This window comes from Nitrospirillum amazonense (assembly GCF_029594735.1).
In the GTDB taxonomy this organism is placed as follows: Bacteria; Pseudomonadota; Alphaproteobacteria; order Azospirillales; family Azospirillaceae; genus Nitrospirillum; species Nitrospirillum amazonense.
The window spans coordinates 509,950-564,523 of the sequence record NZ_JARPAF010000002.1 but is presented as its reverse complement, the minus strand read 5'-3'; the positions used below and the strand labels follow the sequence as shown (position 1 = coordinate 564,523).

At 68.3% G+C, this 54,574-nt stretch carries 56 protein-coding genes, 1 tRNA gene and 1 pseudogene (1 of these 58 cut by a window edge); 27 read left to right on the top strand and 31 right to left on the bottom strand.

Translation table 11 applies throughout. The features are described from left to right. Positions 1–429: the 5' portion of a hypothetical protein gene (locus P5F91_RS08770; protein WP_145610634.1), read on the bottom strand. 135 nt of this gene lie to the left of the window's left edge; the window shows 429 of its 564 coding nt (coding positions 1–429); it begins with the start codon at positions 427–429; its stop codon lies beyond the left edge, outside the window. Between the two features lie 10 nt (positions 430–439). Then, positions 440–1,099, bottom strand: a complete 660-nt coding sequence (locus P5F91_RS08765) for an RNA polymerase sigma factor (RefSeq protein ID WP_277907022.1) — start codon at positions 1,097–1,099, stop codon at positions 440–442. Positions 1,100–1,545: 446 nt separating this feature from the next. Between P5F91_RS08765 and P5F91_RS08760 the strand changes: the two genes are divergently transcribed. The 4 genes from P5F91_RS08760 to phoB all read left to right on the top strand — a co-directional run bounded on the left by P5F91_RS08760 (position 1,546) and on the right by phoB (position 7,469). Beyond that, the gene (locus P5F91_RS08760; RefSeq protein ID WP_145610635.1) at positions 1,546–3,831 is read left to right on the top strand and encodes an NADP-dependent malic enzyme; all 2,286 of its coding nucleotides are present in this window, start codon (positions 1,546–1,548) and stop codon (positions 3,829–3,831) included. Between the two features lie 321 nt (positions 3,832–4,152). After that, positions 4,153–5,661 (top strand): ATP-binding protein, encoded by a 1,509-nt coding sequence (locus P5F91_RS08755; protein WP_145610636.1) that lies wholly within the window; start codon positions 4,153–4,155, stop codon positions 5,659–5,661. Positions 5,662–5,901: 240 nt separating this feature from the next. Then, a complete protein-coding gene (gene phoU / locus P5F91_RS08750) occupies positions 5,902–6,666 on the top strand; it encodes a phosphate signaling complex protein PhoU (protein ID WP_145610637.1) in 765 nt (254 codons plus the stop codon). 98 nt (positions 6,667–6,764) lie between these two features. Then, positions 6,765–7,469, top strand: coding sequence for a phosphate regulon transcriptional regulator PhoB (gene phoB / locus P5F91_RS08745; protein ID WP_004272237.1), 705 nt, complete (start codon positions 6,765–6,767; stop codon positions 7,467–7,469). A 55-nt stretch (positions 7,470–7,524) separates the two neighbouring features. On the opposite strand, the gene P5F91_RS08740 is transcribed toward phoB, so the two are convergent. Continuing rightward, positions 7,525–7,911, bottom strand: a complete 387-nt coding sequence (locus P5F91_RS08740; protein ID WP_145610638.1) for a hypothetical protein — start codon at positions 7,909–7,911, stop codon at positions 7,525–7,527. 11 nt (positions 7,912–7,922) lie between these two features. Beyond that, positions 7,923–9,095, bottom strand: coding sequence for an FAD-dependent oxidoreductase (locus P5F91_RS08735; RefSeq protein WP_277907021.1), 1,173 nt, complete (start codon positions 9,093–9,095; stop codon positions 7,923–7,925). Positions 9,096–9,242: 147 nt separating this feature from the next. Here P5F91_RS08735 and P5F91_RS08730 point away from each other — a divergent pair, with 147 nt between their 5' ends. The 6 genes from P5F91_RS08730 to P5F91_RS08705 all read left to right on the top strand — a co-directional run bounded on the left by P5F91_RS08730 (position 9,243) and on the right by P5F91_RS08705 (position 15,437). After that, positions 9,243–10,079 carry an AraC family transcriptional regulator gene (locus P5F91_RS08730; RefSeq protein ID WP_277907020.1) on the top strand — a complete coding sequence of 279 codons (837 nt, stop codon included), beginning with the start codon at positions 9,243–9,245 and terminating at the stop codon, positions 10,077–10,079. Positions 10,080–10,326: 247 nt separating this feature from the next. Beyond that, positions 10,327–11,112: a PIG-L deacetylase family protein gene (locus tag P5F91_RS08725; RefSeq protein ID WP_277907019.1), complete on the top strand. Its 786-nt coding sequence runs from the start codon at positions 10,327–10,329 to the stop codon at positions 11,110–11,112. Positions 11,113–11,233: 121 nt separating this feature from the next. Continuing rightward, the gene (locus tag P5F91_RS08720; RefSeq protein ID WP_277907018.1) at positions 11,234–12,088 is read left to right on the top strand and encodes a class I SAM-dependent methyltransferase; all 855 of its coding nucleotides are present in this window, start codon (positions 11,234–11,236) and stop codon (positions 12,086–12,088) included. A 2-nt stretch (positions 12,089–12,090) separates the two neighbouring features. Next, positions 12,091–13,629 (top strand): 2-polyprenylphenol 6-hydroxylase, encoded by a 1,539-nt coding sequence (ubiB, locus tag P5F91_RS08715; protein ID WP_277907017.1) that lies wholly within the window; start codon positions 12,091–12,093, stop codon positions 13,627–13,629. Positions 13,630–13,917: 288 nt separating this feature from the next. Then, a complete protein-coding gene (locus tag P5F91_RS08710) occupies positions 13,918–14,922 on the top strand; it encodes an aspartate-semialdehyde dehydrogenase (RefSeq protein WP_277907016.1) in 1,005 nt (334 codons plus the stop codon). A 254-nt stretch (positions 14,923–15,176) separates the two neighbouring features. Beyond that, positions 15,177–15,437 (top strand): hypothetical protein, encoded by a 261-nt coding sequence (locus tag P5F91_RS08705; RefSeq protein WP_145610645.1) that lies wholly within the window; start codon positions 15,177–15,179, stop codon positions 15,435–15,437. A 224-nt stretch (positions 15,438–15,661) separates the two neighbouring features. Here the strand turns inward: P5F91_RS08705 and P5F91_RS08700 are convergent, their stop codons facing one another. The 4 genes from P5F91_RS08700 to P5F91_RS08685 form a co-directional block, all read right to left on the bottom strand. Continuing rightward, the gene (locus P5F91_RS08700) at positions 15,662–16,615 is read right to left on the bottom strand and encodes an acetyl-CoA carboxylase carboxyltransferase subunit alpha (RefSeq protein WP_088870580.1); all 954 of its coding nucleotides are present in this window, start codon (positions 16,613–16,615) and stop codon (positions 15,662–15,664) included. A 125-nt stretch (positions 16,616–16,740) separates the two neighbouring features. Further along, on the bottom strand, positions 16,741–17,808 hold the full coding sequence (locus tag P5F91_RS08695) for a site-specific tyrosine recombinase XerD (RefSeq protein WP_145610646.1): 1,068 nt from the start codon (positions 17,806–17,808) through the stop codon (positions 16,741–16,743). Positions 17,809–17,813: 5 nt separating this feature from the next. Next, positions 17,814–19,655: a hypothetical protein gene (locus P5F91_RS08690; protein ID WP_145610647.1), complete on the bottom strand. Its 1,842-nt coding sequence runs from the start codon at positions 19,653–19,655 to the stop codon at positions 17,814–17,816. Beyond that, positions 19,636–19,776 carry a hypothetical protein gene (locus tag P5F91_RS08685; protein WP_157999514.1) on the bottom strand — a complete coding sequence of 47 codons (141 nt, stop codon included), beginning with the start codon at positions 19,774–19,776 and terminating at the stop codon, positions 19,636–19,638. The genes P5F91_RS08690 and P5F91_RS08685 overlap by 20 nt, the downstream gene beginning before the upstream one ends. A gap of 414 nt (positions 19,777–20,190) precedes the next feature. Between P5F91_RS08685 and P5F91_RS08680 the strand changes: the two genes are divergently transcribed. The 3 genes from P5F91_RS08680 (at position 20,191) to P5F91_RS08670 (ending at position 22,575) form a co-directional block, all read left to right on the top strand. Then, complete coding sequence (locus tag P5F91_RS08680) at positions 20,191–20,787, top strand: shikimate kinase (RefSeq protein WP_277907013.1); 597 nt, start codon at positions 20,191–20,193, stop codon at positions 20,785–20,787. Next, the gene (aroB, locus tag P5F91_RS08675) at positions 20,784–21,911 is read left to right on the top strand and encodes a 3-dehydroquinate synthase (RefSeq protein WP_277907012.1); all 1,128 of its coding nucleotides are present in this window, start codon (positions 20,784–20,786) and stop codon (positions 21,909–21,911) included. Before P5F91_RS08680 ends, aroB begins: the two co-directional genes overlap by 4 nt. 85 nt (positions 21,912–21,996) lie before the next feature. Next, positions 21,997–22,575, top strand: a complete 579-nt coding sequence (locus tag P5F91_RS08670; protein ID WP_145610650.1) for a DUF2889 domain-containing protein — start codon at positions 21,997–21,999, stop codon at positions 22,573–22,575. Here the strand turns inward: P5F91_RS08670 and P5F91_RS08665 are convergent. After that, the gene (locus tag P5F91_RS08665; RefSeq protein ID WP_145610651.1) at positions 22,572–22,844 is read right to left on the bottom strand and encodes a BolA family protein; all 273 of its coding nucleotides are present in this window, start codon (positions 22,842–22,844) and stop codon (positions 22,572–22,574) included. The genes P5F91_RS08670 and P5F91_RS08665 overlap by 4 nt on opposite strands. 182 nt (positions 22,845–23,026) lie before the next feature. Here P5F91_RS08665 and P5F91_RS08660 point away from each other — a divergent pair, with 182 nt between their 5' ends. From P5F91_RS08660 to cobT, 3 genes are all read left to right on the top strand, one after another. After that, positions 23,027–23,605, top strand: a complete 579-nt coding sequence (locus tag P5F91_RS08660) for a J domain-containing protein (protein WP_145610652.1) — start codon at positions 23,027–23,029, stop codon at positions 23,603–23,605. An 83-nt stretch (positions 23,606–23,688) separates the two neighbouring features. Next, a complete protein-coding gene (gene cobS, locus P5F91_RS08655; RefSeq protein ID WP_088870572.1) occupies positions 23,689–24,681 on the top strand; it encodes a cobaltochelatase subunit CobS in 993 nt (330 codons plus the stop codon). Positions 24,682–24,698: 17 nt separating this feature from the next. Continuing rightward, positions 24,699–26,585: a cobaltochelatase subunit CobT gene (cobT, locus tag P5F91_RS08650; protein ID WP_145610653.1), complete on the top strand. Its 1,887-nt coding sequence runs from the start codon at positions 24,699–24,701 to the stop codon at positions 26,583–26,585. A 70-nt stretch (positions 26,586–26,655) separates the two neighbouring features. On the opposite strand, the gene P5F91_RS08645 is transcribed toward cobT, so the two are convergent. Continuing rightward, positions 26,656–27,213 carry a hypothetical protein gene (locus P5F91_RS08645; RefSeq protein WP_145610654.1) on the bottom strand — a complete coding sequence of 186 codons (558 nt, stop codon included), beginning with the start codon at positions 27,211–27,213 and terminating at the stop codon, positions 26,656–26,658. Positions 27,214–27,407: 194 nt separating this feature from the next. Here P5F91_RS08645 and murI point away from each other — a divergent pair, with 194 nt between their 5' ends. Continuing rightward, the gene (gene murI, locus P5F91_RS08640) at positions 27,408–28,292 is read left to right on the top strand and encodes a glutamate racemase (RefSeq protein WP_145610655.1); all 885 of its coding nucleotides are present in this window, start codon (positions 27,408–27,410) and stop codon (positions 28,290–28,292) included. A 12-nt stretch (positions 28,293–28,304) separates the two neighbouring features. On the opposite strand, the gene nadC is transcribed toward murI, so the two are convergent. From nadC to P5F91_RS08615, 5 genes are all read right to left on the bottom strand, one after another. Then, positions 28,305–29,165 (bottom strand): carboxylating nicotinate-nucleotide diphosphorylase, encoded by an 861-nt coding sequence (nadC, locus tag P5F91_RS08635; protein WP_145610656.1) that lies wholly within the window; start codon positions 29,163–29,165, stop codon positions 28,305–28,307. Next, on the bottom strand, positions 29,162–30,817 hold the full coding sequence (locus P5F91_RS08630) for an L-aspartate oxidase (RefSeq protein ID WP_145610657.1): 1,656 nt from the start codon (positions 30,815–30,817) through the stop codon (positions 29,162–29,164). The genes nadC and P5F91_RS08630 overlap by 4 nt, the downstream gene beginning before the upstream one ends. A 77-nt stretch (positions 30,818–30,894) precedes the next feature. After that, the gene (gene nadA, locus P5F91_RS08625; protein ID WP_145610658.1) at positions 30,895–31,905 is read right to left on the bottom strand and encodes a quinolinate synthase NadA; all 1,011 of its coding nucleotides are present in this window, start codon (positions 31,903–31,905) and stop codon (positions 30,895–30,897) included. A gap of 336 nt (positions 31,906–32,241) precedes the next feature. Then, positions 32,242–33,432, bottom strand: coding sequence for a class I SAM-dependent rRNA methyltransferase (locus tag P5F91_RS08620; protein ID WP_277907011.1), 1,191 nt, complete (start codon positions 33,430–33,432; stop codon positions 32,242–32,244). An 81-nt stretch (positions 33,433–33,513) separates the two neighbouring features. After that, the gene (locus P5F91_RS08615) at positions 33,514–33,984 is read right to left on the bottom strand and encodes a hypothetical protein (RefSeq protein ID WP_277907010.1); all 471 of its coding nucleotides are present in this window, start codon (positions 33,982–33,984) and stop codon (positions 33,514–33,516) included. A 325-nt stretch (positions 33,985–34,309) separates the two neighbouring features. Between P5F91_RS08615 and P5F91_RS08610 the strand changes: the two genes are divergently transcribed. Together P5F91_RS08610 and P5F91_RS08605 are read left to right on the top strand one after the other, a co-directional pair. Continuing rightward, entirely contained in the window at positions 34,310–34,996 is a 687-nt protein-coding gene (locus P5F91_RS08610; RefSeq protein ID WP_088872405.1) for a Crp/Fnr family transcriptional regulator, read from the top strand. 241 nt (positions 34,997–35,237) lie between these two features. Beyond that, complete coding sequence (locus P5F91_RS08605) at positions 35,238–37,286, top strand: methyl-accepting chemotaxis protein (RefSeq protein WP_186454736.1); 2,049 nt, start codon at positions 35,238–35,240, stop codon at positions 37,284–37,286. A 5-nt stretch (positions 37,287–37,291) separates the two neighbouring features. On the opposite strand, the gene P5F91_RS08600 is transcribed toward P5F91_RS08605, so the two are convergent. After that, positions 37,292–38,098 carry an alpha/beta fold hydrolase gene (locus P5F91_RS08600; RefSeq protein ID WP_277907009.1) on the bottom strand — a complete coding sequence of 269 codons (807 nt, stop codon included), beginning with the start codon at positions 38,096–38,098 and terminating at the stop codon, positions 37,292–37,294. Positions 38,099–38,231: 133 nt separating this feature from the next. On the opposite strand from P5F91_RS08600, the gene rlmN reads away from it, so the two are divergent. The 5 genes from rlmN to P5F91_RS08575 all read left to right on the top strand — a co-directional run bounded on the left by rlmN (position 38,232) and on the right by P5F91_RS08575 (position 42,094). Then, positions 38,232–39,446 carry a dual-specificity RNA methyltransferase RlmN gene (gene rlmN / locus P5F91_RS08595; RefSeq protein ID WP_145610663.1) on the top strand — a complete coding sequence of 405 codons (1,215 nt, stop codon included), beginning with the start codon at positions 38,232–38,234 and terminating at the stop codon, positions 39,444–39,446. Positions 39,447–39,691: 245 nt separating this feature from the next. Next, positions 39,692–39,964 carry a hypothetical protein gene (locus P5F91_RS08590; RefSeq protein ID WP_145610664.1) on the top strand — a complete coding sequence of 91 codons (273 nt, stop codon included), beginning with the start codon at positions 39,692–39,694 and terminating at the stop codon, positions 39,962–39,964. A gap of 6 nt (positions 39,965–39,970) precedes the next feature. Then, positions 39,971–40,201: a hypothetical protein gene (locus P5F91_RS08585; protein WP_145610665.1), complete on the top strand. Its 231-nt coding sequence runs from the start codon at positions 39,971–39,973 to the stop codon at positions 40,199–40,201. A 120-nt stretch (positions 40,202–40,321) separates the two neighbouring features. Further along, positions 40,322–41,533, top strand: coding sequence for an argininosuccinate synthase (locus P5F91_RS08580; RefSeq protein ID WP_145610666.1), 1,212 nt, complete (start codon positions 40,322–40,324; stop codon positions 41,531–41,533). 126 nt (positions 41,534–41,659) lie between these two features. Further along, a complete protein-coding gene (locus tag P5F91_RS08575; protein ID WP_145610667.1) occupies positions 41,660–42,094 on the top strand; it encodes a hypothetical protein in 435 nt (144 codons plus the stop codon). A gap of 16 nt (positions 42,095–42,110) precedes the next feature. Here the strand turns inward: P5F91_RS08575 and P5F91_RS08570 are convergent, their stop codons facing one another. Beyond that, complete coding sequence (locus tag P5F91_RS08570; RefSeq protein ID WP_246134380.1) at positions 42,111–42,434, bottom strand: DUF167 domain-containing protein; 324 nt, start codon at positions 42,432–42,434, stop codon at positions 42,111–42,113. Between the two features lie 4 nt (positions 42,435–42,438). Continuing rightward, a complete protein-coding gene (locus P5F91_RS08565; RefSeq protein WP_211098507.1) occupies positions 42,439–42,747 on the bottom strand; it encodes a YggT family protein in 309 nt (102 codons plus the stop codon). A gap of 254 nt (positions 42,748–43,001) precedes the next feature. Between P5F91_RS08565 and P5F91_RS08560 the strand changes: the two genes are divergently transcribed. After that, positions 43,002–43,077: transfer RNA gene (locus tag P5F91_RS08560), tRNA-Ala, on the top strand. A gap of 144 nt (positions 43,078–43,221) precedes the next feature. Here the strand turns inward: P5F91_RS08560 and P5F91_RS08555 are convergent. From P5F91_RS08555 to P5F91_RS08535, 5 genes are all read right to left on the bottom strand, one after another. Continuing rightward, the gene (locus tag P5F91_RS08555) at positions 43,222–43,854 is read right to left on the bottom strand and encodes an acyloxyacyl hydrolase (protein ID WP_145610668.1); all 633 of its coding nucleotides are present in this window, start codon (positions 43,852–43,854) and stop codon (positions 43,222–43,224) included. Between the two features lie 129 nt (positions 43,855–43,983). After that, positions 43,984–44,673, bottom strand: coding sequence for an ABC transporter permease (locus P5F91_RS08550; protein WP_145610669.1), 690 nt, complete (start codon positions 44,671–44,673; stop codon positions 43,984–43,986). Then, the gene (locus P5F91_RS08545) at positions 44,670–45,380 is read right to left on the bottom strand and encodes an ABC transporter permease (RefSeq protein WP_277907008.1); all 711 of its coding nucleotides are present in this window, start codon (positions 45,378–45,380) and stop codon (positions 44,670–44,672) included. The genes P5F91_RS08550 and P5F91_RS08545 overlap by 4 nt, the downstream gene beginning before the upstream one ends. Before the next feature lie 486 nt (positions 45,381–45,866). Beyond that, positions 45,867–46,754 carry a transporter substrate-binding domain-containing protein gene (locus tag P5F91_RS08540; RefSeq protein WP_145610671.1) on the bottom strand — a complete coding sequence of 296 codons (888 nt, stop codon included), beginning with the start codon at positions 46,752–46,754 and terminating at the stop codon, positions 45,867–45,869. Positions 46,755–46,840: 86 nt separating this feature from the next. Next, positions 46,841–47,641, bottom strand: coding sequence for an ABC transporter ATP-binding protein (locus P5F91_RS08535; protein ID WP_145610672.1), 801 nt, complete (start codon positions 47,639–47,641; stop codon positions 46,841–46,843). A 318-nt stretch (positions 47,642–47,959) separates the two neighbouring features. Between P5F91_RS08535 and P5F91_RS08530 the strand changes: the two genes are divergently transcribed. Further along, the gene (locus P5F91_RS08530) at positions 47,960–48,931 is read left to right on the top strand and encodes a hypothetical protein (RefSeq protein WP_186454737.1); all 972 of its coding nucleotides are present in this window, start codon (positions 47,960–47,962) and stop codon (positions 48,929–48,931) included. A gap of 219 nt (positions 48,932–49,150) precedes the next feature. Here P5F91_RS08530 and P5F91_RS08525 read toward each other — a convergent pair whose 3' ends face one another. From P5F91_RS08525 to mtgA, 4 genes are all read right to left on the bottom strand, one after another. After that, entirely contained in the window at positions 49,151–49,303 is a 153-nt protein-coding gene (locus tag P5F91_RS08525) for a hypothetical protein (protein WP_186454738.1), read from the bottom strand. A gap of 10 nt (positions 49,304–49,313) precedes the next feature. Continuing rightward, on the bottom strand, positions 49,314–51,206 hold the full coding sequence (feoB, locus tag P5F91_RS08520) for a ferrous iron transport protein B (RefSeq protein WP_145610674.1): 1,893 nt from the start codon (positions 51,204–51,206) through the stop codon (positions 49,314–49,316). Continuing rightward, a complete protein-coding gene (locus P5F91_RS08515) occupies positions 51,203–51,616 on the bottom strand; it encodes a FeoA family protein (protein ID WP_145610675.1) in 414 nt (137 codons plus the stop codon). Before P5F91_RS08515 ends, feoB begins: the two co-directional genes overlap by 4 nt. Positions 51,617–51,758: 142 nt before the next feature. Continuing rightward, a complete protein-coding gene (mtgA, locus tag P5F91_RS08510) occupies positions 51,759–52,442 on the bottom strand; it encodes a monofunctional biosynthetic peptidoglycan transglycosylase (RefSeq protein ID WP_145610676.1) in 684 nt (227 codons plus the stop codon). Positions 52,443–52,512: 70 nt separating this feature from the next. Between mtgA and P5F91_RS08505 the strand changes: the two genes are divergently transcribed. After that, positions 52,513–53,166, top strand: coding sequence for a glutathione S-transferase family protein (locus P5F91_RS08505; RefSeq protein WP_145610677.1), 654 nt, complete (start codon positions 52,513–52,515; stop codon positions 53,164–53,166). On the opposite strand, the gene P5F91_RS08500 is transcribed toward P5F91_RS08505, so the two are convergent. The 4 genes and pseudogenes from P5F91_RS08500 to P5F91_RS08485 form a co-directional block, all read right to left on the bottom strand. Next, a complete protein-coding gene (locus P5F91_RS08500; RefSeq protein ID WP_277907865.1) occupies positions 53,159–53,473 on the bottom strand; it encodes an immunity protein Tsi6 family protein in 315 nt (104 codons plus the stop codon). The genes P5F91_RS08505 and P5F91_RS08500 overlap by 8 nt on opposite strands. A gap of 32 nt (positions 53,474–53,505) precedes the next feature. Then, complete coding sequence (locus P5F91_RS08495) at positions 53,506–53,619, bottom strand: immunity protein Tsi6 family protein (protein ID WP_186454739.1); 114 nt, start codon at positions 53,617–53,619, stop codon at positions 53,506–53,508. Positions 53,620–53,696: 77 nt separating this feature from the next. Beyond that, positions 53,697–53,966, bottom strand: a complete 270-nt coding sequence (locus tag P5F91_RS08490) for a hypothetical protein (RefSeq protein WP_145610679.1) — start codon at positions 53,964–53,966, stop codon at positions 53,697–53,699. Position 53,967: 1 nt separating this feature from the next. After that, a pseudogene (locus tag P5F91_RS08485) lies at positions 53,968–54,574 on the bottom strand (hypothetical protein); the annotation flags it as partial.

The following is a 54,574-nucleotide window of genomic DNA, read 5'->3' as shown; positions in this document are numbered from 1 at the left end:
CATGGTCATGACCCCCACCAGGATGCCCGCCACCGTGGCGCCCGCCAGCCACCCGGCCTGCGGCGCCCGCACGCTGAGCCACGACAGGGCCGTGCGCACCAGGTCGAAGGGTGAGGGCAGGAAGGTGTCCAGCTTGTGCGGCGCGGCCTTGGCCGCCGCCGGCGCGGTCACCGCGTCCAGCCGAGCCAGGGCGCCGGCCACCACGCTGTCCACCCGGGCGGCGGAAATCTCCGGCTCCGCCACCATGGACAGCAGGGCGTCCAGCCGCGCCTCGTTCACCACCAGCTCATGCGCGGCACCGTCCATGGCCAGCGCGCGCACCGCCGCAGCCCGGCGATCCGCCGGCCAACGGGCGGGGTTGCCGCCGTACACGGCCGTCAATGCCGCGATATCCTCCACGTCCACCGTGGACCATTCCCTGTCAGCCATGACCAACCCCCTAGACCTCACCCGTATCCTGAACCACACTGGACAGGCGCGCCCGCAACGCGCGCCGGGCCCGGGCCAACAGCGACTCAACCGCCGAAACAGACAGGGACAGGATTTGCGCGGCGTCGGCGGCGCTGCGCTCCTCGTAATAGCAGAGCGTGACGGCCAACCGCTGCCGTTCCGGCAGCTCCGCCAAGGCCTGCGACACCAATTTGGCCGTCTGTTGCCGCGCCATCACATTCACCGCGGATGGCGTCGGGTCGGGCGGCTCCGGTATTCCGTCCAAGCCGGCGAAGGCGGGACGCCGGCGCCGGTCCACACATAAGTTCACCACCACCCGGTGCAGCCAGGTGGAGAAGCGGGCGCGGCCGTCGGGGATCCAGTTCTTGGCCCCCGTCCACACCCGCAGCATCGCCTCCTGCACCACCTCGTCGGCGTCGGCCGCGTTGCCCAGGACGCGCTGAGCCAGTTTCATGGCCTTGGGCGCGTGGCGGGCGGCCAGCAGGGCGAAGGCCTGCCGGTCCCCCTGGGCGATGCGGGCCAGCAGGGCGTCATCGCCCGGCTCCGGCCCCAGCCCCATCAAGGTGCCGGCCGGGTTGCCCGCATATGGGGCGGCGGCGGAAGCCGAAGCCGTGCCCACGCGCGGCTGCGGCTGGACAGATTCGTCCATCAGTTCCCCTGAAGAGTGACCCGGGACGTCTATGTCGCGAAGAGCATACATGACCCCTTATACGGGCCATGGGCAATGCCCTGTCGGCGAGGATGCCGAATAAAATCTAGGCGGGCCGCAGACTGGATCCAAGGTTGGCGTCCGTAAAAGGTATGTCACGGGGGCGGTCCTGCCCCAAACCGCCGCCCCCGTGACGCCGGTCCCGCCAGCCCCGATTGGGCGGGACCATGCGGATGCGCGCCCCCGCACGCATCCCGGCGCCGCCCCCGACCTACCGCGATTGCAGCCCCGCCCGCGGAACAGAGGTCGGGGGCGGATTTGCCCGTGACCCCGCCCGGATCGCTCAGCTACCATCGCGCGCAATAATCACAAGGGCCGGCACCGACCGGCCCGGCAATCAAAGGGCCGGCGAAGACCAGCCCGCAAACGCGGTGGAGAGAGAACGTATGGCTGATACCGAGAAGCGCGTCACCGACGCCGAGGCCCTGCATCTGCACGCCAGCGGCCGTCCGGGCAAGCTGGAGGTCACGCCGACCAAGCCCCTGACGACCCAGCGCGACCTGTCGCTGGCCTATTCGCCCGGCGTGGCGGTGCCGTGCCTGCGCATCCATGAGGATCCGGCCACGGCCTACGACTACACCGCCAAGGGCAACCTGGTGGCCGTCATTTCCAACGGCACCGCCGTGCTGGGATTGGGCGACCTGGGGGCGCTGGCCTCCAAGCCGGTCATGGAAGGCAAGGCCGTCCTGTTCAAACGCTTCGCCGATGTCGACGGCATCGACCTGGAGGTCGACACCCGCGACGTGGATGAGTTCATCAATTCCGTGCGCTACCTGGGGCCCAGCTTCGGCGGCATCAACCTGGAAGACATCAAGGCGCCCGATTGCTTCATCATCGAGCAGCGCCTGCGCGAACTGATGGACATTCCCGTCTTCCACGACGACCAGCACGGCACCGCCATCATTGCCGCCGCCGGCCTGATCAACGCCCTGCATCTGACCGGCCGCAGCATGACCGACGCCCGCCTGGTGGTGAACGGCGCCGGTGCGGCCGCCATCGCCTGCGTGGAACTGATCAAGTCCATGGGCGTGCCGCATGAGAACGTGACCCTGTGCGACACCAAGGGCGTCGTCTACCAGGGCCGCACCAACGGCATGAACCAGTGGAAGTCGGCCCACGCCATCACCACAGACGCCCGCACCCTGGCCGAGGCGGTCAAGGGCGCCGACGTGTTCCTGGGCTTGTCGGTCAAGGGGGCCCTGACGGCCGAGATGGTGGCCACCATGGCGGCGAAGCCCATCATCTTCGCCATGGCCAACCCCGATCCGGAAATCACGCCGGAAGAGGTGAAGTCGGTGCGTGACGACGCCATCGTCGCCACCGGGCGGTCGGACTATCCCAACCAGGTGAACAACGTCCTAGGCTTCCCCTACATCTTCCGCGGCGCCCTGGACGTGCGGGCTAGCACCATCAACGACGCCATGAAGATTGCCGCCGTCAACGCGCTGGCCGAGCTGGCGCGCGAGGACGTGCCGGACGAGGTCGATGCCGCCTATTCCGGCCGGCGCCTGCGCTATGGCCCGGAATACATCATCCCCGTGCCCTTCGACCCGCGCCTGATCGTGAAGGTGCCGGCGGCCGTGGCCCAGGCGGCCATGGACACCGGCGTCGCCAAGCGTCCCATCACGGACATGGAGGCTTATGGCCGGGCCCTGCGCCTGCGCCTGGACCCCACCGCCGACAGCCTGCAGCAGATCTTCGACAAGGTGAAGGCCAACCCCCGCCGCGTCGTCTTCGCCGAGGGTGAGGAGGAGCGGACGATCCGCGCCGCCTTGGCCTTCCGCTCCGCCGGCTATGGCACGCCCATCCTGATCGGCCGTGAGAAGGTGGTGGCGGACCAGATGGCCGCCCTGGGCCTGCCCCAGGGCAGCGCGCCGCTGGAGGTGCGCAACGCCCGCCTGTACCAGTCCTCGGAAAACCAGCGCTACACCGATTTCCTGTACGCGCGCCTGCAGCGCAAAGGCATGCTGCACCGGGACTGCCAGCGCCTGGTGAACCAGCACCGCAACGTCTTCGCCGCCTGCATGGTGGCGCTGGGCGACGCCGACGCCGTGGTCACCGGCCTGACCCGCGACTTCTTCACCTCGTACGAGGAGATCGGCCACGTCATCGATCCGCGCGAGGGCGCGCCCGCCTTCGGCCTGTCGGTGCTGGCGCTGCGCAAGCAGACGGTGTTCATCGCCGACACCACGGTGCATGAGCGCCCGACCGCCCAGCAGCTGGTCCACATCGCCGAGGGGGCGGCCCGCATGGCCCGCCAGATGGGGCACGAGCCCCGCGTGGCCTTCCTGTCCTTCTCCAACTTCGGCCAGCCGATGCGGGAGCGGGCGCAGCATGTGCGCGACGCCGTGGCCCTGATGGACCAGCGGGGCGCCGACTTCGAGTATGAGGGCGAGATGTCGGTGGACGTGGCCCTGGACCACGACCTGATGAAGCGCCTGTACCCGTTCAGCCGCCTGTCCGGCCCGGCCAACGTGCTGATCATGCCGGCGCTGCACACCGCCAACATCGGCGCCAAGCTGCTGCAGAAGATGGGCGGCGGCACGCTGATCGGCCCGCTGCTGATCAACCTGGAGAAGCCGGCGCAGATCGTGCAGATGGGCGCCACGTCCAACGAACTGCTGACCGCCGCCGTCATGGCGGCCCACGACAGCCTGCACACCGCAGGCTGATCGGGGGCAGGCTGACCGGGGGCAGGCTGATTGCGGCTGGCGGGACGGAAAAAAGCGTATCCAGTATACATACGCCGCCGGCCATGGCCGGCGGCGGTGCTTAAGTAAAAAAGGGCCATGGCTGGCGGGGGAGTTCCCGATGGCCGTGGCCTTTTCTTATGAAGCGGGATAGCTCCACGGCCGGTCCCGGGATTAAACTTCCATGACGTGGGTTCCTGGCGCCATTCCTGCGCTATGTTCGGTGCAATGAACGGGAAGGCGCACTTTTGACCTGGCCTGTTTTGGCCGTGTCACGGGAATCAGCATGGGTGGGTTTGGGAGATGAGTCGTTTGGAAACGCGCCCCGATCGTTTTGTCGCCATCGCCGTGCTGATGCTGGCGCCGACGGCGGCGCTGCTGGGCGCGCTGGTGATCGCCGGGCGGCTCAACATCCTGCTGGCACTGGCGGCCTTCGCCCTGGTAGCCGCCGTGACCGCCGTCGCGCGCCACCTGGTGCTGCGCGACAGCCGGCTGATCGCCGCCTACCTGGACCAGGTGCGGGACCGCCGCACACCCCTGCCCCCGCCCCAGGCCCGCACCCTGACCGGCGCCGCCCTGCTGGAGGACATCGCCCAGCTGCACCAGAACTGGCTGCGCCACCGGGAGGAGATCGAGCATCGCCTGGCCGCCGACGAGGCGGTGGTGGAGGCCCTGCACGATCCCCTGATGCTGGTGGACGACAAGCGCAAGGTGGGCCGCGCCAACAGCGCCGCCCGCGCCCTGTTCGGCGACCGCATGCTGAACCGTGACCTGGCGGTCAGCGTGCGCAACCCCGACGTCCTGGCGGCGGTGGACGCCGTGCTGGCCGGCGGCGACAGCCGGCGGGTTGAATTCACCCTGCCCCTGCCGGTGGAGCGCGTGCTGGAGGTACGGGTAACGCCCTTCCGCCCCGCGGCGGAGGACGGCGCGCCGGAGCATGAGATCACCGCCATCGTCACCCTGCACGACATCACCGCCATCAAGCGGTCGGAACAGATGCGGGCCGACTTCGTGGCCAACGCCAGCCATGAGCTGCGCACGCCCCTATCCACCCTGGTGGGCTTCATCGAGACGCTGCGCGGGCCCGCCCGCGACGACGCCGACGCCCGCGACCGCTTCCTGGCCATCATGCAGGAGCAGGCCGGCCGTATGTCGCGCCTGGTGATGGACCTCCTGTCCCTGTCGCGCATCGAGCTGGATGAACACACCCACCCGACCGGCGAGACCAATGTCGCCCAGCTGGTGCACAGCGTGGTCGCCATGCTGGAGTTGAAGGCGGCGGCGCGCAAGATCACCATCCGCGTTCAGGGCGGCGAAGACCTGCCGCGCGTGCAGGGGGACGAGGACCAGCTGACCCAGGTGTTCCAGAACCTGATCGACAATGCCATCAAGTACGGGCGCGAGCAGACCGACGTGGTGGTGTCGCTGGAACGGGCCGAGGCGCCGCCGGCACCGGGCGCCACCGGCATCCGCGCCCGCCAGGCGCCGCAAAAGGTGGCCGGCATCAAGGTGTCGGTGACCGACAAGGGCGAGGGTATCGCCCGCACCCATCTGCCCCGCCTGACCGAACGCTTCTACCGCGTGGACGCCGCCCGCAGCCGCGCCTTGGGCGGCACCGGCTTGGGCCTGGCCATCGTGAAGCACATCGTGAACCGCCACCGCGGCCGGTTGACCATCGACAGCGAGGTGGGCAAGGGCAGCACCTTCACCGTGCACCTGCCCGGCGTGGAAAAGGCGGCGGAGAAGGCGGAAAAGCCCGTACCCCAATCTGCCCCGAATCTGTCACAGGAAGGCGGCCGGGGTGCCGCTTGAGGGTGGGCCGGCGCCGGCCATACCCGTGGTAGCGCTACCCCCGTATGAGATAAGCCACTGAGGTAGCATAGCTTTCAGGGCACAGCTCGCCCGGATGCGCCGTCATAAAACTGTCGCTTATCTGTAGCAATTCCATAGCGACCTGCCGCTATGGTCCACCCTGCCCGACCGGCGATGTGTCCCGCCGGCCGCCGTTTTTCATGCCCCGGCCAGGACCGCCGGGGGTGGGGTGGTAAGAAGATGCCGGCCGAGCATACGGTTAAGTCGTTCGAGCAGCAGCTGCAGCGCCTGTCCAACCTGATCACCCAGATGGGTGGCGTGGCCGAGGCCCAGGTGGACGGCGCCGTCCAGGCGGTGGTGCGCCGCGACGTGGACCTGGCCGCTCGGGTGATGCAGGCCGACCACCAGCTGGACGACTATGAACGCGGCATCGAGCAGGAGGCCGTGCGCATGCTGGCCCTGCGCCAGCCCGTGGGCAGCGACCTGCGCGAAATCCTGGCCGCCCTGAAGATTTCCGCCGACCTGGAACGCACTGGCGACTATGCCGCCAACATCGCCAAGCGCAGCATGGCGCTGGCCAAGCTTCCCGCCGTGCGGCCCGTCAGCGCCATCCCGCGCATGGGCAAGCTGGTGGAAAGCATGCTGAAGGACGTGCTGGACGCCTATATCGACCGCGACGTGGGCAAGGCCATCGACGCCTGGAACCGGGATGAGGAGCTGGACGACCTGTACACCAGCCTGTTCCGCGAGGTCCTGACCTATATGATGGAAGACCCGCGCAACATCACCCCTTGCACCCACCTGCTGTTCATCGCCAAGAATCTGGAGCGGGCGGGCGACCACGCGACCAACATCGCGGAGACCATCCACTTCCTGGTGCTGGGCCAGACGCTGACCTCCGACCGGCCCAAGCATGACCAGTCCAGCTTCGTCGTCGGCCCCACGGCCGATGTCGACCTGCACGGCAGCGGCCTGCACGGCGCCGACGCCGTGGACGATCTGTGAGCCCTTCCCCCCGGGCCGTTCCTCACGCCCGAGCCTATAGACGACTTAGACTTGCCACCGCTTACCCGACCCCGGACAGCCAGTTTTAGGGACACCCCATGAACGCCTCGTTGAAGCCCTTGGTTCTGATCGTCGAGGACGAAGCCGACCTCGTCACGCTGCTGAGCTACAACCTGGAGAAAGAAGGCTTCCGGGTGCTGACCGCCGGCGACGGCGAGGAAGCGCTGCTGCTGGCCGACGAGCAGGCGCCGCACCTGGTGCTGCTGGACTGGATGCTGCCGCTGATGAGCGGGCTGGAGGTCTGCCGCCAGATGCGCCGCAACCCCAAGACACGCGAAATCCCCATCATCATGCTGACCGCCCGGGGTGAGGAGGCGGACAAGGTGCGCGGCCTGAACTCCGGCGCCGACGACTACATCTCCAAGCCCTTCAGCCCGACCGAGCTGGTGGCCCGCATCCGCGCCGTGCTGCGCCGGGCCGTGCCCTCGCTGGCCGAGGAATTGCTGCGCTATGGCGACATCAGCATGGACCTGGCGGCCCATCGGGTGCGCCGCAACAGCCGCGACATCCACCTGGGCCCGACCGAGTTCCGCCTGCTGCGCCACTTCATGCAGCACCCGGGCCGCGTGTTCTCGCGGGAGCAGTTGCTGGACATCGTCTGGGGCCACGACGTCTATGTCGAACCGCGCACCGTCGATGTGCACATCCGCCGCCTGCGCAAGGCCCTGAACGAGGACACCGAGCTGGACATGATCCGCACCGTGCGCTCGGCCGGCTACGCCCTGGACATGAAGTCGGCTTGATATTTCCATATCGGCTGCGCGAGGGGAAACCACGTGCCGCTGCTTGGTACCCGCATCAGGCGGCGAGGGCGGCCGTCGCCAGATTCGCCGCCTCATCCGCCGTGGCGGCCACCTCCATCGCCACGCCGAAGGCCTTGACCGCCATGACGGCCTGGGCTTTGAAGGCGGCACGACGCACCGCATTCGGCTCCACCGTGATCACCGCGCGGCATAATCCCGCCAAGGTGTCGCGGTTGCGCTTCAGCCATAGGCCGCGCAGGCGCCGGTCTTCATGCGCCTCCCCCTCCGGGGGATCGCGCATGATGATGACGAAGGGCAGGCCCCGTTCCAGCAGGGCGTCCATCTCCCGTTCCCACTGCGGCGCGTAGCCAGGCCGGGTGGTACCGGGGCGGGTCGTCACCACGGGAAAGCGGCTGAGATCGTGTATCTCGAACAGGCTCATCCTCAATCTCCTTAAAACACATCCGCGAATAATGTTGCGGCGCCCACTTCCGAGAGGTGGATGGCGCGGGCGGCACGGGTGCGCATCTCCGCCTCATACTCCCGCGCCGCCGCCGTGGCCGATGGAATGCGGGACAGGCTGGCCGCCAGCACGGCGGCGTCGCGCAGCGTGACGTTGCCGCCCAAGCCGCCGGCGGGGCTCATGGCATGGATGGAGTCGCCCAGGAAGGTGACGGGGGGCAGTGCCCAGCAGGGCCACGTGCGGGCCAGCCGCGCACTGCGCACCGGCAGCAGTGCCATGCCCCTGGGATCGGCATGCCGGAACAGGCCGCGCAATTGGGGATGCCAGTCGCGCGCCAGATGATCCGCCACCACCGCCGGCGCGGCATCGGGGAAGCGCCCCATCAACCGGGTCTTGGGGCCAATCAGCGCCCAGTACAGATAGTCGTCCACGGGACTGAGCCCGCCCCGCTCGCCCTCCGTGGGGTCGAACAGCATGGGCTCGACGATGCCGGCATAGCCGTCGGCGAAGACCACGCTGGTACCGGCGCAGAGGTCGTCCCCCACCGCCGCCCGCACTTGGGATGTCAGGGTGGTGCGGCCGTAAAGGCAGACCGCGCCCACGTCCAGCGGTTCCGCCTGAGGCATTAACTGCCGGCGAACGGCGGAATTGATGCCATCGGCCGCCACCACCAGGCCGGCCCGCACCGACGTGCCGTCGGCGAAGGCGACGTGAGCCCGACCGTCCTCGCCCACGGCCACGGCCTGGAAGGCTGCGCCGAACCGCACCCGGTCCGCCACGCCGGTCAACAGGATTTCCCGCAGGGTCTGGCGATGGGCGCAAAGGTCGCCCGCCACCTCCCGGTTGGGGGCAACGTCATCAGCCGCGCTCCATACCGCCGGCGCCCGGCCGGTCACCGGCACCAGCCGACCGTCCAGGAAACGGGTGCGGGGAGCGGGCACGGCGCAGGTGCGCCGGAACAGGTCATATAGGGCCGGGGAAAGGCAGCGGGCCAAGGCATCGGCACCGTCCGCGTCGATGCGCAGGCGATAGCCCTGGGAGCGGCTGTCCACGCCCGCATCCCGTTCATACACCACGCAGTCGATTCCAGCGCGCGTCAGCGCCTGCGCCAGGCAAAGGCCACCCAGGCCCGCGCCGATGATCGCCACCTGCGTCCCGTCCATCTCGTCACCGTCCGCCAAAACTCCGCACTGGGGATTCGGTACCGTGAAACAGGACAAGCTTGATAACGACAGTCGGACGAAAAATAATGTGAAACGGCCAAACCGATCGCCAGCCGCCCGCCCAGCCATCCGCCCTTTGGAACGCCCATGCGCCACACCCACGACACCGCCCCCATGACCAAGGAAGCCTTCCTGGAGATGTGCGAGCGGACAGACGGCCCGCCCGTCGTGACCTTCTGGGGCAGCCATTCGGCGGAGGACCGGACCCACATGGGCACGCGGGAGATCGACTGGCACGCCCATCGGCGGGGGCAGTTGTTCTGCATCGCCAACGGCCTGATCCATATCCGCACCGCCCATGGGTCCTGGATGCTGCCACCGTTGCGGGCCGGGTGGATACCGCCCGGCATGATGCACAAGTTGACCATCAGCGGCGCGCTGTTCGGCTGGGGTATATTGCTGACGCCGGAGGCCAGCGCCGGCCTGCCCGATCGTCCCTGCGTCATGGGCATCAGCGACCTGTTGCAGTCCCTGGTGCGGCGGGTGGCGGAATGGCCGCTGGAGGCGACGCTGACGCCGGAGCAGGAGCGGCTGCTGGCCGTGCTGCTGGACGAAGTCCGCCTGGCCCCGGATGAACCGCTGCACCTGCCCATGCCCACCGACCCCCGGCTGTTGCGCTTGGCCCTGCGCCTGCTGGAGACGCCGGACGACGACCGCACACTGGACGTGCTGACGCGCGACGCTGGCCTGTCGGAACGCACCGCCCGCCGCCTATTCGCGGCGGAAACCGGCCTGAGCGTGACCCAGTGGCGCCAGCAGGCCCGGCTGACCCTGGCCCTGGAACGCCTGGCGAAGGGGGAGGCGGTGGCGGAGGTGGCGGACGCCCTGGGCTATGCCACGCCCAGCAACTTCATCGCCATGTTCCGCCGTGCCTTCGGCGAGCCCCCCGCCCGCTATTTCGCCCGAAGGGGGGTGGCAGCCTGACCTTCCGCTTAGGGCTGCTCACCCAAGCCCGCTACCGACCGAGCTGGACATGATCCCACCGTGCGGTCGGCCGGCGACGCCCCCGGGCGTGATATCAGCGTGAGCCGCGGGTCGCGGGATGCGAACGCAACAGCCGCGACCCCAGTCGCCGTTGGCCTTTCCCGTACGTTTGACTTGTCCGCCGGCCCGTACCTGCAGCATGCTGTGGGCGGACCAGGCAGCGACCCCGGGGCATATGACGTTTCCCATGAACCCGCTCGACACCGCGTCGGCCCTGTTCCTGCAGCCTCACTACGACGACGTCGCCCTGTCCTGTGGCGGGACGGCGGCATTACTGGCGACGGGCGGGAAGCCAGTCACCATAATCACGGTCTGCGCCAGCGACATCGTGGCGACCATGGTGGATGACTTCGCCGCCTGGAAGCATGAGCGGTGGCGCATAAGCGATCCGGACGAAGTGGTCCGGATCAGGCGGGCAGAGGACCAGGCCTCCGCCGACGCGCTTGGGTGTGACTTGCGCTGGCTCGGCATTCCCGACGCGATCTACCGGGGCGAGCGCTACACCAGCGACGCCGATCTTTTCGGACCCATCCATGCCGAAGAATTGGAGATGGCGGACCACATGGCGGAAGAACTGGTCGGCCTACCGGAATGGCGGGAGGGAAATACGGTCTTCGTTCCGCTGGGCGTCGGCGGCCATGTCGACCACCGTATCGCCTTCGCCACGGGCGCCGCCCTGGCGGATCGCGGCGTGACGATCTTCGCCTATGTCGATTGCCCCTACGCCATCCACACGCCGTCGGGCGTACCCGCCCGGCTGGCGGAGGTTGGCGATCGCCTGGGCAGCCCAGTGACCGTGCCGGTCGCGGACGAGGCTTTCGAGCGGCGGTTGGCGGCCATCGCCTGCTACACATCGCAGGTCCCCATCATTTTCCGTTTCACCGACGACTGGCGCGCCGCCGTGCGGCGCTTCGCCGAAGAAACCGGGGACGGAAGACCGGCCGAACGATTCTGGCGGGTGCGGCCGTGTTGAGGCTTGGCCGGCTTCTGGTCCCCCGCCGAATGGATAAGCCGTTTATCCTGCCACCTTTTCAGGGCAGGGCTGCCCACCAAGCCCGCTACCCAAGCGTCCCTGCCGACGCTATGGTGCCGCCATGGTCGACCATCCCACGCCCCCGCCCTTCACCGCAGACACCACCGCCACCGACGCCCTGACGGCGCAGGAGCGGGAAGCGCGATCCTTCGGTTTCCGCGCCATCAACCCGGCGGAGAAGGCGCCGCTGGTGCAGGGCGTGTTCTCCAGCGTCGCCAGCCGCTACGACATCATGAACGACCTGATGTCGGTGGGCATCCACCGGCTGTGGAAGGCGGATTTCGTCAGCCTGGTAAACCCCCGCGCGGGCGAGACCATCCTGGACGTGGCCGGTGGCACGGGCGACATCGCCTTCCGCATGGCGGCCAAGGCGCCTGCCGCCCGGATCATGGTCTGCGACCTGACGGAAGCCATGGTGCGGGTGGGCCGCGACCGCGGCATCGACAAAGGGTCCATGCCAGGCTGGGACCAGACGCCGGACACGCGCGGCGGCCTGCCCACTGGAGGGTTACAGTGGACCGTGGGCAATGCCGAGTCGCTGCCCCTGCCCAACCGCTCGGTCGACGCCTACACCATCGCCTTTGGCCTGCGGAACGTCACCCATATCGACAAGGCCCTGGCGGAGGCCTATCGGGTGCTGAAGCCCGGTGGGCGCTTCTACTGCCTGGAATTCAGCCAGGTGAACCTGCCCATCCTGCGGGAACTGTACGACCGCTATTCCTTCGAGGTGCTGCCCCGCATCGGCCAGGTGGTGGCGGGCGACCGCGACAGCTATCAGTACCTGGTGGAAAGCATCCGCCGCTTCCCTGAGCGGGAGGCGCTGTGCCGCCGGCTGGAGGCCGTGGGCTTCAGCCAGGCCAAGGCCCGGCCGCTGACGGGTGGCGTGGCCGCCATCCATTCCGCCTGGCGCGTCTGACCATGCTCCGCATCCTGCGCAACCTGCGCCGCCTGTACATCATCGGGCGTACGCTGGGCCGGCATGGCGCCCTGTTCCCGGAGGAATTCCGCGACGTGGCGCCGGGCGTGGCCCTGGTGTTGCGCCTGATGAACAACAACCGGGCGCCCGGCCGCAAGGGCCAGCGCCTGGCCGCCGCCATCCAGGAGCTGGGCCCCAGTTTCATCAAGCTGGGCCAGGCCCTGTCCACCCGGTCCGACCTGGTGGGCGACGCCGTGGCCGAAGACCTGGCCCTGCTGCGCGACCGGCTGCCCCCCTTTCCCACGCCCCAGGCCGTGGCCATCATCGAGGAGCAGCTGGGCCGCCCGCTGGGCGAGATTTTCCAGAGCTTCGAGCCCGAGTCGGTGGCCGCCGCCAGCATCGCCCAGGTGCACTTCGCCGTGACGGCGGAGGGCAAGGAGGTGGCGGTGAAGGTGCTCCGCCCCGGCGTGGAACTGGCCTTCCGCCGCGACATCGACCTGATGTTCTGGCTGGCCGGCCTGGCCGTGCGTGTCCTGCCCCGCCTGAAGCGGTTGAAGCCGGTGGAGGTGGTGGAAACCTTCGCCGAAACCGTGCGCATGGAAATGGACCTGCGCATGGAGGCCAGCGCCGCCTCGGAACTGGCCGACAATTTCAAGGGCGACGCCACCTTCAATATCCCCAGGGTGGATTGGGACCGCACCAGCCAGCGGGTGCTGACCATCGACCGCATCCACGGCATCCCCGTGGATCAGGTGGACGCCATCCGCGCCGCGGGCTTCGACCCCGACGACGTGCTGCGCCAGGCGGCCAATTCCTTTTTCAACCAGGTGTTCCGCGACGGTTTCTTCCATGCCGACCTGCACCCGGGGAACATGTTCGTCAACATGTCCGGCCACCTGGCGCCGGTGGATTTCGGCATCATGGGCCGGCTGGACCGGCAGACGCGGCTGTATCTGGCCGACATGCTGCTGGGCTTCCTGAACCGCGACTATCGCCTGGTGGCCGACGTGCATTTCGATGCCGGCTACGTCCCCGCCCACCAGTCGCGCGAACTGTTCATGCAGGCCGCCCGCGCCATCGGCGAACAGGTGCACAACAAGCCGCTGCACGACATCTCCGTCGGCCGGCTGCTGGCCCAGCTGTTCGCCGTGACCGAGCAGTTCGAGATGGAGACCCAGCCCCAGCTGCTGCTGCTGCAGAAAAGCATGCTGACGGCGGAAGGGGTGGGCCGCGCCCTGAATCCCAAGCTGAACATGTGGGAAGTAGCACGCCCGCTGATCGAGGAGTGGATGCGGGAGAACCGGGGGCCGGAGGCGCGCCTGGCCGAGGCCGTGCGCAACCTGAGCGCCACCGCCCACAAGCTGCCCCTGCTGCTGCGCCATGCCGACCGCCTGGCGGAGCATCTGGATAACGGCGGCGTGCCCATAGATCCGCGCAGCATCGACGACCTGGCCACCCGCCTCAAAAGCGGGCGGGGCGGCTGGCAATGGGCCGCCATCCTCGCGCTGACGATCGCCGTCACGGTGCTGGCGCTGCGTTAACGCGTCCCTCAAGCGCCGGGCGCCGCCATCCGGCGGCTTGGCTTCCTCACCTTTTAGTTCGCCTTCGGCTCCCCAAAAAATTCCGGCGGACGCTGTCGCGTCCTACCGGCCTAAACGAGCCCGGCAACGGAGGGACGACATACGCAAACCCTAACCAAAACTTGCGCGGCGCGGCCTTGGCCACAAGGCAGCCCTGCGAGTCGTCCGCTTGACGCGGGTACGAAACGAACAAGAGGATGGCGCCTCTCGTTCCACATATTTCACCCTTCGTCTTTGAGGAATTAGGTCATGGCCTTGCCCGTCGTTGCCATCGTCGGCGTCACCGGTGCCGTTGGCGTCGAGCTGCTTGAGTGCCTGGAGCAGCGTGATTTCCCCCTGTCCGAGCTGCGCCTGCTGGCGTCGGCCCGGTCGGCCGGCAAGACCATGACCTTCAAAGGCAAAGAGATCACCGTCCAGGCCCTGGATGAGAACAGCTTCGACGGTGTCGACATCGCCCTGTTCTCCGCCGGCGGTTCCATCTCCAAGGTCTACGGCCCCATCGCCGTCAAGGCCGGTGCCGTCGTCGTCGACAATTCCAGCGCCTTCCGCCAGGACCCCAATGTCCCCCTGGTGGTGCCGGAGGTGAACCCCGAGGCGGTGAAGCAGCATCAGGGCATCATCGCCAACCCCAACTGCTCCACCATCATCGCGCTGGTGCCGCTGTGGCCCCTGCACGTGAAGAACCGCATCACCCGCTTCATCGCCGCCACCTACCAGGCGGCGTCGGGTGCCGGTGCCGCCGCCATGGAAGAGCTGCGCGAAGGCACGCGCGCCTATCTGGAGGGCAAGCCCTTCACCCCCACCGTGCTGCCCCACCCCTACGCCTTCAACCTCTTCAGCCACAACGCCAAGGTCGACCCGGCCAACGGCTATAATGAGGAGGAGATGAAGATGGTGAAGGAGACGTGGAAGATTTTCGGCGACGCCGACATCCGCATCTCCGCCACCTGCGTGCGGGTACCCGTGCTGCGCGCCCATTCCGAGGCGCTGACCGTGGAGTTCGAGCGGCCCATCACCCCGGCCGAGGTCAAGGACATCCTGGCCACGGCCCCGGGCGTGCGCATCGTCGATGACGTGGAGAAGAACTACTTCCCCATGCCGGTGGACGCCTCGGGCCAGGGCGACATCCTGGTGGGCCGCATCCGCCAGGACATCAGCGACCCCAGCGGCCGCTCCATCCAGCTGTTCGTCGCCGGCGACCAGTTGCTGAAGGGCGCGGCGCTGAACGCCGTACAGATCGCCGAGCTGCTGTAAGGCAGTTCGTCCCACGAGGGGGCCGCCGATGGAATACCGGCGGCCCCATCCTTTTGGGGGTAACAGCGGCCTGTTAGCGCCACCTCCCCTCCTCCTTATGGGAAAATCGGCCGCAGGCCCAACTTTACGGTCGCGGAAAAGCCTCAATTGGTCGCAATATCCTGGTTGTCCGGGGTCGTTCCCGGGCGAACCCCAACCAGGGACCTCGCATGCATCCGCATGAGGCGACCGGAGCCCCCAATCCGGAACCCGGCATGGCCGCCGCCGTAATGGCAGCCACCCCCAGCACCCTTGATACCCCGCCGCCCCAGCCCCGTTCCTCCGCCGCCCCCGCCCGCCAAATCCTGGACGCGGTCACGCGCTTCCGGAAGATGGGGTGCCGCAACGTCAGCCTGACCCTGACCCGGTCCACGGACACCATCCTGGACGTGCAGGCCATGCTGACCCTGGCGGGCCTGGCCAGCGACGTGCAGCCGGCCGGCGGCGGTTGCTCCCGCCTGGTGCTGCGCAGCTAGCTAAGGCCGCTTCCGGATCGGCGCTGTTCCGCTTCCCCGTCCACCGGGTCGGGGAACGGGGAATACTTTTCCCCACCGGCAGCGAGATCGGACAAAGAATAAAGGCGCCCTCCCACCGGAAGGCGCCTTTTCATTTGGATCGGGGGCAGAGCTTACCCCAGGCCCTTCTGGCAGTCTTACCCCAGGCCCTTCTGGCAGTCTTACCCCAGGCCCTTCTGGCAGTCTTACCCCAGGCCCTTCTGGCCCATGCTCAGATACTTCTCGCGGCGACGGGCGATCAGGGTGCCGCCGTCCTGGCCACGCATGGAGTCCAGGCTGTCGTCGATGGCGTTGCCCAGCGCCAGGATGGTTTCCTCGCGCCGGCGGTGCGCGCCGCCGATGGGCTCCATGACGATGCGGTCGATGACGCCCAGTTCCTTCAGGTCCTGGGCGGTCAGGCGCAGGGCCGCGGCCGCGTCGGCGGCGTTGGTGTTGCTGCGCCACAGGATGCCCGAGCAGCCTTCCGGCGAGATGACGGAGTAGATCGAGTGCTCCAGCATCAGCACCCGGTCGGCCGTGGCGATGGCGATGGCACCGCCCGAGCCGCCTTCACCGATGATGGCGGAGACGATGGGAACGCGGGCGCGCAGGCAGGTCTCGATGGACTTGGCGATGGCTTCCGCCTGGCCGCGCTCTTCCGCACCCACGCCCGGATAGGCGCCGGCCGTGTCCACCAGGGTGATGACCGGCAGGTTGAAGCGGCTGGCCAGTTCCAGCAGGCGCTGCGACTTGCGGTAGCCTTCCGGCTTGGCCGAACCGAAGTTGTGGCGGATGCGCGTGTCGGTGTCGTGGCCCTTTTCCTGGCCGATGACCACCACCGACCGGCCGCGGAAACGGCCCAGGCCGCCGACGATGGCGCGATCCTCGCCGAACACCCGGTCCCCCGCCAGCGGCGTGAAATCGGTGATCAGGGCGTTGATGTAATCCAGGCAGTGCGGCCGGTTGGGATGGCGCGCTACCTGGACCTTCTGGGCCGGCGTCAGCTTGGCGTAGGTCGAGCGCAGCAGCTTGTCGACCTTGTCCTCAAGCTTGCGGACCTCGTCGGCGATGTTGAGACCGCCGCCATCGGACAGGTGGCGGAGTTCATCGATCTTGCCTTCGAGTTCGGCGATCGGCTTTTCAAATTCAAGGAAATGCATGGGTTCGGCTTACAACTGCTTGTAAGGGGTGCGGCACCGAGGAGCGGGTCGCACAAAGGTCGAAGGCGGCTGATTACCATGAGCGCGGGCCAGGGGCCAGCGCTATCGAAACCCGCATCTTGCGGCTACCCCTTGCGTGGGCCACGAACGCCAGGGTTTCCCTTGGCCCCCGGATTTTCTTTGGCCAGCGGGTGGTGGTCCTCCACCGTGCGGCGCAGGCGTTCACCCACCACATGGGTGTAGATCTGGGTGGTGCCGATGTCGGCATGGCCCAGCATCTTCTGGACGGAGCGCAAATCGGCGCCGTGGTCCAGCAGATGGGTGGCGAAGGCATGGCGCAGCACGTGGGGGCTGACCTTGGCCGGGTCCAGGCCGGCGGCCAGCGCCAGATCCTTCAGCAGCTGGCCGAAGCGCTGCCGGGTCAGCGTGCCGCCCGAACTACGCGAGGGGAACAGCAGGCTGGCCTGCCTGGCCTCGCGCCCCGGCGAGAAGAAGGCGGCGCGGTGGGGCAGGTAGGCCGCCAGCGCGTCCCGGGCCGGGGGGGACAGGGGCACCATGCGTTCCTTCCCGCCCTTGCCCTTGACCACCAGCACCCGGCCGTCGCGGCTGAAAGCCGACAGCGGCAGTCCCACCAGTTCGGAAACGCGCAAGCCCGTGGCGTAGAGCAGTTCCAGCAGGGCCGCCAGGCGCAGCCCCTCCGCCCCGCCCTGGGCCGCCGCCGTGTCCAGCATGCGGCCGACGTCGTCCTCGGACAAAATCTTGGGCAAGGGGCGGCCCAGGCGCGGGCCGTCCAGCACGGCGGCCGGGTCGATGTCGCGCCGGCCTTCCGACACCAGAAACTTGTAGTACTGGCGCAGGGCCGACAGGCGGCGGGCCACGGTGCGCACCGCCGCCTGGGTGCCGTCGCGGCCCAGATGGTCCAGGTAGGCGCGCAGGTCGTCGGTGCCCGCCCGGTCCAGGGCGGGACCCTTGCCGCCCTTCTGGCCGGCGATGAAGCGGGCGGCATCCACCAGGTCGCGACGGTAGGCGTCGCGGGTGTTGGCCGCCGCCCCCCGTTCCGCCACCAGCATGTCCAGGAAGGCATCCACCCCCGGGGGCAGCGCCAGGGTGGCGCCGCGCGGCCGGCCAGGGGAGCGCTTCTTGGGAGCGGCACCCCCGGTCGTGGCCTGATCCTTCGGGACGCGCGGCGCCATGACCGTTACGGCCCAGCCAGGACGGCCACCGCCTCCAGCGCCAGGCGCCGGGCGTCGTCCTTCAGACCAACGGCGGTCAAGGCCGACAGGGCATGGGCCGTGACTGTCGGCGCGGTGGCGGCGGGACCGGCATCCGCCAGTTCCGCCAGGGCCAGCACCGCCACCTCGCCCCGCCGGGGCACGGCGATCGACTGGTCCAGGCGCAGCCAGGACGCGGCGTCGGGAATCACCCCGGGCGCCTCGACCACCGGTGCCGTGCGGGCCAGCAGCAGCGGATCCACCTTTTCCCCCGCTGCGGTCAGCAAGGCCAGGATGGAGGCGGCACGCAGGCGGGACGGGGCGTCGGCATCCGCCTTCACCGCGTCCAGCCACTGGGCCCAGTTGGCGCCATCGCTGGGCAGCAGGCCGCCCAGCACGGCCAAGGGCACCAGGCGCAGGTAGGCCTGAAGGGGCTTGCCCTCAACCTTTCCATCTTTAGGGGCATCCTGCGCCGCCTGGCGGGCCAGCTCGAACCATGGCTGGGCCAAGTCGCGCCGGTTCTGCAGCAGCAGCAGACGGGTGGCGGCCGGGGCCAAATCCTTCAGCGCCGGCCCGGGGGCCAGCCCTTCCAGTTCCTGGGCCAGCAGATCGCCCCAGGCGCCGGCCAGCAGGGCCGGATCGCTGACGTCCACCGCCTTGGCCAGGATGGCGCCCTTCAGCGACGGGATCGTCTCCCCCGTCAGGGCCTGGTAGAGGATGGCGCGCTGGTCGGCGCCCTGGCGCTTGTCCGCCACGCCCACGGCGTTCTTCAGGTCGTTCGGGCTGACCTTGGCCGCCTTGTAGAGGGGGGCCAGCGCCGCCGACGGCAGGGTACCATAGCTGGCGGCGCGGTCGCCCGCCGCCAGCTTCAGCGCCGCCGCCGTGTCGGGCAAGTCGGCCACGGCCGCTGCCGCCGCCGGGTTCAGCGCCAGGATCTGCGCCGCCGGCACCTCCGCCGGCAGGCCCCGGTTCATGGCGCGGGCCAGCGCCACCGCCTCGGCCGACACGGCGGTGAAGCCCTTGAGGGCGCCCTTCTGTCCACCGGCCGCCACTTCGGCAAGGCGGGAGAAGCCGTCGTCCTTCACACCCTGTTCCCGCATGATGTCCAGCGAGAACATGATGTTGTCGGTGGACCCGCCGCGCACCTGGCAGACGACGCCCAGCATCTGGATCTCGCCGTCGTTGAAGCGCTTCTGCAGGTCGGCCATCTGGTCGCAGGCCGCCCCGTCGCCGGTCAACAGCGACAGGCGGGCCCAGGCTTCCGCCCCGCCGGCATCGTCCAGCGCCGTGGGCAGGGTGGCCATGGCATCGGCGTGCTTGCCATCCCCTAGCAGGGCCAGCCGTTCCAGCCGGAGGCCCAGGAAATTGCGCGCGTCCTTGCCCGCCTGAGGCGCGGTGCCGGAAGACATCAGCACCCGGCCCAGCAGGGCGCGCACGGCCGGCGAGGGGCTGGACTGCGGCAGCGAGGCCAGCGCCCGGTCAAGCAGGCCGCGCGGACTGTCCGCCCACAGCGCCTGGCCCAGGCCTCCCTGCCCCGCGTCCAGCAGTCCGCCCCCGTCCGGCGTGACCGCCGCCAGGGTCTTGACCTCAAAGGAGGAGGCGCGTGGCGGGGGCGGCGTGTAGGCCCCCCCCAGGGGCGTAGGGCCGGGAGTAGGACCGGGCGCGGCCGTGTCGGTTCCGGCTGGGGGCGCGACCGTAGGGGAGGTCGCCGGTCCCTGTGGCCAAAGCGGCGTCGGCCCGCTGGAGGTTTGCGCGAACGCCACCGGCGCCGTCATCAGGCCGGTGATCAGCGCCAGGCCCCAAAACGCCTTACTGCGGGAAGCGGTCATTGGAGATCACCCGTTCGGTGGGCGCGGACGGCGCCGGGGAGGTGGTGGCGGCCACGACCAGGGCGGCGCCGGCACCGCCGAGGACAACCAGGGCGATCAGGATCAGGAGGAGCTTTTTCATCGTGGGATCGGCATCAATCGCTGATAGGGAAGGGCGAATTCAGAAAGAAAGTTGCGAGACCATGTCGGCTCAAGCAAGGCCGCAGTGCGCGAGCCCCCGGTGGAGTTAAGGGACAGGCGGGGTCGACTGTGTTATGCAGTCCCCCCGAACCGTTTCCCCCTGTGGTGGCGCCCACCAGACTGGCACGGGAAAACGGGGCCTGACAGTCCGCCTGAAGCCGCAGGGCCAGGGGGACGGCCGGGTCTAGGGATGAAGAACAACCCCCGGAACGGGGCACGGCTTTCAGGTCTCGGCTGGAATGGATGACACGGCAAACATGGTGTTAGCGCTCGGCACTGTAGCGTCCGCCCCCCCGGCGCGCAACGCCACCCCGACCCGCCGGGTGCCCGCCCCCGCGCTGCGGGGGGACCGGTGATGCGTTCCATGCTGCGCCAGCGCCCGCCCCGCACCCTGGTCCTGGTGGGCCTGATGGGGGCCGGGAAGACCAGCATCGGCCGCCGCCTGGCCGCCCGCCTGGGCCTGCCCTTCGTCGATGCGGACCAGGAGATCGAGCGCGCCGCCGGCTGCAGCATACCCGAATTCTTCGAGCGCTATGGCGAGCCCGCCTTCCGCGAGGGGGAACGCCGGGTGATCGCCCGCCTTCTGGACCAGCCGCTGCAGGTACTGTCCACCGGCGGCGGCGCCTTCATGGACGCCGACACCCGCGCCCTGGTGCGCCAGCGCGCCCATTCCATCTGGCTGCGGGCGGAGCTGGACCTGCTGGTGCAGCGGACGGCGCGGCGCGGCAATCGCCCCCTGCTGAAGGACAGCGACCCGCGCGAGACCCTGCGCAAGCTGATGGAGTTGCGCCACCCTTACTACGCCCAGGCCGACATCACCGTGGACAGCGGCGACCGCCCGGCGGAGGACACCGTGGACCGGGTGGTGGAATCCCTGCAGGCCTATCTGGACAACGAAGCGGATACCCAAATCCCGGAGACGCGGGCCCAGCCGGCCGCGGTGCAATCATGAGCAAGACCCTGTCCGCCAGCCCCGTCCACGTGAACCTGGCCGATCGGTCCTACGACGTTCTGGTCGGGTCCGGCCTGATCGAGGGGGCCGGATCGCTGGTGGCGCCCATCGCAGGCAGGCGGCCGCTGATCATCCTCAGCGACGAGACGGTGGCGCCCCTGTACCTGGGCACCCTGACCCGCTCGCTGGAGGCTGCCGGCGCCCGTGTGCTGGACCCCATCGTGGTGCCGGCGGGCGAGGCCACCAAAAGCTTCCACCATCTGGAAGCCGTCCTTGAAATCCTGCTGTCGCGCGGCATCGAGCGGGGCGCCATGCTGGTGGCCCTGGGCGGCGGCGTCATCGGCGACCTGGGCGGCTTCGCGGCCGCCATCGCCCTGCGCGGACTGGACTTCATCCAGGTGCCCACCACGCTGCTGTCGCAGGTGGACAGCAGCGTGGGCGGCAAGACGGGCATCAACAGCCGCCAGGGCAAGAACCTCATCGGTGCCTTTCACCAGCCGCGCCTGGTGCTGGCCGACATCCGCGCGCTGGACAGCCTGCCCCGGCGCGAGGTGCTGGCGGGTTATGCCGAGGTGGTGAAGTACGGCCTGATCGACCGTCCGGACTTCTTCTCCTGGCTGGAGGAAAACGGCCCGGCCCTGGTGGCCGGCGACGCCGCCCTGCGCACCGCCGCCGTGAAGGAAAGCGTGGCCGCCAAGGCCGCCATCGTCGCCCAGGATGAGCGCGAGGGCGGCGTGCGTGCCCTGCTGAACCTGGGCCATACCTTCGGCCACGCCCTGGAGGCGGAGATGGGCTATGGTGGTGAGTTGCTGCATGGCGAGGCCGTGGGCATCGGCATGGTCATGGCGTTCGACCTGTCGGTGCGCCTGGGCCTGTGCCCGCCGGACGACTTGGCCCGCATGCGCCGCCACCTGGCCGCCGTGGGCCTGCCGACGGGTGCCGCGTACCTCAGCAAGGGCCGCTGGACCGTGGACGCGCTGATGGCCCACATGGCCAAGGACAAGAAGGTGAAGGACGGCGGCATCACCTTCATCCTGGCGCGCGGCATCGGCCAGGCCTTCACCGCCCGGGACATCGATCCCGAGCCGGTGCGTGCCGTGGTGGCGGCGGCGCTGGCGGCGTGAGACGCGGGTTTCTTGACCGGGGTGAGGGCCGGCGCCCATGATGCGCTCCGTGTCCGTGACCTCGCTTTAAAAGTACCCTTGCCCCATGCCCCTACCCCCCGCCGCCGAGCGCACGCCGCTGCACACCCGCCGCGTCACGTGCCAGGGATACGAACGCACCGACGGCCTTTGGGATATCGAAGGCCACATCACGGACGAGAAGCACTACGCCTTCGACAACGAATGGCGCGGCATCATCCAGCCCGGCCAATTCCTGCATGAGATGTGGGTGCGCCTGACGGTGGACGACACGCTGACCGTGCGCGCGGTGGAGGTGTCGACCGACAACTCCCCCTTCCCGCATTGCCCCGCCATCCTGCCCAATTTCCAGCGCCTGGTGGGCCTCAGCATCGCGTCCGGCTGGACCAACGCGGTCAAGCAGCGCCTGGGCCGGACGGAGGGCTGCACCCACCTGGTGGAGCTGCTGGGCCCCGTGGCCACCACCGCTTTCCAAACCCTGGCGCCGGTGCTGAGCGCGCGGCGCAACGGCGGCAAAGGCGGCCCGCCGCCCGTGCTGAACACCTGCCACGTCATGGCCAGCGACGGCCCGGTGGTGAAGCGCTGGTTCCCGGAGCATTACACCGGGGCGCCCGAGACCGGGTCGGCGGAACCCGAAGGCGTCTAAGCCGCCTCTTCCGGCGTTAGGGTCTTGACCGACAGGGCGTGGACGCGCTCGGCCAACTCATCCTTCAGGATGTCGTAGACCAGGCGCTGGCGGGCGACCCGTGACTTGCCGGCGAAGGCGGCCGAGACCACCGTGACCTCGAAATGGGTCTCGCCACCCGGGGCGGCGCCGCCATGTCCGGCATGGGCGGCGGACTGGTCGTCGACGATCAGCGTCACGGGCGCCAGCGCCTGGGTCAGCTTGGTGTGGATGCGGTCGGCGTAGCGCATGGAAAATGCCCGGAATGGAGGGAACGTCCTATCCCCCTGAGGTGCGATGCCGGGGCGGCGCTGTCAATGGCTGGAAGGTGATTTCCAGCACCCGGGACAGCAGCCCAGCTTTGCCGCCGCAATGGTGGCGCGGGCGACCCGCCGCGCTTGTCACGGCCGGGGCCTGACCCCATACTTTCGCGATGCAGAAACAGCGCCCCGGATTCTCTTTCTCGTTCGACGATCCGCCGCAGGTCCAGGTCAGGGCCTGCGACCATCCCGGCTGCGCCGAGGTGGGGGAGTACCGCGCGCCCAAGAATCGCAGCCAGCTGAACGATTATTACTGGTTCTGCCTGGACCATGTGCGGGCCTACAACAAGGCCTGGGACTATTACCAGGGCATGAGCACGGAAGAGATCGAGCGCGCCATGCGCTACGACACCACCTGGCAGCGCCCCACCTGGCCCATGGGCGACTGGCGCACCCGGGAACGGAATCTACGCGACAGCATGAGCCGGGGCCATAGCTTCGGCGCCGACTGGGAAGCCGGCACGTCGCATCGTCCGCCTCCGCCCTCCCCCCGCACGCCGGAGGATGAGGCGCTGGACGTGCTGGGCCTGAAGGCGCCCATCGGATTCGCCGAGGTCAAGCAGCGCTATCGCGAGCTGGCCAAGCAGAACCACCCCGACACCCACGGCGGCGACAAGGACGCGGAGGAGCGTCTGAAGCGCATCAACCAAGCCTACAACGTGCTGAAAGCCGCCTATGCCGACCACGGCTGAGGCCGCACCGTTAACGCCAAGCCATTGAAACAATAACCAAGACCAACCGTTCTGTTCGATCTCGCAGGAAAGCCGACCGTCCCATGTCCCAGGAACCGACACCGATGAACGCCGCCTCGCTGCCCGACATCAAGATCTCCGTCCGCCAGACCTTCGGGATCGACAGCGATATGCAGGTGCCGGCGTTCAGCTCCCCCACGGAACATGTGCCGGAGATCGACAGCACCTATCGTTTCGACCGTGAAACGACCATGGCCATCCTTGCCGGCTTCGCCTACAACCGCCGCGTCATGGTCCAGGGCTATCACGGCACCGGCAAGTCCACCCACATCGAACAGGTGGCCGCGCGCCTGAACTGGCCCTGCTTGCGCGTCAACCTGGACAGCCACATCAGCCGCATCGACCTGATCGGCAAGGACGCCATCGTCCTGCGCGAGGGCGTGCAGGTGACGGAGTATCGCGAGGGCATCCTGCCCTGGGCCCTGCAGCATCCCTGCGCCATTGTCTTCGACGAGTACGACGCCGGCCGCCCGGACGTGATGTTCGTCATCCAGCGCGTGCTGGAGGTCGAGGGCAAGCTGACCCTGCTGGACCAGAACAAGGTCATCCGCCCCCACCCGGCCTTCCGCCTGTTCGCCACGGCCAACACCATCGGCCTGGGCGACACCACCGGCCTCTATCACGGCACGCAGCAGATCAACCAGGGCCAGATGGACCGGTGGAACATCGTCTCCACCCTGAACTACCTGCCCCATGACGCCGAAGTGAAGATCGTCCTGGCCAAGGTGCCGAGCTACGACACCGATGACCGCCGCGTGCTGGTCAACGCCATGGTGCGCCTGGCGGACCTGACCCGCGCCGGCTTCATCGCCGGCGACATCTCCACCGTCATGAGCCCGCGCACGGTCATCACCTGGGCGCAGAACGCCGACATCTTCGGCGATGTCGGCTTCGCCTTCCGCGTCACCTTCCTGAACAAGTGCGACGAGGTTGAGCGCGCGGCGGTGGCCGAGTACTACCAGCGCTGCTTCGGCACCGAACTGCCTGAGAGCGGCGTGCGCGCCACCCTCGCCTGACGCGGGGGAACGAGCCCATGTCTTCCGACCGGGAATCGCCGCTGGAGGCGTTCAAGCGGGCCACCGGCGCAGCCGTCCGGGCCATCGCGGAGCGCGGTGACCTAACGGTGGGGTTTTCCGCCGAGCCGCCGGGCTACTCCGGCACGCGGGTGCGGGTACCCCTGCCTACGCGAGACCTGAACGTGCGTGACGTGGCGCCGGTGCGGGGGGCCGCCGATGCCGCGGCCCTGCGCCTGCGCCATCACGACGCGTCCGCCCACGCCCGCCTGTTGCCCACCGGCGACACCGCCCGCCTGGCCTTCGACGCGCTGGAACAGGCGCGGTGCGAAGCCCTGGGCGCCAACGCCATGGCCGGCGTGGCCGACAATCTGACGGCGGCGCTGGAGGAACGGTTCCGCCGCCAGGGCCTGGACCGGGCCACGGCGCGGGACCAAGTATCGCTGGCCGACGCCCTGCGCCTGATCGCCCGCGAGGCCCTGACCGGCGCCCCCGCCGCCCCCGCCACCCAGGCGGCGCTGGATTTGTGGCGCCCCTTCATCGAGGAAAAGGCGGGCGCCGACCTGGCCCAGCTGAAGGCCGCCATGGCCGACCAGCAGGCCTACGCCCGCGAGGCCCGCCGCATCCTGGCCGACCTGGACCTGGAGGTGGGCGGCGAGCCTGAGACGTCGGAAGAGGAGGAGACCGCCGAGACCGGCGACGCCCAAAGCCCCGAGGGCGCCGACAATGACGAAGCCGGCGGCGGCCAGTCCGACGATGCCGAGCCGGAGGCGACGGGGGAGCAGCAGCAGGCCGGCGGCCAGACGGAAGAAACCGCCGGCGCCGCCGAAAGCAGCGAGGGCGAGCAGCAGGAGATGGAGGGCGCCGGGGCCGAGCAGTCGGGCGAGCCCGGCGAGCCGTCCCGCCCCGATTTCGGCCGCAACAGCCTGGACAGCGGCAATTACCGCGCCTTCACCACCGAATTCGACGAGGTGGTGGGGGCCGCCGACCTGTGCGACGCGGACGAACTGGCCCGCCTGCGCATGATGCTGGACCAGCAGTTGCAGCATCTGCAGGGTGTCATCGCCAAGCTGGCCAACCGCCTGCAGCGCCGGCTGATGGCCAAGCAGACGCGCGCCTGGGTGTTCGACCTGGAGGAAGGCATTCTGGACGCGGCCCGTCTGGCCCGCGTGGTGGCCAACCCGGTGTTGCCCCTGTCGTTCAAGCAGGAGAACGACACCAATTTCCGCGACACCGTCGTCACCCTGCTGATCGACAATTCCGGATCCATGCGCGGCCGACCCATCACCATCGCCGCCATGAGCGCCGACATCCTGGCGCGCACCCTGGAACGCTGCGGTGTGAAGGTGGAGATCCTGGGCTTTACCACCCGGGCGTGGAAGGGCGGGCAGAGCCGCGAGCGCTGGCTGGCCAGCGGCAAGCCCGCCGCCCCCGGCCGCCTGAACGACCTGCGCCACATCGTCTACAAGGAGGCCGACGCCCCCTGGCGCCGGGCCCGGCGCAACCTGGGCCTGATGCTGCGCGAAGGCATCCTGAAGGAGAATATCGACGGCGAGGCCCTGCTGTGGGCCCACACCCGCCTGATCGCCCGGCCGGAGCAGCGGCGCATCCTGATGGTCATTTCCGACGGCGCGCCGGTGGACGACAGCACCCTGTCGGTCAACAGCGGCAGCTATCTGGAAAAGCATCTGCGCAGCGTCATCGAGTACATCGAGACCCGCAGCCCGGTGGAGCTGATCGCCATCGGCATCGGCCACGACGTCACGCGCTATTACCGGCGCGCCGTCACCATCGTGGATGTGGAGCAATTGGGCGGCACGGTCATGGAGAAGCTGGCCGAACTGTTCGACGAGGACGACCGCCGCCCCGGGTCCGCCCGGCGCCAGGCGCGGGGCGGCCGCCGTTAGACCTGGCTCGCGCAGGCGCGATAAGGGCCGCCAGGCGGACGCCGGGCGGCCCAAATCTTTTTGGAAAGGCTTACTTGCCGGCGGGCTTGGCCGCCGGCGCCGGCGCCGCAGGGGCCGGTGCGCCACCGGTGCGGGCCTTGAACACATGCAGCTGTTCGTTAAAGCGGGCGGCTAGGATTTGCATGTTGGTCACCACCGCGTCCTGCACGCTGGTCAGCTGCAGGAACTTCGCCACCGTCACCTTGTCCGGGTGCTGGGCCACCAGTTGGTCCACGCAGGAAATAAAGCCCTGGCCGCTGTTGACGTAGGACTGCATCTCCTCATGCGCCTTGCGCATGTCGGCCTCGGGCGCGGTCTTGCCGTCGGGAATGGTCGGCACCTTCTTGGGGAAAGGACAGGTCCAGCCGTCGTCGTCATCGGCCTTCGCACCGGCTTTGGCGCCAGCGGCCGGAGCAGCGGCAGCGGGAGCCGACGGTTTGGCCGCCGATGGCATGATGGGTGTGGAACCGGGCGCCGGATTGGCCGCCTGGGCCCAGGCGGGCGCAGCGCCGACGACCGCGAGGGCTGTCGCCGAGGCGAGGACGGGCAGGATCATCAAGGACCGGCGGACGGCGACACGCAGGCTCACGGGCAAGGTTCCTCAAAGACGAAGGGGTAACGGCGTCAGCATAAAGGACGGGCGCACTAAGGCATAGCCGACATGCAATGGCAAGCAGGGGCGGCAACCGGCCGCAACGCGGTTGCCGCCGCCCCGGCGGATCGTGCTAAACCGGTGATGACGGGTGCGCCTACGCCCCCTAAGCGAACGGTGCGGTTGCGACGATGATCGGCGTTTTCGATTCAGGCCACGGCGGATTGACGGTGTTGCGCGCCCTGGCCGACCAGATGCCTGACCGCCGTTTCGTCTACCTGGGCGACCACGCCAACGCCCCTTATGGCAACCGCACGCCGGAGGAAATCTACCGCTACACCGTGGCGGGGGTGGAACGGCTGTTCGGCCTGGGCTGCCCCCTGGTCATCCTGGCCTGCAACACCGCCTCAGCCCAGGCGCTGCGCCGCCTGCAGCAGACCTGGCTGCCCGCCGCCTATCCCGAGCGCCGGGTCCTGGGCGTGCTGGTGCCGATGGTGGAGGCCATCACCGGCGTGCCGTGGATGGCCGACGTGGCCGCCGGGTCGCGCGCGGGCGAACCGCGCACCGTCGCCATCTTCGCCACCCAGCACACGGTCAGCAGCGGGGCCTACCCCACCGAGATTGCCAAGCGCGCGCCGGAGGTGCGGGTGGTGCAGCAGGCCTGCCCCGACCTGGTGCGCCTGATCGAGGCCGACGCCCCGGTTGAGACCATTCGCGCCGCCATCGAGGGCTATGCCGGGCAGTTGATGGCCCAATTGGATGGCGTGCCGCCGGATGCGGTCGTGCTGGGCTGCACCCACTATCCCCTGGTGGCGGACCTGTTCGCCCAGGCCCTGCCCCCCGGCGTGGAAATCCTGGACCAGCCCGACCTGACGGTCAGCAGCCTGCGCGCCTATCTGGAACGGCACCCGGAATATGAGCTGCCCAGCCGGGCGCGGGAGCAGGGCGGGGTCGAGGCCTTCCACACCACCGGCCCGGCGGAACCCATCACCCGCCTGGCCAGCCGCTTTTTCGGCGGTGAGGCGCGGTTCCACAGCGTGGGCCCGGATCCCATCCCTGAGAGCCTGAGGGGCTGAAGGCGCCCCCCCTCACAAACTCTCGAAATCCAGCCCGATGTCGAAGTTGGTGACGGAATGGGTGAGCCAGCCCAGGGAGATCAGGGTCACGCCCGTCTCCGCCACCGCCCGCACCGTCTCCGGCGTGATGCCGCCGGAGGCCTCGGTGATCAGGCGGCCGGCCACCATGTCCACGGCCTGGCGCAGGGTGGGCGGGTCCATGTTGTCCAGCAGCACGGCGTCCACCGGCAGGGTCAGCAGCTCTTCCAGCTGGGCCAGGGTGTCGACCTCCACCTCGATCTTCACCATGTGGCCGACGTGGGCGCGGGCGCGCTCCACGGCGGCGCGCAGGCCGCCGGCCGCCACCAGGTGGTTGTCCTTGATCAGGACGGCGTCATCCAGGCCGAAGCGGTGGTTGCTGCCACCGCCCACGCGCACGGCGTATTTCTCCAGTGCGCGCAGGCCGGGCGTAGTCTTGCGGGTGCAGACGATGTGGGCGCCGGTGCCCTCGATGGCCTGGACCAGTTCCGCCGTCTTGGAGGCGATGCCGCACAGGCGGCCCAGCAGGTTCAGGGCCGTGCGCTCCCCCGACAGGATGGGGCGGGCCGCCCCTTCCACCACCGCCACCGCCTGGCCCGGGGCCACGCGGGCGCCGTCGGCCACCAGGGTGCGCACCGACAGGGTGGGGTCCAGCAGGGAGAAGGCGGACAGCGCCGGGGCCAAGCCGGCGATCACCCCGGCATGGCGGGCCTGGAACAGGGCGCGGGCCTGGGTTTCCACCGGGATGCAGGCGTCGGCCGTGACGTCGCCCGCCCGACCCAGGTCCTCCAGCAACGCGGCACGGACCAGGCCTTCGTACATCACGGGATAAAGCGGGGCGACAGGCGTGCTCATGGACGGGTTTCCCGGGTGGTGGCGGGCTCAACCTCAGCCACGCGGCCAAGGTCGGAATAGGTCAGGATCTGGTGATGGCGCCAGGCGTCGCGGGTTTCCGGATGATCCGCCCGGGTATGGGCACCCCGGCTTTCCTCCCGGCGCTTGGCAGCCTCTACCACCAGGCGGGACAGCAGAAGGCGATTGCGCAGTTCCAGGCCGGCACGGATGCCGGCGTAGTCGCGGGCCGGCACCAGGCGCTCCGCCGCCAGGGTCAGGCCCTGCAGGCGCTCCGCGGCCTCGGCTAGGCCCAGGCCGTCGCGCACCAGACCCACCTTCTCCGCCATCAGCAGCTGGGCCTCGGCCGCCAGATTGGCGGCGGCGGTCCCGCCGGGCACCAAGGGAGCGTCGGGTACCGCCACCGGCTGGGGGGCGGCCGGTTCGGCCATCAGCGCCGCCGCCACGCGGCCGGCGAACACCACCGCCTCCAACAGCGAGTTGCTGGCCAGGCGGTTGGCGCCGTGGACATGGGTGCAGGCGACCTCACCCGCCGCCCACAATCCCGGGATGGAGGTGCGACCATCGGCATCCGTCAGCACGCCGCCCATGTGATAGTGCGCGGCAGGCGCCACGGGCACGGGGGCGGCGGCAGGGTCCAGGCCAGCCTCGGCACAGATGCCGGCCACGGTGGGGAATTTTTCCGACTTTCCAGCCGCCCACAAGGGCCGCAGGTCCAGGAACACCTTCTCGCCCCGCGCCACGCGGCGGCCGATGGCACGGGCCACCACGTCGCGGGGCGCCAGTTCGGCATCGGGATGCTCATCGGCCATGAAGGCGTGGCCGCCGGCGTCCAGCACCTTGGCCCCGGCGCCACGCAACGCCTCGGTCAGCAGGGGCCGACGGCCGGGCGGGCCGGCGACGGCCAGGGCGGTGGGATGGAACTGCACGAATTCCAGGTCGGCCAAATGGGCGCCGGCGCGGGCGGCCAGGGCCAATCCGTCGCCCGTGGCCTCCGGCGGGTTGGTGGTCACGGCCCACAACTGGCCGGTGCCGCCGGTGGCCAGCACCACGTGCGGGGCGACGTGCAGCACCCAGCCGACACCGTCCTCATAGGCCAGAACGCCCTGCGCCCGCCGCCCGCGCCCGGTCTCACGCACGACCAGGTCGGCGGCGGCAGCGCGGGTGTGGATGCTGATGCCCGGGGTGGCGCGCACGCGGTCGGCCAGGAAGGTCACCAGGGTGCGGCCGGTGGCGTCGCCCCCGGCATGCAGGATGCGATGGCGGCCGTGCGCGGCCTCGCGCCCCAGCAGGGGCTTGCCATCCGCCCCCCGGTCGGCGGGCAGGCCGGCCTCCAGCAGGGCCGACATCTCGACGATGCCCGCCTCGGCCAGCAGGCGGGCCATGCCGGGATCCGTCAATCCCGCCCCGGCGGCCACCGTGTCGGCGGCATGGTCGGCGGCGCTGTCGCCGGCGCCCAGCGCCACGGCCACGCCGCCCTGGGCCCACAGGCTGGACCCGCCGGGCAGGTCATCCGTCTTGGTCAGCAGGCGGATCTTTCGCCCGGCCTGGGCGAGGGCCAGGGCGGCCGCCATGCCGGCGGTGCCGGACCCGACCACCACCACGTCGCTGTGGACAACCTGCACAGGCGATACCGGATAAGACGCGCCATCCATGGCATCAGGCTCCGTCACCAGGGGAACGGGAAGGAAGGCCGGCCCGATGCCGGCCTAGCAGGAAAAGCCGCGGGCGATCAGCGGCCCACGGCCAGCATGCGCTCCACCGCGAGGCGGGCGCGGGCGGCCACGGTGGGGTCGATCTCCACCTTGGGCTCCATGGTCCGCAGCGACTCCAGGATGTTGGAGAGGCTGACCCGCTTCATATGGGGGCACAGGTTGCAGGGGCGGATGAATTCCACGTCCGGATACTCGGTCGCGACGTTGTCGCTCATGGAGCATTCGGTGACCATCAGCACCCGGTTCGGCCGCGCCTCGCCCACATACTCCACCATGCGGGCGGTGCTGCCGACGAAGTCGGCCTCGGCTAGCACCTCGGGCGGACATTCGGGATGGGCGATGATGGTCAGATCCTTGAAGCGGGTGCGGTAGTCACGCAGTTCCGCCCCCGTGAAGCGCTCATGCACCTCGCAGTGGCCCTTCCACTTGATGATCTTTTTCTTGGTCTGGGTGGCGACCCAGCTGGCCAGGTATTCGTCGGGCAGGAACAGAACGCTGTCGCTGTCCAGCGATTCCACAATCTCCACCGCGTTGCCCGAGGTGCAGCAGATGTCGCTTTCCGCCTTCACCTCGGCCGAGGTGTTGACGTAGGTCACCACCGGCACACCGGGGTGCGCCTCGCGCAGCAGGCGGATGTCGGCAGCGGTGATGCTGTCGGCCAGCGAGCAGCCGGCGCGCATGTCGGGCATCAGCACCGTCTTGGACGGGTTCAGGATCTTGGCCGTCTCGGCCATGAAGTGCACGCCGGCCATGACGATGACGTCGGCGTCCGTCTGCGCCGCCTTGCGCGCCAGCGCCAGGCTGTCGCCCACGATGTCGGAAACGCAGTGGAAGATTTCCGGCGTCTGATAGTTGTGCGCCAGGATGACGGCGTTGCGTTCCTTCTTCAGCGTGTTGATGGCGTGCACCAGTGGCGCATGGAAGGGCCACTCCACCTCCGGGATCACCTTGGCCACCCGCTCATACAGGGGACGGGTCGCGGCGGCGACGGCGGGGGTGTATTCGAGATCGAGCTCGGCAACGGACATCGGGACACCTGGCAAGCGAACGCGCCCACGAACGACATCGGCCGGCATGGCCGGCCCCCGCGGCGCGACAAGCGGGGGCGTCTTCCCTGTAACCTCACCCTTATGCTCTATTTGAGCATTAGGGTGACTAATGCTCGCTCGGAGCATAAGGGGTGTCAAGCCCGCTTTAAGGACCTATTCATGTAACTGTCACAGGGGTGCCCCGGGTCCACCGCATCGCTGCACCTGCGAGGAACAAGACCTCAAAAATGGAAAAAGCGGCTGAAACCAGCCGCTTATCCATCAACATTCCTATCGCGCCCACACGCCCGGCGCCCGCCAAAACGAAGCGCTGACTTAATCCAGGGCGAACACTTCCGCCTTGAGGTAGGCGCTTTCCGGCAGCAGGGGATGCACCGGGTGGTCCGGGCCGGCGCCGGAGAAGCGCAGGATGCGCCCCTGGCGGCGGGCATCGCCCAGGCCCTTGGCCACCAGTTCGGCAAACAGCTCGGGCGGCATGTTGTGGCTGCAGCTGGCTACCAGCAGAATGCCCCCGGGGGCGGTGATCTGGGCGCCCAGCTTGGCCAGCTTGCGATAGGCGCGGCTGCCGTTGGCCAGGTCCTTCTTGGACTTCACGAAGGCCGGCGGATCGCAGATCACCACCTCGAAGGTTTCACCGGCCTCGGCCAGGCGTTCCAGTTCGGCGAAGGCGTCGGCCTTGCGCAGTTCCACCGTGTCGGCGACGCCGTTGGCCGCCGCCGCCTTGCCCGCCAGTTCCAGGGCGCCGGCCGAGCGGTCGACCAGCACGGTGCGCGCGGCGCCGCGCGTGGCGGCCAGCACCCCGAACCCGCCGCAATAGCTGTAGAAGTCGATGACCGAGCGACCCTGCGCCAAGCTGGCGACGAAGGCGCGGTGGTCGCGCTGGTCATAGAACCAGCCCGTCTTCTGACCGCCCGCCGGGTCGGCGAAGAAGGTGGCGCCGTTTTCTTCCACCTTGATGGGGCCGTCGATCGCGCCCACGGCCACGCGCACCTCTTCTTCCACACCCTCCAGGGTGCGGGCGGCACTGTCATTGCGCAGGATGACGGAAGCGCCGGGGAACACCGCGGCAAGGCCGTCCAGGATCTGGGGCAGCAGGCGGTCCATGCCGGCGGAGTTGGCCTGCACCACCAGCACGTCGCCATAGCGGTCGACGATCAGCGCCGGCAGGCCGTCGGCCTCCGCGTGCACCAGTCGATAGTAGGGCCGCCCGATCATCCGGTCGCGCAGCGCCGCCGCCGTGCGGAAACGCTCGGCGAAAAAGCCGGCGTCGATGGTCACCGACAGGTCGCGGGTCAGCACACGCGCCGCGATCAGGGTGTGGGGGTTGAAGGTGGCGATGCCCAGCACGCCGCCACCGGCGTCGGCCAACCGCACCAGCCCGCCCTTGGGCAGGGCCTTGGCGGCGGCGTCCATCTGGATCTCGTTGGAATAGGCCCACGGGTGGCCACCGGCCACGCGCTTGTGCCGGCCCGCCTGGAACAGCAGGGTGGGAAGCTTTTCAGTCATGGGCCGGAGCATAGCGCGCGGCCCCGAAGGCACAACGGCAAAGGGCGCAAGGTATCCCGTCGCCGGGAACGCATCTCGCCCTCAGGCCGGCGCGGCCATGGGTTCGGTCAGCAGGTGCTTGCACAGGCGCCGCCCCTCGGGCAAATGGCCCAGGGCGCGGAAGCGCGCCAGCGACGGATGGGCCTTCACCTGGCTGTCCGGCAGGGTGATGTGGATGGCGTCGCAGCCATGCCGCCGGGCGATCCGGTCCATTTCCGCCAGCAGGGCGTCCCCCGCCCCTTCCGGATCGAAAAGGTCCAGCGCCACGAACACGTCCACCTGCAACCCCAGGCGATGGTCGAGGTCCGGCACCAGCAGGTAGGAGAACAGGCCGTGCATGTAGCGGTGGTCCAGCTGCACCGTGACGATGCCGCCGCGGCTGCCGGGCGCCAGCAGGGCCTGGGCATGGTCGCGCCAGCGCTCCACCGTCAGGTCCGGATAGAACGGGCGCATCAGCGCGTAGGCCTGGTCGATCTGTCGGGCGTCCAGCGGACGGGTCACGAAGGTGGGCATGAAGGCGCAAATCCGAGACTGAGGGATAGCCATCCTGACGCCAGGATCCGAACCGTCGCCATGACATGGATCAAAGAATAAACGCGGGGATGGAGTAAGCCAGTCATCGCCATGTCTAGGCTTTTCCTCAGTCGTTTCCTGGCTATATGCTGATCTCGCGGCACTGATTGGGGAACGAAAGACCGGCCGCATCCCTCCGACCGCGATCCGCGCGGGCTCCGGGGGTGACGGCTGACAGCGGAGTGCGGCGATGACCCACATCGATTTTGCCTATCCCAGGGATTCGAACACCCAAACCAACGGGAAGACCGACCCGGCGGGCGAAATCCACCCCTGCAGCGCCTGTACCGTCCGTACCCTGACCGTCTGCGCCGCCCTGGAGGCGGAGGAACTGCGCCGCTTGGCCGAGATCCTGCAGACCACCCGCTTCGACGCCGGCCATACCGTGTTCGGGGAGGGCGACCCGGCGGAAACGCTGTACAACGTCACTTCCGGCACGGTGAAGGTCTACAAGCTGCTGCCCGACGGACGGCGGCAGATCACCGGCTTCCTGCTGCCGGGCGACTTCTTCGGCCTGTCGGTCAACGACAGCTACGCCTACACCGCCGAGACGGTGACGCCCGTGTCGCTGTGCCGGTTCCCCCGGCGCCGCATGGAGGCGCTGCTGGATGAATTCCCCAAGATGCAGCGCCGCCTGTTCTCCATGGCGTCGAACGAGCTGGCGGCGGCGCAGGACCAGATGCTGCTGCTGGGCCGCAAGACGGCCAAGGAGAAGATATGCTCGTTCCTGCTGCTGCTGTCACAGCGGGCCAGCCGGCGCGGCCACAAGACCAACCCGGTGCACGTGCCCATGAGCCGCGCCGATATCGCCGACTATCTGGGCCTGACCACCGAAACCGTCAGCCGCACCTTCACCCAGTTGAAGACCAGCCGGGTCATCAGCCTGCTGGAAGGCAACAAGGTGCAGATCCAGGACATGGACGACCTGCTGGATCTGGCCGAGGGCGCCTGAGTCAAAAGGGGAAACAGCCCTAAGCGGGCGATTTAGGCTTCGATCCTCTTTTCTCGAAGAACCCATGGAAGTTCGTTGTTTCTCGGGGTTAGAATTATGTCGTTCCGACCGACGGAATCGCAATAAACAAACGCCCACCGTTACTTAATCAATTAAACTTATAATTAGCCTATCTTTTGAATTTTCCGCCCTATCCGCTTGCATTAGCGTGCTTTTTTGAGAAAAGCGGAAGATGGGGCCGATGAATCGATTCAGAATCCTGCATCGTGTGGTGCTGGCGTTGCTGGTGCCGTCGCTGGGCCTGCTGCTGGCCGCCGCCCTCATCCTCGCTGAAAAACAGGCGACGGTGTCCCAGATGCGGACGCTGTCACGGTTGACGCAGCTCGCCACGACGGTGGGCGACCTGGTGCATGAAATGCAGCGCGAGCGGGGCGCGTCGGCCGTGTTCCTGGGCAGCAAGGGGGCCCAACTCCAGCGCGAGTTGCCGGAGCAGCGGGCCCGCACCGACCAGCGTCGGCGGGCACTGGAGGCGGCTCTGAAAAGCGATGTCAGCGCCTCGGCCGGCAGCGCGCTGAACCAGATCCTGGCGGACGCCACCCGGCGGCTGGCGCAACTGGACGAGATGCGGCGCAAGATCGATGGCCTGCAAATCCCTGCCGCCGAGTCGAGCGCCTATTTCACCGCGACGATCCTGCGTCAGCTGGACGTCGATATCGAAGTTTCCAAGTCGGTCACGAACCCGGACGTGGCGCAGGCGCTGTCGACCTATGTCAACTTCACCCAGGCGAAGGAGCGCGCGGGAGAAGAGCGGGCGAACGGCGCCCCGGCCTTCGCCGCCGGCAAGTTCGACGTGGTCCAATACCGGCGCTTCCTGAGCACGGTCGCGGAAGAGGCCACGTATTTCCGGCTGTTCGCCGCCAGCGCCTCCCCCGACGACCAAGCCTTCCTGGAACGCACGGTGACCGGCGAGGCGGTCAGCGAGGTCGAGCGGATGCGCAAGGTCGCCGTGGAAACCGCACCCGGCGACACGCTGGGCGGAATCGACGGCGCCTATTGGTTCAAAATGGCGACCGCGCGCATCGACATGATGAAGACGGTCGAGGACCACCTGTCCCACGCTTTGCTGGCACAAGGGGAGCGTGTCCGGGATGATGCCAAGGGCGTGCTATGGACGGCGCTGGCGGCCACGCTGGCGCTGTTCGGCATCACGGGCGTGCTCAGCACCGTTATCGTGCGCGACATCACCCGGCCGGTGGCTGGCATGACCGCCGCCATGAACCGCCTGGCGGGCGGCGACCAGTCCGTCGAGGTGCCCGGTGTCGGCCGCGGGGACGAGATTGGTGACATGGCGGCGGCGGTCCAGGTGTTCAAACACAAGATGACCGAGGCGGAACGGCTGCGCGCCGAGCAGGAGTCGATGAAGCGTCGGGCCGAGGAGGAGAAGCGCGCGGCGATGACCAAGCTGGCCGATGAGTTCGAGGCCAGCGTCAGGGGCGTCGTGGCCACCGTGTCCTCCGCATCGGCGCAGCTGCAGTCCACCGCGCAGTCCATGTCGTCCACGGCCGCCCAGACCAGCCTGCGTTCCACCACCGTGGCGGCGGCGGCCGAGCAGGCGTCGGCCAATGTGCAGACGGTCGCGGCGGCGGCGGCCGAGCTGTCCTCCTCCATCGGGGAGATCAGCCGGCATGTGGCGGAGTCGACCCGCATCGCCAGCCAGGCGGTGACCGATACCGCCCGGACGAACACGCAGGTGCAGGCCCTGGCATCCGCCGCGCAGAAGATCGACGAGGTGGTAAAGCTGATCAACGACATCGCCGGGCAGACCAACCTGCTGGCCCTGAACGCGACCATCGAGGCGGCGCGCGCCGGCGAGGCGGGCAAGGGCTTCGCCGTCGTCGCCTCCGAGGTCAAGCTTCTCGCCACCCAAACCGCCAAAGCGACCGAGGACATTTCGGCCCAGGTCAAGGCCATCCAGCAGGCCACCGCCGATTCGGTGCATGCCATCGACGGTATCACCGGCACGATCACGCGGATCAACGAGATCGCGACCACGGTGGCCTCGGCGGTGGAGGAACAGGGGGCCGCCACCCAGGAAATCGCCCGCAGCGTCCATCAGGCCTCCTCCGGCACGGCGGAGGTCGCAACCAACATCACCGCCGTCACGCAGGCGGCGGGGGAGACGGGGGCCGCCTCCAGCCAAGTCCTGACGGCGGCGGCGGACCTGTCGCGGCAGTCCGACGCGCTGCGCGCGCAGGTTGACGCCTTCATCTCCAGGGTGCGCGCGGCGTAAAGGCATCAGGCCCGGCGGGCGAACGCCCCCATGTCGGCGTCGAAACGGCGGGCCGCCTCAAGGAACGGGGCGTGCCCGACGCCGTCGTACAGATGCACCTGCGCCTGTGGCAGGGTTTCCGCCAGCCAGCCGGCCATGGTGGGCAGGATCACCGGGTCCGCCCGGCCATGGACCACCAAGGCGGGACGGTCGAACGCCGCCAGGGCGGCGCCGTTCATCTGGCGGCGCATCATCGCCCGCCGCGCCGCCAGCGGTACCGACAGGGTATCGGCCACCGCCGCATCCGCCTCATTCCGCTCACCCAGCGCCTCAGCCAGCGCGCGGGCACCGGCCTCTTGTGCTGCCAGGTCGTCGGAGAGAATGGGCGGGAAATGGGCCTTGGCGGCGGGCCCCAGATGAGGGGCGGCCGCCTTGCCCAAGCGCGGGCAGGCCCCGGCGAAAACCGCGCCGGCGATCCCCTCCGTCCCATACGCCGCCACATGGTCGGCCAGCACGGCACCGCCGTAGGACCAGCCCACCAGGATCACATCCGCCAAGCCCAGGGCGTGGCGTACAGCCATGACATCGCCGCCCCAGTGGGGGCCGTCGCCGTAGGCGGCCGGATCCTGCGGCCGGCCGGACCGGCCATGCCCCCGCAGGTCCAGCGCCAGGAGGCGGAACTCCGCCGCCAGGGGACCGTCGAACTGGGCGCGGAAGGCGCGATGGCTCTGGCCGAAACCATGCAGGAACAGGATGGGCCTGCCCCCGGGCACGCCGCCCTCCGCCACCGCCAGAAGGGTCCCGTCCGCCGCCGTCACCTGATGCAGGATCATGGCCCTTGCCTCCCAGATCTTATGTTCCCCACCCGCGATAGCGGCGTCTGACCCCGCACGCAACCCCGCCCCGCGCATTTTTCCCGAGTCCCCCCTTTGACTCGGGGGCCGATCTGCCCCATCTATCGCCGCCATGGGCGTGGAAAATCACATGAAGGAATTCGCCCCGCCGCCTCCTCGGGCGGACGGGCGGGTGAACCTGGTCGGCCTCTCGCGGGACGATCTGGAGGCTGAGGTCGCGAAGGCCGGGCTGGAGCGCTTCCGCGCGCGCCAGCTGTGGCACTGGATCTACCATCGCGGCGCCACCGATTTCGCGGTGATGAGCACGCTGGCCAAGCCGGTGCGCGAGAAACTGGCCGACCTTTACGTCATCGACCGGCCCACGGCCGTGAAGGACCTGAAGAGCGAGGACGGCACGCGCAAGTGGCTGGCCCGCATGCCCGACGGCCAGGAGATCGAGACCGTCCACATCCCCGAGGAAGACCGCGGCACGCTCTGCGTCTCCTCCCAGGTGGGCTGCACCCTGACCTGCCGCTTCTGCCACACCGGCACCCAGCGCCTGGTGCGCAACCTGGACGCCACCGAGATCGTGGGCCAGGTCATGCTGGCGCGCGACCACCTGGACGAATGGCCGGCCCCGCCCGACGGGCGCATGCTGAGCAACATCGTCATGATGGGCATGGGCGAGCCGCTGTTCAATTACGCCAACGTCGCCAAGGCGCTGAAGATCGTCATGGATGGCGAGGGCATCGCCATTTCCAAGCGGCGCATCACGCTGTCCACCTCCGGCGTCGTGCCCATGATGCGCCAGTGCGGTGATGAGCTGGGCGTGAACCTGGCCGTCAGCCTGCACGCCGTGAATGATGAGCTGCGCGACCGCATCGTGCCGCTGAACCGCAAGTACCCCATCAAGGAACTGATGCAGGCCTGCCGGGACTATCCGGGCCTGAGCAACGCGCGCCGCATCACCTTCGAATACGTCATGCTGAAGGGCGTGAACGACAGCCTGGCCGACGCGCGCGAGCTGGTGCGCCTGCTGCGCGGCATCCCGGCCAAGATCAACCTGATCCCCTTCAACTATTGGCCGGGCGCGCCCTTCGAGTGCTCGACCGATGAGCAGATCACCAAGTTCGCGGACTTCGTAAACAACGCCGGCTATGCCTCGCCCGTGCGCACCCCGCGCGGCCGCGACATTCTGGCCGCCTGCGGCCAGCTGAAGAGCGAGAGCACCAAGCCCACCGCCCAGGCCCGCATCGCGGCCCTGGAGGCGCACAAGGCCCTGCAGGCCGAGTACGCCGCCCAGGTGGCGGAAAAGGAAGCAGGTTTGGCGGCCACGGGGACTCTTTAAAGGTTCCCTCAAACGCCGGGCGCGGCCATCCGGCCGCTGGGCTCATCCTCCCTTTTCAGTCCGCTGCCGCTTCCCGAAAAGGTCCGGCGACCGCAGTCGCGGTCTACAGCGGCATGAGGACTCATGCCGCTGGTGCGCTTTCCATCCCAGCCCCTGAGCCATCTCAAGGCGGGGGAAACCCCACCCTGTAATCCCTGCGGCGCTTTGGCTATCATCCGTCGGACAAGGACAAAGGGACGCGCGCTTTGGATCTCGGTACCGATCTCGTCAACAGCCTGATAATCCACCTCGGCGTCACGGCCCTGCTGCTGTGGCCGGCCCATCGGCTGGTGGTGCGCGCCGGCCTGCCCCGCCGCTGGCCCCTGTGGCTGGCCCTGCCGCTGCTGGGCCCCGTCATCTTCCTGGTGCTGCTGGCCAGGACACCCTGGCCCGTCCTGCCTGCCCGCCAACCCAAGATGCACCCGCGCGAACGCCTGAAGCGCGAGCGGGCGGCCGCCCAGGCCGCCGCGTCGGAGTAAGCGCCCATGCTGCCCCTGGCCTACGCCCCCGCCCTCGGCCTGCTGCTGCCCAACTGGGCCGCCCTGCTGATTGTCGTCATCCTGGCCACCGTCGCCGTCTGCGCCGCCGGCCTGGTGCTGGCCAAGGTGGGCCGCAACCCCTATTGGGCGCTGCTGCTGTACTTCCCCGTCCTGGGCATCCCCGCCCTGTGGTACCTGGCCTATACCCGCTGGCCCCGGCAGAGGGGAAACGGCTAAGCCCCCACGCCCATGAAGGCTGGGGATGCGGTCGCGGCAGGCGCACTAATCTTGCCAGGCGGGCGGCCGGGGGATAACGTCCGGACGCATTCCACCCTGACCTTTAGCGGGCGTACAGTCATGAGCGTCAAGAAAGTTGTCCTCGCCTACTCCGGCGGCCTCGACACCTCCGTCATCCTGAAATACCTGCAGGAGACGTATAAGTGCGAGATCGTGACCTTCACCGCCGACCTGGGCCAGGGTGAAGAGCTGGAGCCCGCCCGCAAGAAGGCCGAGCTGCTGGGCGTGAAGCCCGAGAATATCTACATCGACGACCTGCGTGACGAGTTCGTGCGCGACTTCGTGTTCCCCATGTTCCGGGCCAACACGCTGTATGAGGGCGTCTACCTGCTGGGCACTTCCATCGCCCGCCCGCTGATCGCCAAGCGCCAGATCGAGATCGCCAAGGCCGTCGGCGCCGACGCCGTGGCCCACGGCGCCACCGGCAAGGGCAACGACCAGGTGCGGTTCGAGCTGGGCTATTACGCCCTGAAGCCGGACATCAAGGTCATCGCCCCCTGGCGCGAATGGACCCTGAACAGCCGCACCGCCCTGCTGGAGTTCGCCGAGAAGCACCAGATCCCCATCGCCAAGGACAAGCGCGGCGAGGCGCCGTACAGCACGGACGCCAACCTGCTGCACATCTCCTACGAGGGCAAGGCGCTGGAGAACCCGTGGGAAGAGCCTGACGAGGACATGTACACCCGCACCGTCGCCCCGGAAAAGGCGCCGGACACCCCGACGTACGTTGAGATCGAGTTCGAGGGCGGCGACCCGGTGGCCGTGGACGGCCAGAAGCTGGGCCCGGCGGCCCTGCTGACCCGCCTGAACGAGCTGGCCGGCGCCAACGGCATCGGCCGCCTGGACCTGGTGGAGAACCGCTATGTCGGCATGAAGAGCCGCGGCGTGTACGAGACCCCCGGCGGCACCCTGCTGTCGGTGGCCCACCGCGCCATCGAGAGCCTGACGCTGGACCGCGGCGCCATGCACCTGAAGGACGAGATCATGCCGCGCTATGCCGAGCTGATCTACAACGGCTTCTGGTTCAGCCCGGAGCGCGAGGCCCTGCAGGCCCTGATCGACCAGACGCAGAAGCGCGTCACCGGCGTCGTGCGCCTGAAGCTGTACAAGGGCTCCGCCCGCGTGGTCGGCCGCCAGAGCCCGAACTCGCTGTACCGCCTGGACTACGTCACCTTCGAAGCCGACAGCGTCTACAACCAGAAGGACGCCGAAGGCTTCATCAAGCTGAACGCCCTGCGCCTGCGCCTGGGCGCCATGGCCGGCAAGCAGTAAGCCCTACCGCTCCAAGGAAGCCCCGTTCGGGAAACCGGGCGGGGCTTTTTTGTTGGGCGCTGTCCGAGCGTCTGGCATCAGCATATCCTTCTCATCCCCTGAGCCAGACATAAGAGGCTTTCCGTCATGACGGATCGGACCCTGTCGCCATCGGACATAACCCCGGTGTCCCCACCCGGGCCGCACAGCGCGGATGACCAGCCAACGGACGCCCCTGTCCGAAACGCCTACGCTTATGCCATGGCGGCCCTTCCTCCGATTGCCGCACTGATCGAGTACGCCCTTCTCCAGATTCACAGCGCACCGCGCCATGATGCCGAGATGGTCGGCAGCGTTATTGCGGGCATCGCGTATTTGGTAATGGCTGGACTGGACAGGGGAGCCATCCGTCCAGCGTTAAACCGGTTGGGCCGGGACTTCTCTTTCTTCTGGGTGCTTTTCATACCCGCCTATCTGTGGCAGCGAACTACCTGCCTGAACCAGTCGCGCCGGATATTCTGGATCTGGTGGCTTGGTTTCGGCATCAGCGTGGTACTGGACGCACTGCTGAATAATAGCTAAGGGCCGCGATTGGCCTCTAATCCCTGGCCGACGCGCGCACCACCGCCAGCAGTGCCTCCGCCTCCCCCGCCACCTCCACCACCTTGTTGCGGTCGGTCAGGCCGGCGACGATGGTGAGGCTGGATTTGGGGACGCGCCAGGTCTTGGACAGCAGCTTCAGCACGGCCTCGTTGGCCTTGCCGTCCTCAGGCACGGTCGTGACGGCCACCTTCAGCAGCTGGCGGCCCTCCGGCCCCTCCATGAGGCCCTGGATGGCGGTGCGGGAGGCGCGGGGGGTGACGCGCAAGTACACGCGCACCCCGCCGGGGATCACCTCGGCGGCCGGTTTTCCCTCGGCCACCGCTTCAGCGGAACATCAGGGAACTGAACATGTAGTTCTGGATCAGCCGTTCCAGCGCCCAGATGATCAGCATCAGCACGATGAAGGAGATGTCCACGCCACCCAGGTTGGGCACGACGTTGCGGATCGGACGCAGCAGCGGTTCCGTCAGGCGGTAGGTGATGTCCATCAGGGTGGCGACGAAGCGGTTGCGGGTGTTGATCACCCCGAAGAACACCAGCCAGCTCAGGATGGCGCTGATCATCAGCACCCACCAAGCCAGGTTCAGAACCACGAGCAGCAGTTCCAGGATGGTGCGGATCAAAGGATCCATAGCAGGTCCGTCCCCAATGGTTTCAACGGCATGGGCGCCACCCTACGGGCGGGGCGCCCCCTTGTCCAGCGCGGGCCCGCACTGGACAGGGGCGCCAACGCCGAAGCGGCCCCACCACCGGAAGCACCCCGGCCCCCGCATGCCCCGCATTCCGTTCTTTTCGCGGAATGGCCGCTTGACATGCCCGGTCGCCCTGAGCATTATCCCGCCCACTTCAGGCGCCCGGGACTATGCCCGCCGCCGGATTTGAGTGTGGGGCCGTAGCTCAGCTGGGAGAGCGACGCGTTCGCAATGCGTAGGTCGGGAGTTCGATCCTCCTCGGCTCCACCAAATCCTCCCTTCCAAGACAATGATGACGCGATATGGGACGGACCGGTTGGTACCGGCCATTTGCCGCGCCTTGAAGCATCCCAAAGGGAAGCGGCGCGGAAGTGCCCCTTCCGCGCCGCGCCCCTCACCACCCATTGATCAGGATCAGAGGGCGAAGCTGTAGTAGGCCACCAGGTTGTTGGCGCCCGGGTTGACCGTACGGGTGCGCGGGGTGCCGGGGATGGTGACGGTCTTGCCCAGCTCTGCGTTGGAGATGTGGCTGAGGGCGATGGAGAAGCGGTCGCCGTTGGTGAAGCGGTAGCCGGTCTCGATCTGGGTGCGGAATTCCAAGGGGTAGCCCATGTCCTTGCCATCGCCATGGGCGTAATAGCCGGCGGCGGCGCTGGGCGTGATGAAGAAGGGCCCCCAGGTGAAGTCGGCCTGCAGGCCGCCATAGCCGTAGAAGCTGCCCTTGAAGGTCTGAATCACGCCCACCAGAGGCTTGATGGCGAACCAGTCGTCCACCTTCACCAGCGACCAGCCGAAGCGGTATTCGGCGGTGACGAACTGGGTGCGGTCGTGGGGGGTATCCGCGTCCACCTGGAAAAAGGCGGGCGGATCGATCCACGACTGGTCATAGATGCCGACGCCCAGGGCCAGCAGGTCGGGATCCCGGTCGGCGGCCAGGGCCGGGGCGGCGATGCCCGCCAAGGCGCCGGTCAACAAGGACGTTGCCAACAGGGAAGTGGCGGCGCGCAAACCACGGCCGCGCAGGGCCTTGCGATGGGTCTTCGTCATGATCCTGCTTGGGAGAGTAAAGGCGGAGGGGTTTCCGCCTTTATGCAGAGCAATCCCGCGCCAACTCAAGGGGAAATGGACAACATTGTCCAAGGTGCGACGGCATAGACCTGACGCCCCGCGTTCCTATTACCTTTTTACCGGGGTCAGCCGCCGCTCCGCCAGCTGGACGCCCCGGGTGATGAGGAAGCTCATCCCCAGATATACGGCGCCGGCCAGGCAGAAGACCTCAATGGGCTGGAAGGTGCGGGCCGCGACAGCCTTGGCCACGCCGGTCAGTTCCATCAGGGTGATGGTGCTGGCAAGCGCGCTGCCCTGCAGCATCAGGATGATCTCATTGCCATAGGCTGGCAGCGCCAGGCGGAAGGCCTGGGGCAGGATGATGCGGCGGAACAGCAGGCCGCCGCCCATGCCGCAGGCGCGCGCCGCCTCCACCTGGCCATGGGGCACGGCCTCGATGCCGCCGCGCATGATCTCCGCCGTGTAGGCGCCGGTGTTCAGCACGAAGGCGATGATGGCGCACCAGTACGGTTCCCGCAGCAGGGGCCACAGCACGCTCTGGCGCACGGCGTCGAACTGGCCCAGGCCGTAATAGATCAGGAAGATCTGCACCAGCAGGGGCGTGGAGCGGAAGACGTAGATGTAGCCGCGCGCCACCCACGACAGCGGCGCCAGGTGCGACAGCCGCATCACGGCGACCAGCGTGGCCAGCACTAGCCCCACCAGCAGCGACAGGGCCACCAGCTGCACCGTCAGCCAGGTGCCGGTGACGAACTGAGGCAGGGCCGCCATCAGGGCGGTGACGAGGGGGGAGTTCATCGGGCGGCCCTCCGCACGCCACGCCCGGCCCAGCCCTCCGCCCGGGCGAACAGGCGGCCGGACAAGCCGGCCAAGGCCAGATACAGCAAGCCGGCGGTGGTGAAGAACAGGAAGGGCTGGCGGGTGGCGCCCTGGGCCAGATAGGCCACGCGCATCAGCTCCACCAGCGCCACCACGGAAACCAGCGAGGTGTCCTTCAGGGTCAGCTGCCAGACGTTGCCCAGGCCAGGCAAGGCATAGCGCAAGGTCTGGGGCAGCATGACGCGGCGGAAGGTCAGCCAGCGGTTCATGCCCAAGGCCTTGGCGGCCTCGACCTGACCATGGGGCACCGCCAGGGCGCCACCGCGCAGCACCTCGGCGGAATAGGCGCCGGACACCGTCCCCACCGCCAGGATGCCCACGGGCAGGGCCGACAGTTCCACCGGCCCGTTGAAGCCAAGCAGGCTGACGACCCAAGTGGCCGCGCTGTTGCCGCCGAAGAACAGCAGGTAGATGACCAGCAATGAGGGCACACCGCGCACAATGGTGGTGTAGACATCCGCCGCGACCCGGCCGCCCCGATGGCCGGACAGCTTCAAGGCCGCCGCCGCGCCGCCCAGGGCCAGGCCCCACAGATAGGCCGACACCGCCACCAGCAGGGTCATCCCCATGCCCTGCAGCAGCTGCAAGCCCCAGCCCCGGCCCCCAAAGCCCAATAGGTCTATCATTACCGTGCCAATTCCTCAGACGCCGGCGGGGCATCCGCCCCTTGGCTTGTCCTCGATTTCCAGTCCACTGCGTTCCCCGGAAATCTCCGGCGGCCCCGGTCGGGGCCTAGTCGCTACGCTTGCCTCTCATGCCTCAGACGCCGGCGGGGCATCCGCCCCTTGGCTTGTCCTCGATTTCCAGTCCACTGCGTTTCCCGGAAATCTCCGGCGGCCGCAGTCGCGGCCTAGTCGCTACGCTTGCCTCTCATGCCTCAGACGCCGGCGGGGCATCCGCCCCTTGGCTTGTCCTCGATTTCCAGTCCACTGCGTTCCCCGGAAATCCCGGCGGCCCCGGTCGGGGCCTAGTCGCTACCAGCGGCCCGCTAAGGCCCTAGGCCGCGACCGCGGCCGCCGGAGCGAGTACCGAAGGGCGCAGCGAGGATAGCCAAGGGGCGGATGCCCCGCCGGCGCCTGAGGCAACCCAAGACTCGGCGCTTGAGGGAAAAATCACTTCGCCGATGCGTCGAAGTGGAACCACTGTTCTGCCAGCTTCTTCATGGTGCCGTCTTCCTTGGCGGCGGTGATGGCGTTGTTCAGGGCGTCCAGCAGGCGGCCGTCGCCCTTGCGCAGGGCGGCGGCGATGCCGGGGCCCAGCAGGCCGCCGGTGATGCCGGGGCCGAAGGTGGCGGCGTTCTGGCCGTCGGTGCCCTCGAGGAAAGGCTGCCAGCCGGTCATGTCGGCCAGGCCGGCGTCGACACGGCCGGTCGCCAGGTCCAGCGACAGGTTCTGCAGCGTGTCGTAGCGGCGGACGGTGACGGTGTCGCCCAGGTAGGTGTCCAGGAAGTTGGCATGGATGGTGGCCACCTGCACGCCCACGGTCTTGCCCTTCAGCGCCGCCTTCAACTTGTCCATGGCCTGGGTGGAGGCCTCGTCCATGTTGGAGATGTCCAGCCGCTGCAGGCCGAAGTCGATCTTGGTCAGGGGGCTGTCCTTGGGGGCCACGAAATAGGCCGGGGTCACCACGTAGGGAACGGTGAAGTCCACGGCCTGCCGGCGGTCTTCCGTCACGGACATGCCGGCCAGGATGACGTCATACTTGCCAGCCTGCAGGCCGGGGATGATGCCGTCCCACGCCTGGGCGGCGATCTCGCACTTCACGCCCAGGCGCCGGCACAAATCCTTGGCCAGGTCGATCTCGAACCCCTTCAGCGTGCCGTCGGGCTCCGCCACGTTGAAGGGCGGGTAGGCCCCCTCCGTCGCCACACGCAGGGGATTGGGCACCCCCTGGTCGGTCACGGTGGGCGCGCCGGTGCCGGACGGCGTGCGGTGCGTCGCCAGGTACGCAGCCCCGGCGACCACCGCCACCGCGATCAGGCCCAAGACCAGCTTCTTCATGAAACCCCCTACGAAACCAATGACGGGACGGTCCGCATCAACACCCGGTGTCCGATCGGCCGCCGCTCTTTGTTGTCCAGTATGCCTTAAGCGGGCCGGGCCAGGAATTGCCGGCAGCGGTCGCTGCGGGGGTTGCCGAACACCTCGTCGGGCGTCCCCTCTTCCTCCACCCGGCCCTGGTGCAGAAACAGGACGTGGGAGGAGACGTCGCGGGCGAAGGCCATCTCATGCGTCACGATCAGCATGGTGGCGCCCTCGTCCGCCAATTGGCGGATGACGCGCAGCACCTCGCCCACCAGCTCGGGATCCAGCGCCGAGGTCGGCTCATCGAACAGCATGACGCGGGGCTGCATCGCCAGCATGCGGGCGATGGCGGCGCGCTGCTGCTGCCCGCCCGACAACTGGCTGGGATAATAATCCTGCCGCTGGCCCAGGCCCACCTTGTCCAGCAGGGCCTTGGCCCGGTCCATCGCCTCGGCCCGGGGGACGCCCAGGACATGCACCGGCGCCTCGATCACGTTCTCCAGCACCGTCATGTGGGTCCACAGGTTGAAGCCCTGGAACACCATGCCGAGGCGCTGGCGGATGCGGTCCACCTGTTTGCGGTCAGCCGGCACCGCCGCGCCGCGGCGGTCGCGCCCCATGCGGATCAGTTCGCCATTCACCCAGACCTGGCCCTCATCCGGGGTCTCCAGCAGGTTGATGCAGCGCAGCAGCGTGCTCTTGCCCGAGCCGGAGGATCCGATGAGGGAGATGACGTCGCCGTCCCGCGCCGTCAGGGAGACGCCCTTCAGCACCTCCGTCTCGCCGAAGCGCTTGTGCAAGTCCCGCACAAGAATGGCGGTGTTGGCTTGGTCGGCCACGGCGACAGCCGGCGATTGCGTCATAGGACCCCGAAATTCGTCCGGACCCATCCGGACCAGAAAGCGCACCCGGCCGGCGCGGCGATGGGGGCCGCGCGCCAGCCGGTGACCGTGAATGACCGTGGGACGTTTCCTTGGAAGAAAACCCCGAAGCCGGCAAAACTACCGTGCGCCGCCCGGGACGGAAAGAGGTTTCCTGTCACGGCCCAAAGCGGGGACTGCAGGCCTTGACGGCACCCAGGGCCGATGCAGCCCCCGCCAAACGTGGTAGTGTGGCCTGGCACCCCGACGCCCGGCGGCGATGGGGCGCCGTCGTTCATCATCCGGAACCGTCCAGCGCCCATGAGCACAGGCATCCAGCCCGCGGCCAACCGCAGCACGCACTTCCTGTTCGACCACAAGGTCTTCACGGTCGACGGTTGCCGCTTCATCCTGTCCAAGACGAACGATGAGCCGGTGATGTGCATGAAGCTGGGCAAGCTGGACGTCGAGGTGCCCATCGAGAAGATCTGCACCGAGTTCGGCATCCAGCCCAAATCCTTCGACGGCCAGCTGCTGACCATGGCGGCCAAGGGCCTGCGCTATGTGCGCGAAATCCGCCCCGGTGACACCATTCCCAACGAGCTGATCGACGGCACCGCCAGCTGGCGGGTGGACGAGCGGCATTACAATGTGGCCAAGGGCCGCCTGACGGTGCAGCTGGTCACCTGGCTGACGGGCGGCGAGACCGTGGTGTCCAGTCCCGAGCAGCTGGAACAAGTGGTGGAAGACCCCGGGACCAAGGCCCGCGTCCACGAGGCCTTCCGCATGATCGCCAACCGGCTGTCGCTGGCCGGCGATCCGGAGGAGGAGATCGGCCTGCACATCGACATGCTGGCCAAGGAGCTGTCCTATATCGAGGCACTGCGCGAGCGGTCCCTGGCCCTGCACAAGGTCCGCCAGGGGCTGGAGACGGCCCACCGCATCTACAAGGCCGAGCGCATGGTCAAGGAAGAGATCGTGCGCATGCAGACCTTGTCGCTGCCGCCTATCGCCGACCTGGAATCCCGATTCGCCCAGGTGGACGCCCAGACGGGTGAGATCCTGGCCATGCTGCGCAAGTTCGACCAGAACATCAGTTACATCCGGGAGATGCGCGACGATTTGCACCAGTCGCTGCTGCCCTGGGACGAGGTGCTGGATGGCTGGCTGACCGTGACGGTGGAGAAAAGCCCGGAACTGGAGGCCCTCATGAAGCGGACCTACCACTTCCTGGCCAAGCGTTACAGCCAGGCCACCCAGTGGCGCTTGGCGACGCGGCCCGCGCCTAAGTAAGGCCCCCTCAGACGCCGGCCGCCGGCATCCGCCGGCTTGGCTTGTCCTCGCGTTTCAGTCCGCTGCGCTCCCCAAAACGCTCCGGCGGCCCCGGTCGGGGCCTAGAGCGGAACAGGTTAAGAGCAAGATGCGATCATGACTGATCGCATGCGATCATGACTGATCGCATCTTGCTCTAGGCTGGCGTTGCCAGCCCCTGTCTTCCCGGTTTGTAAGGGGTCAGCCGCCGCAGTTGCAGCTGTCGGAGCCGCAGGGGCCCGGCGCCTTGCCGGCCGCCAGCTGGCGGCGGCGGAGGACGCGGCGGATGGTGGGTCGCAGGACCCAGGCCAGCGCGGCCACCACGATTACCCCCACGATCGCTTGCTGAATCATGGTGTCCTCCTTACGCCCACCCCAGGCTGGCGGCGATGTGGTAGGTCGCGAACGAGGCCAGGTAGGCCAGGGTCAGCATGTAGCCGAACATGATGAGCGGCCATTTCAGGGAGTTGGTCTCGCGCCGTACCACGCCTAGGGTGGAGGCGCACTGGGGCGCGAAGACATACCAGGCCAGCAGCGACAAGGCCGTGGCCAGCGACCAGCTATGGCCCAGCGTATCCATCAGCGCCGTCACGTTCTCCTCGCCCCCACCCACGGCGTAGACGGTACCCAGGGCCGCCACCGCCACCTCGCGCGCGGCCATGCCGGGAATGAGCGCCACGGTGATCTGCCAGTTGAAGCCGATGGGGGCCACCAGCGGCTGCAGCCAATGCCCGACCATGCCGGCGATGGAATAGTCGATGGCGGGATCGGTCGCCCCCGCCGGCGCACCAGGGAAGGAGCTGAGGAACCAGATCAGGATCATGATGCTGAGGATGGTGGTGCCGGCCCGCTGCAGGAAGGCCTTGGCCCGCGTCCAGACGCCCATCACCAGGTTCTTCGCGTCCGGCACCTTGTAGGCCGGCAGTTCCATCAGGAAGGGTTCCACCGTGCCGCGCCACACCAGGCGCCGCATGACGAAGGCGACCAGCAAGGCACTCAGGATGCCGGCAGCATAAAGCCCGAACATCACCAGCCCCTGCAGGGCAAACACACCGCCCACCGTGCGGTCCGGCACAAAGGCGGAGATGATCAGGGTGTAGACCGGGATGCGGGCGGAACAGGTCATCAGTGGCGCCACCATGATGGTCGCCAGCCGGTCGCGCCGGTTGTCGATGACGCGGGTTGCCATGATGCCGGGAATGGCGCAGGCGAAGCTGGACAGCAGTGGGATGAAGGCGCGGCCGTGCAGGCCCGCCCCGCCCATGATCTTGTCCATCAGGAAGGCCGCCCGCGGCATGTAGCCGAAATCTTCCAGCAGGATGATGAAGGTGAACAGGATGACGATCTGCGGCAGGAAGACGACGATGCTGCCCACGCCGGCGATGACGCCGTCGGTGATCAGGCTGCGCAGGATGCCATCGGGCATGGCGCCGTTGATCCAGGCGGCCAGGGCGTCGAACCCGGCCTTGATGCCGTCCATCGCCGGCTGCGCCCAGGTGAATACCGCCTGGAACATGAAGAACAGCACGGTCAGCAGGATCAGCAGCCCCGCCACCGGGTTCAGCAGCACGGTGTCCAGCCGGGTGGTCCAGGTGTCGGGCTTCGTGGGCGGACGCACCGCCAGCTTGATGATGCGGTCGGCCTCGCGGTGGGTGGCGCGCACCTCTTCCGCCGAAGGCTCGTGCCAGGTGTTGGCGCCGGCGGTGGCGGCATCCGCCAGCTCCACCGCCGCGGTGTCGATGTGCTTCAGCAGGTCGACCGTGCCGGCCTTGCGTACCGCGACGGTGGGCACCACCGGCACCCCCAGTTCGGCCGACAGGCGGGCGATGTCGATCTCGATGCCGCGATGCCGGGCGATGTCGAACATGTTGAGGGCCAGCAGCAGCGGCCGCCCCACCTGCTTCAGCTCCAGCACCAGGCGCAGCACCAGACGCAGGTTGGTGGCGTCGGCCACGCAGACCAGCAGGTCGGGCTCCGCCTCGCCCTTGAAGCGGCCCAGCACAACGTCGCGCGTCACCTCCTCATCCGGGCTGCGGGCGCGCAAGGAATAGGTGCCGGGCAGGTCCAGGACCTGGATGCGCCGGCCCTCGGGCGTGGTGAAGCTGCCTTCCTTGCGCTCCACCGTCACGCCGGCGTAGTTCGCCACCTTCTGCCGGCTGCCGGTCAGGGCGTTGAACAGCGCGGTCTTGCCGCAATTGGGGTTGCCCACCAGGGCGATGCGGGGGGCCGTCTGCAGGACGGGGGCGATGGCGTTCATGACCGGCGGTCTTTGGCGATGGCATCTGCGGCGAGGGCATCTGCGGCGATGGCGCGTGGGGCGGCGCCCGACGCGGCCGGCTGTTGCCAGGCGGTAATCAGGATGGCCTCGGCCTCGCGGCGGCGCAGGGCCACGCGCATGTCGTCCACCTTCACAGCGATGGGATCGCGGCCGAACAGGCCCTCATGCAGGATTTCCACCCTGGCCCCCTCGACGAAGCCGATCTCCAGCAGCCGGCGCTCCAGCTCATCCGGGTCCAGGCTGTCGTGCAGGGCACCGTCCAGGCCCACGCGGATCACCCGGCCCACCTCCCCCTTCGCGGCCCGGCTCAGGGGGCGGGCGTCGGCGGGAAGGGCGTCCGGACCGGGGGCGGGCGCGTCCGAAACGGCGGGGCGGGAGGAGAGATGCATCCGAATACGCCTCAGGCCCCGTCGCCGGAGCCCGTCGAAAGAGGGCTGTCCCGGGAACCGGCCCGGGGCGTCCCGGAAATTAATAGTTATTCTCACGCCTCTGTACAAGGGACGCGCGCCAAGCCGCCGCATGCGGCGGGGGCTAGCGCCTCAGGCACCCGTCCAGCCCATCGCGGCCGACGATGGCGGCGCGCTGTTCCAGCACGCCGATGCGCCGGGCGACGTAAGGGCCGGGATGCCGCGCGTTCCACTTGCGCGGGCTGGGCAGCACGGCGGCCAGCGCCGCCGCCTGCGCAGGCGACAGGGCCGACGCCGTCACACCGAAGTAGGAGCGCGCCGCCGCCTCCGCTCCATAAAGGCCGTCGCCCCATTCCACGATGTTCAGATACATCTCCATGATACGGCGCTTGCCCCAGATCAGCTCGATCAGCTCGGTGAAGCCGAACTCCACACCCTTGCGCAGCCAGGTGCGGCCGGGCCACAGGAAGGCGTTCTTGGCCGTCTGCTGGCTGATGGTGCTGGCGCCGCGCAGCTTGTGGCCTTCCTCATCCTCGTCCATGGCGGCGTCCACCGCCTGCCAGTCCACGCCGTGATGGCTGCAGAAGCGGCTGTCCTCCGCCCCGATGACGGCGCGCTGAAGGGCAGGCGCAATGCGGTCCAGCGGCACGGGCGTCCAGCCCTGGGTGGGCACGCCCTGCATCCGGCGGATGAGCATCAGGGGCGTGCCCGGCGGGTCCATCACAGCATAGAGGCAGACCCAGCCCAGGGTGAGCACCACCCCCGCCAGCAGCACGACTTGCGCCCAGCGGAAGGCCCGCCGTAGCATCGCGCGCCGTTCAGGCCGCCGGCCCGCGCCGGCCTTTATCGAGTTGGCTTTCTCTTGGGGGGATCCGTCCATGGCCTACACGCTGTTCTATTTCCCGGGAAATGCCAACCTGGCGCCGCACATGGCGCTGGAGGAAATCGGCGTCCCCTACGAGCTGGCGCTGCTGGACCGCGCCAATGCCGAGCATAAGGCGGCCCCCTACCTGGCCCGCAACCCCACCGGCCGCATCCCCACCCTGCTGGCCCAGCAGCCGGACGGCACCGAGGAGACAGTGTTCGAGACGGCCGCCATCCTGCTGCACCTGGCGGACAGGCACCCCGAGGCCAAGCTGGCGCCCGCCCCCGGCGCGGCCGGCCGGGGCCGCTTCCTCACCTGGCTGTTCCACCTGACCAACACCATTCAGCCGGAATACCGCGTCTTCTATTATCCCGAGCAGCATGTGACCGACCCCGCCCACATCGCCGACGCCAAGGCTACGGCGGAGCGGCGCCTGTGCCAAATGTTCGCCCTGGTCGACCGCGAACTGGCCGCCCGCCCCTACATCGCCGCCGATCACATCACCGTGGCCGACTTCCTGCTGCTCATGCTGGTGCGCTGGGGTCGTAATTTCACCCATCCGCCCCGCGACCTGCCCCAGGTGGGCCGCCTGTGCGCCGAGCTTCTGGCCCGCCCGTCGGTGCAACGCGCCTTCGCGCAGGAAGGGCTGGCGGCGCCGTTCATTTAGGCGGGGGCAGCCGTTCCGCCCAAGCATTGGCCCAAGCATTGGCCCAGGCATTGATGGTGTGCAGCAGGTCCGCCAGATCGGGGTCGATGGTCTCGACCTCGCGGGCCGCTTGGACGCCAATGACGATGTCGGTGAGCCGCGACCGGTCGGCCGCCGGATCGGTCGCGACCCCCAGAAGATAGTCGAGCTGGCGGTGGATCGAGGCGAAGGTGGCGATGTCCGGCCACTGCTCCCGCAGCCGCCGACAGCGGGCAAGGGCGCCCCGTATCAGGTCTGGGATGATCGCCCCTTCACGAAACGTCATCATCGTCACTCAAGCGCACCGGCATCCCATCCGCGTCATGGCTTAAGCCCCTTGCCCATCCGCGTGGCAATGGCCTGCGCGGCCATCAGCGCCGCCGCCAATTCCGGATCGCTCTCAGCGAACTCACGGACGGCGTAATGCCCCATCATGCCTCCAATTTTCCATCGAGCCATTTCTACGGGATTGGACAACAGCCCTCACGCAATTCAATTATTTGCGCTATGAGTTATTCCAGCTTGGGGACAGGAAAAGAAATTGCGACCTTTTTATCATCATCAGTGAATCCTATTTCCGCATTATTATGAGGTGTTGCTTCCGTCTTCCAAACACGAAGTCGACTATCTTGAGTAAGTTTTGCATACAGTCCTGCCGTTATCGGGCCACGCATGTAAACAACCTCCCTTACCTTACTCCATCCCGTGGTAATGTCAGCTACCGCATTTCCATCATTTTTGGCCAATTCAATCACATCATCGATTATGGTTGAGTAGGTCATTTTATTCTCCCAACTGTATTTCACGCACCAAGCGTAGATTGTCGGCGTAGTCGCTGATAAAATATTGGCTTCCACCACCGTCACCTAGACCAGGATTTGCCTTCACTGTACCGAACGGCACTCGCGCATCGTTAATTACCTCGTATTCGCCAACCTTAGGCCGGTATCCAAATTCTGGGTGCTCTTTGACTTGCAGACTCTGGAATAGATCTGTTCTACTTCCTCCGGCATTTTCCAAAGTCTGTATATCTGTGTAATAAGCAGACTGGCCTGGCAGACCACCATATACCTTGTCACCTGCCTTAAGATCCTTCATCTCCCACTCGTCGGCTGCGTATCCCCATTTAACCTGGTCAGCTTTGGCTTCATCAATCGCCAGTCGATCTTGGGCCGATAATTTTGGTGGTTTAGGCACTTCCTTAAGCGGAGGCGATAGTTCCTTCGGCGGTAACGGCGGGTCGGCCGGCGGCGGGGGCGGTTCCTCGACCACCGGGCGCTTGCCGCCCGACACCGGCTTCACCTTGGCGATCAAGGCGATGATTGCGTTGATGGTCAGGATGGTGAGGCCGGCGGCGGTGCGTTTGGCAGCTTCGTCCAAATCGTGCTGG

Coding starts and splice junctions, on each gene's coding strand:
- P5F91_RS08765 (WP_277907022.1), bottom strand. CDS start 1,099: ATGGACGAATCTGTCCAGCCGCAGCCGCGCGTGGGCACGGCTTCGGCT.
- P5F91_RS08760 (WP_145610635.1), top strand. CDS start 1,546: ATGGCTGATACCGAGAAGCGCGTCACCGACGCCGAGGCCCTGCATCTG.
- P5F91_RS08755 (WP_145610636.1), top strand. CDS start 4,153: ATGAGTCGTTTGGAAACGCGCCCCGATCGTTTTGTCGCCATCGCCGTG.
- phoU (WP_145610637.1), top strand. CDS start 5,902: ATGCCGGCCGAGCATACGGTTAAGTCGTTCGAGCAGCAGCTGCAGCGC.
- phoB (WP_004272237.1), top strand. CDS start 6,765: ATGAACGCCTCGTTGAAGCCCTTGGTTCTGATCGTCGAGGACGAAGCC.
- P5F91_RS08740 (WP_145610638.1), bottom strand. CDS start 7,911: ATGAGCCTGTTCGAGATACACGATCTCAGCCGCTTTCCCGTGGTGACG.
- P5F91_RS08735 (WP_277907021.1), bottom strand. CDS start 9,095: ATGGACGGGACGCAGGTGGCGATCATCGGCGCGGGCCTGGGTGGCCTT.
- P5F91_RS08730 (WP_277907020.1), top strand. CDS start 9,243: ATGCGCCACACCCACGACACCGCCCCCATGACCAAGGAAGCCTTCCTG.
- P5F91_RS08725 (WP_277907019.1), top strand. CDS start 10,327: ATGAACCCGCTCGACACCGCGTCGGCCCTGTTCCTGCAGCCTCACTAC.
- P5F91_RS08720 (WP_277907018.1), top strand. CDS start 11,234: ATGGTCGACCATCCCACGCCCCCGCCCTTCACCGCAGACACCACCGCC.
- ubiB (WP_277907017.1), top strand. CDS start 12,091: ATGCTCCGCATCCTGCGCAACCTGCGCCGCCTGTACATCATCGGGCGT.
- P5F91_RS08710 (WP_277907016.1), top strand. CDS start 13,918: ATGGCCTTGCCCGTCGTTGCCATCGTCGGCGTCACCGGTGCCGTTGGC.
- P5F91_RS08705 (WP_145610645.1), top strand. CDS start 15,177: ATGGCCGCCGCCGTAATGGCAGCCACCCCCAGCACCCTTGATACCCCG.
- P5F91_RS08700 (WP_088870580.1), bottom strand. CDS start 16,615: ATGCATTTCCTTGAATTTGAAAAGCCGATCGCCGAACTCGAAGGCAAG.
- P5F91_RS08695 (WP_145610646.1), bottom strand. CDS start 17,808: ATGGCGCCGCGCGTCCCGAAGGATCAGGCCACGACCGGGGGTGCCGCT.
- P5F91_RS08690 (WP_145610647.1), bottom strand. CDS start 19,655: ATGACCGCTTCCCGCAGTAAGGCGTTTTGGGGCCTGGCGCTGATCACC.
- P5F91_RS08685 (WP_157999514.1), bottom strand. CDS start 19,776: ATGAAAAAGCTCCTCCTGATCCTGATCGCCCTGGTTGTCCTCGGCGGT.
- P5F91_RS08680 (WP_277907013.1), top strand. CDS start 20,191: ATGCGTTCCATGCTGCGCCAGCGCCCGCCCCGCACCCTGGTCCTGGTG.
- aroB (WP_277907012.1), top strand. CDS start 20,784: ATGAGCAAGACCCTGTCCGCCAGCCCCGTCCACGTGAACCTGGCCGAT.
- P5F91_RS08670 (WP_145610650.1), top strand. CDS start 21,997: ATGCCCCTACCCCCCGCCGCCGAGCGCACGCCGCTGCACACCCGCCGC.
- P5F91_RS08665 (WP_145610651.1), bottom strand. CDS start 22,844: ATGCGCTACGCCGACCGCATCCACACCAAGCTGACCCAGGCGCTGGCG.
- P5F91_RS08660 (WP_145610652.1), top strand. CDS start 23,027: ATGCAGAAACAGCGCCCCGGATTCTCTTTCTCGTTCGACGATCCGCCG.
- cobS (WP_088870572.1), top strand. CDS start 23,689: ATGTCCCAGGAACCGACACCGATGAACGCCGCCTCGCTGCCCGACATC.
- cobT (WP_145610653.1), top strand. CDS start 24,699: ATGTCTTCCGACCGGGAATCGCCGCTGGAGGCGTTCAAGCGGGCCACC.
- murI (WP_145610655.1), top strand. CDS start 27,408: ATGATCGGCGTTTTCGATTCAGGCCACGGCGGATTGACGGTGTTGCGC.
- nadC (WP_145610656.1), bottom strand. CDS start 29,165: ATGAGCACGCCTGTCGCCCCGCTTTATCCCGTGATGTACGAAGGCCTG.
- P5F91_RS08630 (WP_145610657.1), bottom strand. CDS start 30,817: ATGGATGGCGCGTCTTATCCGGTATCGCCTGTGCAGGTTGTCCACAGC.
- nadA (WP_145610658.1), bottom strand. CDS start 31,905: ATGTCCGTTGCCGAGCTCGATCTCGAATACACCCCCGCCGTCGCCGCC.
- P5F91_RS08620 (WP_277907011.1), bottom strand. CDS start 33,432: ATGACTGAAAAGCTTCCCACCCTGCTGTTCCAGGCGGGCCGGCACAAG.
- P5F91_RS08615 (WP_277907010.1), bottom strand. CDS start 33,984: ATGCCCACCTTCGTGACCCGTCCGCTGGACGCCCGACAGATCGACCAG.
- P5F91_RS08605 (WP_186454736.1), top strand. CDS start 35,238: ATGAATCGATTCAGAATCCTGCATCGTGTGGTGCTGGCGTTGCTGGTG.
- P5F91_RS08600 (WP_277907009.1), bottom strand. CDS start 38,098: ATGATCCTGCATCAGGTGACGGCGGCGGACGGGACCCTTCTGGCGGTG.
- rlmN (WP_145610663.1), top strand. CDS start 38,232: ATGGGCGTGGAAAATCACATGAAGGAATTCGCCCCGCCGCCTCCTCGG.
- P5F91_RS08585 (WP_145610665.1), top strand. CDS start 39,971: ATGCTGCCCCTGGCCTACGCCCCCGCCCTCGGCCTGCTGCTGCCCAAC.
- P5F91_RS08580 (WP_145610666.1), top strand. CDS start 40,322: ATGAGCGTCAAGAAAGTTGTCCTCGCCTACTCCGGCGGCCTCGACACC.
- P5F91_RS08575 (WP_145610667.1), top strand. CDS start 41,660: ATGACGGATCGGACCCTGTCGCCATCGGACATAACCCCGGTGTCCCCA.
- P5F91_RS08565 (WP_211098507.1), bottom strand. CDS start 42,747: ATGGATCCTTTGATCCGCACCATCCTGGAACTGCTGCTCGTGGTTCTG.
- P5F91_RS08555 (WP_145610668.1), bottom strand. CDS start 43,854: ATGACGAAGACCCATCGCAAGGCCCTGCGCGGCCGTGGTTTGCGCGCC.
- P5F91_RS08550 (WP_145610669.1), bottom strand. CDS start 44,673: ATGAACTCCCCCCTCGTCACCGCCCTGATGGCGGCCCTGCCTCAGTTC.
- P5F91_RS08545 (WP_277907008.1), bottom strand. CDS start 45,380: ATGATAGACCTATTGGGCTTTGGGGGCCGGGGCTGGGGCTTGCAGCTG.
- P5F91_RS08540 (WP_145610671.1), bottom strand. CDS start 46,754: ATGAAGAAGCTGGTCTTGGGCCTGATCGCGGTGGCGGTGGTCGCCGGG.
- P5F91_RS08535 (WP_145610672.1), bottom strand. CDS start 47,641: ATGACGCAATCGCCGGCTGTCGCCGTGGCCGACCAAGCCAACACCGCC.
- P5F91_RS08530 (WP_186454737.1), top strand. CDS start 47,960: ATGAGCACAGGCATCCAGCCCGCGGCCAACCGCAGCACGCACTTCCTG.
- P5F91_RS08525 (WP_186454738.1), bottom strand. CDS start 49,303: ATGATTCAGCAAGCGATCGTGGGGGTAATCGTGGTGGCCGCGCTGGCC.
- feoB (WP_145610674.1), bottom strand. CDS start 51,206: ATGAACGCCATCGCCCCCGTCCTGCAGACGGCCCCCCGCATCGCCCTG.
- P5F91_RS08515 (WP_145610675.1), bottom strand. CDS start 51,616: ATGCATCTCTCCTCCCGCCCCGCCGTTTCGGACGCGCCCGCCCCCGGT.
- mtgA (WP_145610676.1), bottom strand. CDS start 52,442: ATGCTACGGCGGGCCTTCCGCTGGGCGCAAGTCGTGCTGCTGGCGGGG.
- P5F91_RS08505 (WP_145610677.1), top strand. CDS start 52,513: ATGGCCTACACGCTGTTCTATTTCCCGGGAAATGCCAACCTGGCGCCG.
- P5F91_RS08500 (WP_277907865.1), bottom strand. CDS start 53,473: ATGATGACGTTTCGTGAAGGGGCGATCATCCCAGACCTGATACGGGGC.
- P5F91_RS08495 (WP_186454739.1), bottom strand. CDS start 53,619: ATGATGGGGCATTACGCCGTCCGTGAGTTCGCTGAGAGCGATCCGGAA.
- P5F91_RS08490 (WP_145610679.1), bottom strand. CDS start 53,966: ATGACCTACTCAACCATAATCGATGATGTGATTGAATTGGCCAAAAAT.